This window comes from Salmonella sp. 2020_1395 (genome assembly GCF_043848115.1).
In the GTDB taxonomy this organism is placed as follows: Bacteria; Pseudomonadota; Gammaproteobacteria; order Enterobacterales; family Enterobacteriaceae; genus Salmonella; species Salmonella enterica.
In genome coordinates this window covers 397,487-450,732 of sequence record NZ_JBCMFH010000003.1, presented here as the reverse complement: position 1 = coordinate 450,732, position 53,246 = coordinate 397,487, and the positions used below count along the sequence as shown (strand labels likewise).

Here is a 53,246-nt window from a genome sequence, read left to right as displayed (position 1 = left end):
CTGGTGACGCGCGCTTCCGATCACAATCCGCTACTCGTTGAATTCAGTCCCGGCAAACCTGAGCAATAAAGGTGAGTCAGGTCTGCCGTGGGGCAGGCCTCTGCGGGTGCTGCCCTCTATTTTTCTCATAACAGAAGGGCACTACCATGACAACGCATTCCCACCATGACAATGTTGAAAAGCAGTTTGGTTCACAGGCGAACGCCTATTTACATAGCGCCGTTCACGCAGCGGGTCGTGACTTAGCGCGGCTGGCGCAAAGGCTGTCTGATTTTTCCCACGCGAACGTACTGGATATGGGATGTGGGGCTGGACACGCGAGTTTTGTCGCTGCGCAACATGCCAACTCGGTCGTGGCATACGATTTATCCGCCAGCATGCTTGAGGTTGTCGCTGGAGCAGCGGAAGAAAGACATTTAAGTAATATTACTCTCCGCCAAGGCTATGCCGAAAAACTGCCCTTTGAAGATGCATCGTTTGAGGTGGTGATTAGCCGCTATTCCGCGCATCACTGGCACGACGTTGGTCAGGCATTGCATGAGGTTTATCGTGTATTAAAACCCGGCGGCGTGCTGATTATCATGGATGTCATGTCGCCTGGACATCCTGTACGCGATATCTGGCTGCAAACGGTGGAGGCGTTACGCGACACGTCGCATGTCCGTAACTATTCCAGTGGTGAATGGCTGGCGATGGTCAATAACGCGATGCTGGTAACGAATACCGTGATAACCGATCGTTTATCGCTGGAGTTTCGCTCATGGGTAACGCGGATGCGTACGCCAGCGCCGTTGGTTGAGGCGATTCGATTATATCAGGGGAGCGCACCGGCAGAGGTGAAGCGTTATTTTGAGTTGCAGGATGACGGCTCGTTTAGCAGCGATACTATCATGCTGGAAGCGCATAAAGCGGTATAGCAATTTAAAAGGCGCCGGGGGAAGCGGCGCCTTTTGGCTTTTTCGTCGGACAATATCAGGAGTCTGGCGTGCTATTGTCCTTCACAAACAACGTAAGCTGATCGCCCGGTTGTAGATTATCCGTATCATGGTTCCAGCGCATTACATCTTTGATGTTCACCCCGTGACGTCTGGCGATACTGGAAAGCGAATCGCCTTTACGGACACGATAGGTAATGCTATCGCTATTGTTTGCCAGTCGTTGCGCGCTGCTGCCAGCGCCTACGGTCAGGCTTTGCCCGATTTTCAGGCGCGAACCACGCAGGTTGTTCCACTGCTGCAAGTCCTTCGTGCTTACGCCAAGCCGCGAAGCAATACCGGAAAGTGTATCGCCAGAGCGCACCTTATAGCTACGGCTATTCAACGGCGTATTGTCGGCGATCAGTTGGGACTGAACGGCGTCAATCTCACCGGAAGCCAGCGACTCACGCAACTGCTCGGCATGCTTTTTGGGCACCATAACATATTGCGGACCGCTTACGCCTAAGGTAGACCCTTTTACACCGGCATTAAACGCCTTCAGCTTGCTGATAGACATGCCCGCCATATCCGCAACCTGCGCCATTTCAACTGGACTGTTTAAACGAACTCGTGCCAGCGCTCGGCTTTCATCTGTTGTTGGCAGACGTACGCCGTAGCGTTTGCTGTTTTTGAGAATTTCACTCAATGCCAGCATCTTAGGTACGTAGAGTTTCGTTTCTCTGGGCAAAGAAAGCGACCAGAAATCCGTCGGTTTTCCACGCGCTTTGTTTGCTTTAATTGCCCGCATAACACGGCCTTCGCCGCTGTTATACGCTGCAACGGTTAACAGCCAGTCGCCGTCAAACATTTTGTTCAGACGCTGCATCATGTCTAACGCGGCGGTCGTAGAGGCTACAACATCGCGACGCGCGTCATAATTACGGGTCTGCTTTAAACCATAATTGCGCCCTGTGCTCGGTATGATCTGCCAGATGCCTGCGGCATTGGCGCCAGACGTTGCGTGAGGATCAAAAGCGCTCTCCACTATGGGTAGTAGTACCAGCTCCATAGGCATGTTACGTTTCTTAACCTGCCCCGCTATCCAGTACATATACGGCTCTGCCCGTAAAGTTACATCGTGGAGATAGCTCTTATTGCGTAAATACTTCTGTTTCTGTTCGCGAATCCGGCTGTTTTCCGGAATTCCCATCTTTAGCTCGTCGCCAATGAAAGCCCACAAGTCCTGATCTGGCGCGATAGACGTTCCGTCGTCCATCCATCGTGCCTGACTCGTAAACTTTCCTGCTTCCCCTTGACCAGCTGCAGAAAGGCTCTGTGCGTGCTGTTGGACGTTGCCAGTGTTCTGAGACGTCTGGCACCCCACAAGCAGGACAGAGGCGAGTAATATCGCTTTTGCCTTCATGTGTGTGTCAATAGTTGCTTAAAAGACGACCGATCATAACGGCGAAGTTAGCGAATGACAAGTAAGAATTATCAGAACGTGTCTTTCTTTGACCTTAACCATGCAAAACGCGCTTCTGGTTGTTGCAATATTGTTTCTTTGTTTATTTCGTTAATTAAATCAATATCTTCAGTTCTTAAAAAAAGATTAATCTTACGCTCATTTTTAAGAATAACGGGTAATGTCATTTGTTTTTTTACACGTAACTCTTTAACTTTACGATAATATTCATTTATGAACGAATCGTGCGGAAGTATGCTCAATGCGAACTTAATGTTAGCTAAAGTGTATTCGTGAGCGCAGCAAATGAGTGTGTCGTCAGGCAGAGAATTAATTTTCATAAGTGACTGATACATCTGTGATGGCGTGCCTTCAAACAGTCGACCACAGCCGCCAGAGAACAGCGTGTCGCCGCAGAATAAGTAAGGATGGCTAAAGTAACAGACGTGTCCTAACGTGTGGCCCGGCGTGGCAAAAAGAGTAAATTTCTCGCCTAAAACGCGAATAGTATCGCCATCGCCAACAAGATGGGTTGCTCCCTTGTCTTGTGTTTCCGCCGGTCCATAAACCGTCATTTGCGGGAAGTGTTGCAACAGCTCTTTGACTCCGCCAACATGGTCGTGATGGTGATGCGTCAGAAAAATCGCCTCCGGCATCCACTTATGTTCAGCAATGGCCTTTAAGACGGGGGCCGCTTCGCCGGGATCAACAATCACACAGCGGCCTTCATCATTGGTCAGCACCCAGATGTAATTGTCCTGAAACGCGGGAATACTGTTAAGATTCATATATTACCTCTCAAATAATTAGCGGAAGGTTGCGATGAAACCGGCAAGGCTCTCTCAAACTGTCGTTGCGCCCGGATGTTGGGGTGAGTTGCCCTGGGGCAATTACTACCGTGAGGCGCTGGAACAGCAGCTAAATCCGTGGTTTGCAAAAATGTATGGTTTCCATTTGCTTAAAATCGGTAATTTAAGCGCAGAAATCAATTCCGAAGCGTGCGCGGTCTCCCATCAAGTGAATGTTTCATCGCAGGGCTCACCGATGCAGGTTCTGGCCGATCCGCTACACCTTCCTTTTGCAGATAAATCCGTCGATGTTTGTCTGCTGGCGCATACTTTGCCGTGGTGTACCGACCCGCACCGTTTATTGCGGGAAGCCGACCGCGTATTGATTGATGACGGTTGGCTGGTCATCAGTGGATTTAACCCGCTGAGTTTGATGGGGTTACGTAAACTGGTACCTGTTTTACGTAAAACACCGCCCTATAATAGTCGGATGTTTACCCTTATGCGGCAACTGGACTGGCTGTCTTTACTCAATTTTGAAGTGCTACATTATAGCCGTTTTCATGTCTTACCCTGGAAAAAGCAGGGGGGGCGGCTTTTAAATACGCATATCCCGGCGCTGGGCTGTTTACAGCTTATTGTGGCCCGTAAGCGGACCATTCCGCTTACGCTTAATCCGCTGCGACATAATAAAAGTAAAACCCCTATCCGCCAGACCGTTGGCGCCACCCGGCAATATCGCAAACCGGATGGCTAAGCTTCCGCCTGGTAGCCACTATCTTCCTGCGTGGGATTCATTGCCGCGGCGCGCGCCAGTTCATCACAACGCTCGTTTTCGGGATGGCCTGCATGGCCTTTGACCCATACCCATTTGATCTGATGCTGACCTAACGCAGCATCGAGACGTTTCCACAGATCGACATTTTTTACGGGTTTCTTTTCCGCAGTTTTCCAGCCGCGTTTCTTCCAGTTATGAATCCATTGGGTAATTCCTTGCCGCACATATTGGCTGTCGGTGCTCAATGTCACTTCGCAATGTTCTTTTAACGCTTCAAGCGCGACGATCGCCGCCATCAGTTCCATACGGTTATTGGTGGTCAGCGTGTAACCTTCACTAAACGTTTTTTCATGACCGCGATAGCGTAAGATAGCGCCATAACCACCAGGCCCTGGATTCCCCAGGCAAGAGCCATCGGTGAAAATTTCTACCTGTTTAAGCATCTCTGGTAGACTTCCTGTAATTGAAATCGATAACAAAACGCAAGTCTGACATAAATGACCGATATGAGCACTGCAATTACACGACAGATTGTCCTCGATACCGAAACCACCGGTATGAACCAGATAGGCGCGCACTATGAAGGTCACAAGATTATTGAGATCGGTGCGGTTGAGGTGATAAACCGTCGTCTGACCGGCAACAATTTTCATGTTTACCTGAAGCCGGATCGGCTGGTGGATCCGGAAGCGTTTGGCGTACACGGTATTGCCGATGAGTTTCTGCTGGATAAGCCGGTTTTTGCTGATGTGGTCGATGAGTTTCTCGATTATATCCGCGGCGCGGAGCTGGTCATCCATAACGCATCGTTCGATATCGGCTTTATGGATTATGAGTTTGGTCTGCTTAAACGCGATATTCCTAAAACCAATACTTTCTGCAAAGTTACCGACAGCCTGGCGTTGGCGCGGAAAATGTTCCCCGGCAAGCGTAACAGCCTTGATGCGCTGTGTTCGCGTTATGAGATAGATAATAGCAAACGTACTTTGCACGGCGCATTGCTCGATGCCCAGATCCTTGCCGAAGTGTATCTGGCGATGACGGGCGGGCAAACGTCCATGACGTTTGCGATGGAAGGAGAGACGCAACGGCAGCAAGGTGAAGCGACCATTCAGCGAATCGTTCGCCAGGCCAGCCGGTTACGGGTCGTTTTTGCCTCTGAGGAAGAGCTGGCTGCGCATGAATCGCGGCTTGATCTGGTGCAGAAAAAGGGCGGAAGTTGCCTTTGGCGGGCGTAATTTATTCCTTTTTAGGCTATAAAAATCATCCTTCGGGCGATTTTTGCAGCAACTGATTCAAAAGGTGAGAAAAAGCGTTGACGGGCGACACCGCAAACCGTAATATTCGCCTCGTTCCCAGCGGGAACATCACGGAGCGGTAGTTCAGTTGGTTAGAATACCTGCCTGTCACGCAGGGGGTCGCGGGTTCGAGTCCCGTCCGTTCCGCCACTTACTTGTTTTTCGGTGTTCCAGGACGTCGCTGATTTGTCAGCGATATCATGGGGTTAGACCGAAAAACCATCCCAGTGCGTTTTTAGTTTTCCCTGCGCATTCGGTGTAAAAGCGGGTCAAATAGGGGGTCTGTCCGGTTCGATAAAGGAGTGACCCCTAATGGCATTAACCGATCCGAAAATCCGCGCATTAAAATCCCTCGATAAACCCTACAAAGTCATCGATTCCGGTGGGCTGTATATCCTTGTCAAACCCGGCGGCGCAAAACACTGGTATCTTCGTTATCGTTTCGGCGGTAAAGAAACCCGTATTGCCTTTGGCGTATATCCTGCTGTGACGCTTGCTGCTGCCCGCGAGAAGCGCGAAGAAGTCCGCCGGATGCTGGCTGAAAACGTGCACCCCGCCTTACAGCGCGTGGCGGAGAAAGTCGCCGCCGATCCTTCCCGGACACTGCAACATATCGCCAGTGAACTGCACCAGAATATATTACCCGGTCATATCCATTGTCGGGTAATAATATAAAAGCACTGCGCCAGATCTCCAGAAAATAAGCACTGAACTGCACCAGTTTTACCCTTTAAGCCCTTTGGCCTTTCCGGGCTGGCACAATTACCCTTAATGATCCTTTGCCCTGCGGCCCTTTTCCCTTTCGTGGCGCAGTCGTTTTATTCCCGTTACTGCGTAACGCAGTAACAACGGTCAGGAGGTACGCCATAAAGCCGTTGTCTGCGCCAGCCTGTAAGGGAATAAAATCACAAAATATTAACACGGTGATAGTTTATACCTTTTGATATTGCATTCACTGATAGAAAATAGTACAAAAATTTTGCCCTCAAAAATTTTTGTACGAAAACCGATTGATCACCGAATATATACAAGGTACAGGCTATCAGCCGTCAGCCCTCCCCACGTAACCTGTACACCTGCGCCACATACCGCCCGCGTCCGTCACCGTGCCCCAGCTCCATCGCCACCATGGCCAGCGCCTCTTTTTGACCGAATCCCTGCGCCAGTCGGTGGCGGATGTAATCCTCGATATGCCGCGCGTTCAGGTGCCTGACATTGCGGATCTGCACGTTCAGTTCTGTCACCAGCCGTTTGCAAAAACGCTCCGCCAGCGCCATGCGATCGCTGACCGTTTTGTGCGCGCCGCCCGCCTGCTTCATCGCTGATAAATCAGGCGCTTCTTCCAGGTCTGAGCGCAGGAGCTGTCCACGACAGCGTGTTACGGGAGGGAGTGTATACCGTTATGGATAATGCAGAAGAGGGAAAACTGAATGTGCAGCAGATAAGTTTTTAGGGCGTTTTCCACCGGCACACTGCTGTGCTTCCGCAAGCATCTGCGTCAGGGCGAGGTAGTTGTTACAAAGTCCGGTGAATTCAGGTACGGAACAGAACGCGATCGCTGAGAGGACATTCACGGTCAGGCTTTCAACAAAACAACGGGATGAACGCACGGCACAAAAAAGATGCAGATGCGCCATTGTGGTCACGAAGGTAGTTCAGGAGGCAATTCTGGTGCCTGAGCTTGCAGGTACAGATAAAAGGTATACCGGACAGGAAGTAATTTGCAGAAATCCGTCAGGTTTTATATCAAGATACGAGCATGTATTTATATACATAACTTAAGGAAATCTTAAGTTACTTTTTGATAAATATAAATAACTATCTTTCATAAGTTGATTTCAGTCACAGGATTAGATGAACATAAGTTTTTAAATGGATTTCAATTCATCAGTGAAATTAATGATTTATCCGGTTTTTCGTAGATAATATATCAGCCATATTGCGATATTCCCGGAAATATTTATTCAGGGAGCTTTTTATGTCAACAGGATTACGTTTCACGCTGGAGGTGGATGGCTTACCGCCCGATGTGTTTGCTGTGGTTTCCTTCCATCTGAGTCAGTCTTATTCCTCACTGTTTACTCTCGATATCTCACTGGTTAGCCAGCAACTGCACAGCATTGAGTTCTCTCAGATCCTCGAAAAAATGGCGTACCTGAAAATCTGGCAGGGTAATGAGACAGAGGGATCCGACTGGTTTGTTCCTGATGGATTATGGGGGGTTAATTTCATGGATGCCTGTCGAAATCATGATAAATGCTATGCGACTAAAGGCAGTGATAAAATAACTTGTGATGTTAATTTAGGCAATGACATTGCGTTAGCATGTGGTGTACTGAAAAGTGAAGATCCACGATATAATGATATTTATACTCAATGTTTAATTACTTCTGCTGCTTATCGGGTCGCAGTGGGGACCTTCGGTAAAGGTGCTTATAATGATGCACAAGCTGGTGCCGAATAATAAAAAGGTGTAACCATGTCCTTGAGATTAGTGGTTTTATTTATATTGGCATATATTATGACTGTATGTGATTTATATGGAGATGATAACCAACATGACTTTCGATTAGGCTTAATAGCGGGTTCTATTGCATCTGTAGATGAGTTAAAGGAACGATGGTTTTTCTGTGAGAAATGCTTGAATGATTTCCAATGTAAATTTGATTATGTAGAACAATGTAAGTCAGTAACAATTCCGGAAAGAAACAACGCGTTAAGTTTGGCGGTAACACATGCTAATACTGAAGCAGTTTATTTTCTTGTAAATCAAGCAAAAACAGATGTAAATGGAATTACTGGCAGATATCACGAGACACCGTTAATGATAGCAGCATATTACGGTACTAAAAAGCATCAGGAGATAGCCAGTTTCCTCATTTCTCGTGGAGCAAATGTGAATGCAATAGATTTGACAAAAATGACTATACTTCAAACAGCTATATGGAAAAATAATATGGATTTTGTCAAGATGCTTCTTGAAAATGGAGCAGACCCATCCTTAACATATAATGGTAAAAAGGAAGGGGCAGCATGTATGACTGCAATCAGGAGAAAACGTTTTGAATTTATCTCAATTATCCCAGGATGTTGCTCTTTAGTTAAAGATAATTCAGAACTAATACCTAATAACGTGTATGTATGTCAGTAAATGAAGTTAAATATAAATAGGTCGTACCGTTACGATAAAGACACGCTGCAACTGACAGAGGTGATAAATCCACAGGACGAATCTTACCGCGATCTCCAGGATAACAACCAGGTGGAAAACGTCATCAGGTCGGTGGCGGTGAACCGGAAAAACTGGTTGTTTGCCGGTTCCTCAGAGGTCAGCCAGCGCGCGGCGGCCATCATGAGCTTGTTGGTGACGGCGCGGATGACCGGTATTAACCCGCACCAGTTGCTGCACAATGTGCTGATGCGCCTGCCACAGTAGCCCAACGTCCGGTTATGTGAACTACTACCTTACCCGGAGAGTCACTTCGGCCGAGGGAAGAATAGCGTACTGAAGGGGATGGCAGTATGTTGTTGCTGGAAGTTTTCAATGATTTTTGAATAGAGTAACGATTCTACAGGTGGGGTTAGGTCATATAAGTAAGTCAGAAATATCATGCAGCGCAGTAGCAGACTGCGTAATGTTGATGTTACTCAGATAATCACAGAGAACCGCCAGACATGCGCATCATCACTCCAGGGCATCCCACTTCTCCAGCAACTCCACCGGGATCTCATTGATCACCTCCGAGAACCTGGACGAGAGCTTGCAGGAGACGCAGGGCTGGCTGGCGAGGCTGGCGGCGCAGCATATCACGCCGGACACGATGCGGCGCGGGCGGCTGACGGAGCAGGTGGACCAGCTATGGGCGATGTGGCAGCCGGGGCCGTGGTGGGCGCAGTGGCTGCGCGGGTTACGACGTACATCGCAACGCAGCCGGGAACTGACCGGGCTGTCGGATGAAGCACCGGTAGTGGAACTGCCGGGCGTGCGTTATCTGCCGTGGCCGGGCTGGCCGGGTAAGACGCTGGGGCAGGGGTGGTTCTGGCAGCAGAACAGTGAAGGGCGGTATGTGGATGCGCTGCTGCTGGTGGATAGAACAAATAGAGGTCACATGCTGTGAAAAAGTACGCTGTAGAGGTTCTGTTTATGTCTGCCTGTGCAGGAATGTTCCTGCCCGTATTTGTCTGGGGCGGAACAGATGTAAACATTGATAATCCGCTGGCGGAGTGTGTGGATATCCATCCCGTTCATCGTCAGGAAATGGATAACCTTACCATTCTGAAAACAACGGTCACACTGAAAAAAAGTACCGGTGAATGTGGCTGTTTCTCAGCATTAATCAGCTATACCAGCTTACTGGCGCAGGATGTTGAGGGTTACGGACGCGGAAGCGCATATTCCCTTCAGGAGGGGAATATCTCACTGGCGAAGATGCAGGGACGTTATCCTTTCAGCTTTGTATTATCGGTGGATAACCAGTCTGTACGGGACCAGAAGCTGGCGCTAATGATACGTTGTACACCACCGCTGTAATTGTAGTGGCACAGTAAATTTGGCCACCTGATTAAAGGTGATATCCTCACCTCAATATAAGGGATTTTAAAATGAAACTAACTGAATTTATGCGATCAGATTTTTATTTGAGTTATCTTGATGATTTAGATAAGAAAATGCCAGTTAAAATTGATCGAGTCTCAATAGTGCAAGATATTATTATAAAAATAGAACTAGATTCTTTAAATTATGCATCATTGACCTTATGTGATATAAAATGGCTAATTGAAAATTACAGATTTAAAACAATGCATTATATATTAAAAAAACAAGTAAAATATACTGAACCAGATGGCGGCAAGGATAATATTGTCAATCTAGCACCTAAGATAAATTTTCCTATTGGTCATCTGATTGAATATTATTTATTATCGAAAAGACCGAGTGATTTGCTTGAGTATGTAAAAAAAATTCGGATTCCCGGCCCTAATAAATATGTAAAGGAAATTGAAAAGATATTTTCTGAAATACAAGAATCATAAGTTAAAAAGCCGGAAAGAAAATTAAATCTTCCCGGCTTTTTGTTTATTTAACCCCCGTTCAGTCCACTAAACCAGTACATCCTTCAACCCCTTAACCACCCGTTCAGCCTGATAAAGCTGTTCGCACAGCTTCTGCACCTCGTTACCGTCCGCCATTAGCACAATACACCCCTGTGAAATCTTCACCGTCACGCTGCGCCCGGTCTCAAATCCCGCTTCTTCCTGCCAGTCACCCTTAAGGTGCTGGCTGGGGATTTGTGAGTAACAGGTGGTTATACAGGTTTCGCTGTTGATGTGGCGGACGCTGACGCCGGAGGCATTCATATTTGCTGACTAAATAAATTCTTAATTCTCCGCCGGATGCTGGCTGATTGTGGAGCTCAGGGTGAGCGAGTATGGGCGCGACATCCTGGCACCGCGCCCCCCTCTCCCCGGCCAGCACCGGGCGGTGATGAGCAACCGGCTACCGGGGCCGTATTTTGACGATGAAACGGGCCTGCATTAAAATCTGTTCAGATATTATGCACCGGAGTGTGGCAGGTTCGTCAGTCAGGCCCGACAGGGCTGAAAGGGGGATTAAATCCTTACCACTATCCGTTGAATCCCGTCACAGATACAGATCCGCTGGGATTGTTTACATGTGAATTATGTAGTCGCATGATAGGTGAGACTAATAATAGTCTGGATAATCTTCCATTTAATCCGGCAAAAATGTTAACGGCTAGTTTAAATACGGCTAATTCTGCAAGATTGCACGCAAGTGGGGTAGCCAAACTCGGGATAGGTATTGCTGCTGATGGATTGGTTATATTGTCTCCAGTGGGCAATGTTTCTCTGGCATGGGGGCGTGGAATATCAAATTGGCAACTGCTTCATATAACAGGGCAAATTTATGATTATCAGAATCACTTAATGAAACCGACAAGGATAGGTGCTGCAAAAATTTATTAGGTGTATTGCCTTATAGTGAACAGTTTGACGATCCAGATGAGCTATCAATTAGCGATGTGTGTAAAGAGAAATTCCATAACATGATGGATTCTCCAATGAATTTCATCAAAGAGATAGGGACATTGATGTTTGATGTATATGATTAATAAAATATCCATGTTGATCTTTATTATTGGAAGTATAATCGCGATAATATGGATATTATATGCCACTTTATCGAAAAGAGGGATGTTTAGAGATAATCTTAAAAAAATAATCAAGATAATATGTGATTTATTTTGGGGGATAGGCTGATAACTCTGAGTAAAGAATATCAGAGACTGTACATGAAATTATTAATCCTTCGTTGAATAAAAGCCGGGAAATCATTATAGGCGGATAACCGCATCACGGAAGATATGCAATACGTGTACCGGTATGGCTGTTACGGGAGGCTGACGCCGGAGCAGATGGCGGGACAACTGGAGCCGGAGTACACACCCCAAAGGAAAGAGAGGTTTGTGCGTATTATTCATTGTGTGATCATAGCGGTACAGGTACTTCTGCTGGTTTGTTATTCACAATATCAGCCCCTGATGCTGATTTATTACCAGGAATATCAGAGTCTGGAGGGGATTCTTATGGGGCACTTCTTGCGGGAATGGCTTATACAGATGCTTGTGATCAAACTGATAGTTATAAATATACAAAAGGTGTGAGTATGGGACCCGGATTTGGAGACTAGGGGGAACTCACATGCTTCCGGCATTCGAGGTGTCTATCGGAGATTTTCGATCTGATGGATAAGGAATATGATTGGTTACCAGGTGAATTCAAGTGAAAAGAAATAGATTTTTTCTATCGTTACTATTTATGGTGTTGATTGTGTTGTTCGTTATTCTATTTTTTACATGGTTAGGTAGAGAGAATATTAAAAATGATAGCGCTATTCGAGAAGTTGCGAAAGAAGAAGTTGATAAGCTTTTTTCTCTTTATAATGAAGGGGAGTATGCTGAGATATATGATTTGTCATGTGACTCTTTCAAAAATGCCACTGCGAGAAAAGATTTTTTAACAGTTATGGGAACTAAAATGAAAATACTCGGTGAATTTAAAGGGCGAAAACTTCAATATAGTAATGTCATTAATTCAAAATCCGTGGAGTTATATTATAGAGTGGACTATATTGACTATTCTTTAATTGAAGAATTTAATTATATTAAAAATGATGGACAAAAAATATGCTTGCAAGCAATGTATACGGATGATGCGGGGAAACATGGGGAGGTAATTAAATTACATTAATGTGTGATAACTCCAGTTAGAACCTATCCCAATGCGATGAAGAATCGGGGCTGTATTATAACTAGCGCCGTTTCTATAATCCGGGACTGGGAAGGTATATTACGTAGATCCAATAGGGCTGAAAGGGGGATGGAGCCGATATCATTATCCGCTGAATCCTATTACAGATAGTGATCTTCTTGGTCTTATTACTTGTGGTACTGATAGAGGTGATTCTGGCAAGTTATTAAGATGAAAAATGGTTGAAAATAATTGCATTAGTGAATGCTTATTTATGTCTTTACCTACAAAAAGTAACGGATTTGCTTGCTGGAATTGTGTTAACGAATGTAAAGGAAATCAAGGCTATTGATGTTTTTACTACAGGAATAGATATGGTTAACGATAAGGATACAGCTATATTAATTAGTGATTTAATGTTGAGATTCGGTAAGGAGCTTGATGAATCTGTTGCTGTTGTTCAGTCCCGTTGTGATGAGGATGAATTTAATGTATATCGAGAAACGGTTGGTTTTATCATGGGTGAAATGCTTATTAAAATAATGAATCCATTATATGAAAAACATCCAGAAATAAAACCAAAAGGATTGGAATAAAACATCTGGAACCGGATGAATAATGTGTAAAAGCCGGAGGGGTTATCTTTTCCCGGCTTTTTATTATCAATTACTCATTAACTCCTGTTCCGTTCTTTTGCGTTTAATCACCGGAATATCTCCGGTATTGTTCAGCGCCCCGGAAATGTTTTTAACCACTGTTCTGCACTCCGTTTATTAATGCGGGTTACGCCCATCCCTTCAATACAGCCAAAGAGTCCGTGGGTATGCTGCGGCGTGATCACGATGCAATCCCTCATTACCCGCACCTTGACGGGCATCCCGTTAATAAACCCCGCCTACGGCATCCATTCACATTTAGAGATCATCCGGCATAATCAATCTGCCAACGCAGGAGATCGCTGTGCGTAAAGCCCGTATTACTGCGCACCAGATCATCGCTGTGATTAAATCGGCTGAATCCGGACGGACTGTTAAAGATGTCTACCGGGAGGCCGGTATTTCTGAAGCCACCAGGGACAACTGGAAGTCTGGATACGGCGGCAGGGATACGCGTGGAATCACAAAAGGCTCCACCGTATTTACTGTCTGCTCAAGCTGAATTTTCGCCGTAAGGGTAAACAACGGCTGCCGGTACGCAATCCCTCGCCACTGGTCACGCCGGAAGCGCTGAACCAGAGCTGGTTTATGGGCTTCGTTTTCGCACGTTCAATGTTGTTGATGACTGTAATCGTGAAGCGTTGTCGATTGAAATCGATCTGAATCTGCCAGCTCTGCGAGTGGTCCGTGTACTCGACAGGATTACAGCAACCGCGGTTATCCGGCCATGCTGCGTATGGATAAGGGACCGGAAGTTATCTCGCTGGCACTGGCTGAATGGGCAAAGAAACATGTAGTAAAGCTGGCGTTTATCCAGCCGGGTAAGCCGAAGAAAAACGTTTTCATCGAGCGTTTTAACCGGACATACCGTACAGAAATACTCAATTCTTATCTGTTCAGAACGCTGAATGAGGTGCGGTAAATTACGGATAAAGGGTTATCAGAATATAACTGCGAACGTCCACATGAATCGCGGAACAATATGATACCCAAGGAATACCGCCAATAACGTTATCTGGCCGGAATCTTAAAAATGCATGGAACTAAAACGGGTCTATTTACGGGGGCACCTGCGATGAATTTCGCTGCACTGAAAAGCGATACCGGATGAGAGCTGCTTCAAATTAATGTGCCATGTTCACGGGGAGGTGGTGCGACGTTTGCATAATCCAGCAAGAACTGAAAGGAAGGGGAGAGCTTTTTCATGCCTGTATAATCAGTCTGACCTGTGTCAGTCAGCTCTTAGTGTTGAGACTCTCGTTGGAGCGTTATAATTGCTTTTCCGTTTCGGAAAACAAGATTTTCCATTAAAGATCTTCCCTGCGAGGAAAAGTTAACTAATAATCTTACCGTCGAGTTAGGAGATGTATGTTTAAATATAAACAATGTTGCAACGATGCCTGATAATTATCCTCTCTTCGAAGATAAGTTTCCCACACCCAGTGTGGTGGGTGTCATTGTAATGTTATCACTTGAATGTAAATGGAAGGTATAATTGCTTTTTGACTAGTATTCTATTCCACCCTGACAACACGATGTTAACATCAACACTGTTTATATTGGCAATAACGCAATTTTTTTCAGATTAAGAGGTGCTCTGATATATAGATTTTTATAACATTACTTATTTGAATTGGTAACAAATACCAATAAGTACAAGCTTTTATTACCAGCCACGGCTTTTTCCATACGGTAAGATTTGGTATGGCGTTATGTATTCTGGATGTGCTGGATTATTTTAATTTGGTTTAAAAAAGGTGGTTATTCAAATGAAAAGCATAAAAAAATTGATTATCGCAAGTGCGTTGAGCATGATGGCTGCTAGTTGTTATGCTGGCTCATTTTTGCCGAACACAGTGCAAGAGAAATCAGTGGATATTAACTTTGCCGCTCCCGAACATTTAACCGTATCGTTGGATCAAGTGCCGGGTTTAATTGCTGGGGATGAGCCTACAGGTACGGCTATTGCGAAGCTTACAGTTGATTCTACTTCTGTTAAAGAATTCGGGGCCAGGGGGGGGGCTGGCGTGATAATGGACAATGCTGGCATTGTATGGAGAATAGCTGGTAAAAATAGTGGCAACTCAATCACTGTGGGCTTATCACCTAAGGATGTGGCCAAGAGTCAGGGCAGGCAAACGTGGAATGGGAGAGAGTGGATCACCTTTGATACCAATGTCCCACTTTATATTACTACGATAGGGGAGCAGAATATCTCACCTGATACGTACCCACTGACTTTAGATGTAGTGGGATATCAGGCGTAATAGTAAACAACTATTAGTGTATTGCGCCTTGTTTAAGGCGTAATACACATCAAATTTTTCGTTTTTCTTTTACAATTTTTGATATGAAAACAATTAATTTTGTTTTAATGGCGGTAGCTTTGTTCGCCTCTAATTCTATGGTTTCAGTATATGCCGCCAGGCAGCAATTAAATTCAGCCACTAAATCATTCAGCGTGAAGCTGGGAGCTACACGGGTGATTTATCACGCTGGTACACCCGGCGCGACGCTCTCGGTGAGCAACCCGCAGGATTACCCTATTTTGGTTCAGTCTTCAGTCAAAGCAGAAGACAAAAATTCGCCAGCCCCCTTTATGGTGATGCCGCCTCTATTTCGTTTAGAAGCGAACCAGCAGAGTCAACTGCGTATTATCCGTACTGGTGGTGACATGCCAACGGATCGTGAAACTTTACAGTGGGTCTGTATAAAGGCGCTACCACCCGAAAATGAACCGTCGGATACACAGGCTAAGGGCGCGACCCTTGACCTCAATTTGTCCATCAGCACCTGTGACAAGCTGATTTTCCGCCCGGATGCCGTGAAGGGGACGCCGGAAGATGTTGCAGGAAATTTAAGATGGGTGGAGACGGGCAACAAACTTAAGGTAGAGAACCCCACCCCGTTTTACATGAATTTAGCCTCTGTCACAGTAGGGGGAAAGCCCATTACAGGGCTTGAGTATATCCCCCCCTTTGCTGACAAAACACTAAATATGCCAGGTGGCACTCGTGGTGATGTCGAGTGGAAAATTATTACAGACTTAGGTGGTGAAAGTCATCCGTTCCACTACGTTTTTAAATAAGTTCAAGGAATTAGCGGCAGAAAATGAAGTTCAAACAACCTGCCTTGCTACTGTTCATCGCGGGAGTGGTTCATTGCGCAAATGCGCACGCTTACACATTCGATGCATCAATGTTGGGCGATGCAGCGAAAGGGGTTGATATGTCGCTCTTTAACCAGGGGGTACAACAGCCAGGGACTTATCGCGTGGACGTGATGGTGAATGGTAAACGTGTCGACACCCGTGATGTGGTGTTCAAATTGGAAAAGGATGGGCAAGGAACGCCTTTTCTGGCTCCTTGTTTGACGGTCAGTCAGCTTTCACGCTACGGCGTAAAAACGGAAGATTACCCTCAGTTGTGGAAAGCAGCAAAGACCCCAGATGAGTGTGCGGATCTGAGCGCCATTCCACAGGCTAAAGCGGTACTGGATATCAATAATCAGCAACTGCAACTGAGTATTCCTCAGGTGGCGTTGCGTACGAAATTTAAGGGGATCGCTCCTGAAGATCTCTGGGATGATGGTATTCCGGCGTTTCTGATGAACTACAGTGCGAGGACAACGCAGACGGATTACAAAATGGATATGGAGAGGCGTGACAACTCTTCCTGGGTACAACTGCAACCGGGAATCAATATAGGTGCGTGGCGTGTCCGCAATGCGACCAGCTGGCAGCGGAGTGGTCAACAGTCGGGGAAGTGGCAGGCAGCATATACCTATGCTGAGCGTGGACTGTACTCACTAAAAAGTCGTCTGACTCTGGGGCAAAAGACTTCGCAGGGGGAGATATTTGATAGTGTGCCATTTACCGGTGTGATGTTGGCATCGGATGACAACATGGTGCCCTACAGTGAGCGGCAGTTTGCTCCGGTAGTGCGTGGGATTGCCCGCACGCAGGCTCGGGTGGAGGTCAAACAGAATGGTTACACCATTTACAACACCACCGTGGCGCCCGGACCGTTTGCACTGCGGGATCTGTCGGTAGCAGACAGTAGTGGTGATCTGCATGTCACCGTGTGGGAGGCCGATGGCAGTACACAAATGTTTGTGGTGCCGTATCAGACCCCGGCGATAGCACTGCACCAGGGATATTTGAAGTACAGCCTGTTGGCGGGCCGATACCGATCGTCAGACTCTGCAACGGATAAGGCGCAGATCGCGCAGGCTACGTTGATGTATGGTCTGCCGTGGAACCTCACTGCATACGGCGGTATACAGAGTGCAACGCACTATCAAGCTGCATCGCTTGGTTTGGGGGGATCTCTCGGGCGGTGGGGGAGTTTATCTGTCGATGGAAGCGACACACACAGTCAGCGTCAGGGGGAGGCGGTACAGCAAGGAGCCTCCTGGCGACTGCGTTACAGCAACCAGCTGACTGCGACGGGGACAAATTTTTTTCTGACGAGATGGCAGTATGCCTCGCAGGGCTATAACACCCTATCCGATGTGCTCGACAGTTATCGACATAATGGCAACCGTCTATGGTCGTGGCGGGAAAATTTGCAGCCGAGCTCGCGTACTACCCTGATGTTGAGTCAGTCATGGGGGAGGCATTTGGGCAATCTGAGTTTAACCGGTTCCCGTACCGACTGGCGTAATCGCCCCGGTCATGATGACAGCTACGGACTGAGTTGGGGAACCTCTATCGGAGGGGGCTCGCTGTCATTGAACTGGAATCAAAACAGGACGCTGTGGCGCAATGGCGCGCACCGTAAAGAGAACATAACCAGCCTGTGGTTCAGTATGCCATTAAGCCGCTGGACGGGGAATAATGTAAGTGCTAGTTGGCAGATGACTTCACCATCACACGGTGGTCAGACGCAACAAGTGGGGGTCAACGGAGAGGCATTCAGTCAGCAACTGGATTGGGAGGTGCGTCAGAGTTACCGTGCCGATGCCCCGCCAGGTGGTGGTAATAACAGCGCATTGCACTTGGCATGGAATGGGGCTTACGGCCTGTTAGGTGGTGACTATAGCTACAGCCGGGCGATGCGCCAGATGGGAGTCAATATCGCGGGAGGTATAGTTATCCACCATCATGGTGTGACGCTGGGGCAACCTTTGCAAGGCTCAGTGGCGCTGGTTGAAGCGCCAGGGGCCTCGGGGGTGCCAGTTGGCGGCTGGCCTGGCGTTAAGACGGATTTTCGTGGCGACACCACAGTGGGCAACCTGAACGTCTATCAGGAGAATACAGTCAGCCTCGATCCGTCGCGACTACCGGATGACGCAGAGGTCACACAAACCGATGTGCGCGTGGTGCCAACCGAAGGGGCGGTGGTGGAAGCGAAGTTTCACACTCACATCGGGGCCAGGGCACTGATGACGCTGAAACGGGAAGATGGTAGCGCCATTCCTTTCGGGGCGCAGGTTACAGTCAATGGGCAGGATGGCAGTGCTGCTCTGGTGGATACTGATAGCCAGGTTTATCTCACTGGTTTGGCGGATAAGGGCGAACTGACGGTGAAATGGGGAGCACAGCAATGTCGGGTTAACTACCAGCTACCTGCCCACAAGGGAATCGCGGGCTTGTATCAAATGAGCGGTCTCTGCAGATAGCCGATTCTGAAGGAGAGAATAATGTGGATGAAAATACAGCGAGTGAAAACGGTTATCTATAGCGTAAGCTTACTGGTCGCTGCCAGTAGCTTGATGCCGATAGCGAACGCCGCAGAAAAACTTCAGACAACGCTACGTGTAGGGACTTACTTTCGGGCTGGGCACGTGCCAGATGGGATGGTGCTTGCGCAAGGCTGGGTGACTTATCACGGCAGTCACAGCGGGTTTCGGGTATGGAGCGATGAGCAAAAGGCGGGTAACACGCCTACCGTATTGCTGCTGAGCGGGCAACAGGATCCTCGCCATCACATTCAGGTTCGCCTGGAGGGCGAGGGGTGGCAACCAGATACGGTGAGTGGTCGTGGCGCCATTTTAAGAACCGCTGCAGATAACGCCAGTTTCAGTGTGGTCGTTGATGGCAATCAGGAAGTGCCTGCGGACACCTGGACGCTGGATTTTAAGGCCTGTGCATTGGCGCAGGAGGATACGTAGCCGTCTGTTCCACTCATACTTCCTGTATCAGTGAATAAGGCGAATACTGTATATCAGGTTCGAGGATGTATTGAAAATTTACTCAAGGCAAATATGGTTAGCAATCTTCATTGCAGAAAAATCAATTGCTGATTGATTTTAAAATCTGAAATTCATCTTTTTTTGTAGGGAGAGGAATATTATGTTTCGTAAAATAATTTAACGGACACTGATGCCTTTATTATTTTCTGTTTTGTGGATTTGTTTGATTCACTCTTTTGTGAGCGGGGCTTTATAAGCCCCTGGTATAAGGTTTGTTTATCTGTCAGGTATTCATATGTGATATTTAAGATTTTATGTTTAGGGGGCTTTTTCTTGTCCCCTCAGGCGTAAAAATAATTTATTTTTTACATAAAGGAATAAAGCATATGTCTTATGCACGACATTTACCGGTATTAATGTATCACCATGTCAGTGATAAACCCGGACAGATAACCTTATCTCCCCGTACGTTCCGGGCGCAGATGAAATGGCTGGCTGAATCTGGCTGGAAAACCGTTACTGCTGCAGAGGTGGAAGCTTTTTATCATGGTGCAAGATTGCCTCGTAAAAGCGTCATGCTGACCTTTGATGGCGGCTGGCTGGATAACTGGTTGCAGGTTTTTCCGGTGCTGCAGGAGTTTAATCTGCATGCGCATCTCTTTCTTGTGACCAGTTTGATCAGTGACGGACCGGTCCGTATTCCTGCAGGCGAACTGGTGTACTCTCATGATGAGTGTCAGATGCTGGTTAAACAAGGCCGGGCTGATGAGGTCATGCTGCGCTGGTCAGAGGTCCGGGAGATGCACCTCAGTGGCCTTGTTGAGTTTCACTCGCACACGCACACCCACCGACGCTGGGACCAGAAACCTGTGTCCCGTAATCCGTCGGATTTGCTTCGTGTCGATATTCTTCTTAGTCGTAAGCGGATGAGGGAGATGCTGGGTTACTGCAGTCAGCATCTGTGCTGGCCTGAGGGCTGGTATTGTTCTGACTATATTCATGTGGCTGAAGAGCTGGGGTTCACATACCTGTATACCACAGAAAGGCGTATGAACAATCCAGTCATCGGTTCACAGCGTATTGGTCGTATCAACACAAAGGAGCGAAAGAATGTGGGCTGGCTGAAACGTCGTCTGTTTTATCACACCACGCCCGGATTTTCTTCGCTGCTGGCCCGGCATAAGGGGGCACGTCGGATAGCTGACTGAGCCGGAGACCAGGATGAAAGTGCTGCATACCGAATCCTCCCCCATCATCGGCGGGCAGGGGTTGTAGGCTATATCCCAAATGATGGTGCTGATTTTGAGCAGAAATAAGATAACACCGGAGGCCGTGATAGACCCGGTTGCGCAGAATCTGGAGGCAGCAGGTCACTGGCGCAGGGCTTCTACCCGCTGGCTTTTGGTCATGGGAGATTTTGAATGTACAGAGGCCCAGCGGGAGTGGTTGTTGTTGCGCCGGAATTATTGCCTTGCGCAGATATCTTCCCCTGGCGCCAGTAAAGCTGGATATCAGCGACGTGACGAAATGAGAGGAGCCTGCACATAGGTTTATGTTTTGAGTAAGCGTCTTATTTAAACCGTCTGTTCTGTTTCCTCCACTTTCACAAATAATATCGAGCCGGGTGGGGGGTATGCAAGTAAGAATAATCTGGCGATGTTTTGCTTGTTTCCACGGGATACTTTGTTAGGTGAACGATGCAATTAATGCGCTCCAGACTGCGTCACAGAAAAGGAGAATGCCTTTGCAGAACGGGCGCATGACAATGAACCACTTTATTATTGGTATCTGGTTCGGCGACAACCTTGACGATCACTTCTGAGATAGGGTATTTACACTGAGTGGTAAACAGGTTCAATTAGTAACCGGAGATGGATGCAAAATCATGATCGATTCAGATGCTATTTTGCAGCCAATAGATTTTTTATTAAGATGATATCAAGGACATTGAGGCACACAATGACGCATCAGTAAGTCGTTGATAGCTCCTTTAATATAAGAATTTCTTTTATCAACGGAAGATAATGATGGAACTGATCAATAATCGTGGTATGCGAGACTGGATGATATTTATTAAAGTGGCGGAAGTAGGGAATCTTTCCCGGGCTGCGCGGGAATTAGATATTAGCATTTCTGCTGTCAGTAAATCGCTTAGCCGCCTTGAGAATTCTATTGAGGTTACTTTACTTCGGCGCGATTCACATCACTTAGAACTGACTGGAGCTGGTCAGACAGCCTATGCAAGCATGAAAAGGATAACATCTTCCTTTCAGTCTTTGCTGGATGAATTGCGAAATCCGGATAAAATTATCAGAGGGAGTATAAAATTTTCGGCTCCGGCTATTGTCTGTGAGTTTCTTGCCAATAAGTGGATATGGGAATTTACAGCTAGCTATCCGGATACAAAAATCTACCTGGATTCACGAGAGCGTAGCGATTTTTTTAGTAAATCCCTGGAGTTTGATGAGCTGGTTTTTAAAAGTGGCATAATCGAAAGTGAGGATCTCGTGTATCGAAAGATAAGCCCTTTAAAGTTGGTTCTTTGTGCGAGTCCGAAATATATCAGAAAATATGGCAGGATCTCACATCCTGGCGATTTGGAAAATCACATTATTGTGGGTCTTCACAACCATGGTCTTTCCGGACCTCTTACTCTTTTCCGTCAAGATGAATCATACACTATTAGTGGCGCTGTTAATGTTCATTTATCTTCCAATAATCTTTTGAGTGTTCTTAATTTGGTTTTAGAAGGAAAGGGTATCAACCTCATGACTCCGGCTTGGCTTGCCACCAAATACTTAAAAAATAATGAACTTGAAATTATACTTCCTGAATGGAGGGTTCCAGATCTCCCCATTTATCTTGTATGGCGTCATCGTCAGTATTATTCTCCTTTATTTCAACGCTTTCTGTCTTTTATTGAAGATAAATGGAATAATCGCCCACAAATTGATTTTCTGAATGATGATTAACCCGTTTGGAATGGTTTTGACACGTTCCTGACTTAAACCCACATGATGATGACTGAATTGAGGCATCGAGATATGCGACTGGTCAGCCAGTCGTCTTTTGACGATGCCCAATACAAAACATGATGCCGACTGACGGAAATGATAATACCCGGAAACAGGATGGGGCTGTTTTTGGGCAGCCGGAAGTTAAGCCCATACCAGAAACGTTGCAGTGTACTGAAAAATGGCGCCAGGTTGCACCTGTTCAACGATTTTCTGAAGGCGCAGGAGTATTCATTACTGATATCCTCCATTGCGCCTTCGGGAACCCACAGGACCAGCTATTTTACCGATAGTGTTTAAAAGGCGTAAGTAATGCCGAGCATGAAGTCATTGGAGGCAGCCTTTGTGTCTGCATCATAAGCGGTATGTTCATCACCAGCATAGTGATTTTTTGAAATGCTTACTTTGCCTGCATTAATGTATTTATAACTGGCGTCAATCATAATATTATCTGTTACAGCATATTTTGCACCGATACCTGCGCCCCAGGCAAAGTTATTTTTTGAAGCAGACAGAGTTTCATTAATACCAAAACCAACAGGAATGGTGTTATTACTTAGCTTCACATGAGCGAGGCCAACGCCTGCGCTGATATAGGGTGTAAATGCCGTACTATTGTGAAAATCATAATAGCCATTAACCATGTAAGTGGTCATTCGGACCTGATTTTTTACATTTATGTGTACTGGCTGACCAAATGCAATAATATCCTGCCCGCCTTTAGCATCCGTCTCACCTCTGAAAGTGGTATCCAGTTCTAAACGTACTGGAAGCTGGAATGGATCATAAAAGTCATAACCGATAGCAACCCCGCCGCCAAAAACGCCTTTGGTACGGTCAGGTAACGTTGCATGACCATTGACTATCTTATCCTGGCTGAAGGTTGAGTTGATTCCATAGACATTGACTACGGATGTCCCCGCTTTCCCGGTGATATAGATCCCTTCTTTTGCTGATGCAGTAGCGGACCAGGTTACCACAAGGGGAATGATGCAGACTGCGAAAAAGTTTTTCATTTCAGAACCTGCCTTAACATTGGGCTAAAAGACAAGTTTCACGGTATAGGGGGTGATATAACGATTACATAAACGAAGCCCAAAAAACGGTCTATTGTAACGCTGGGTTTTCTGTAAGCGGGTAAAAAATGAGATGAAGATTTTAAATAACAATACGATAATCGTCGGTATGGAAATCCATCTCCTCGCCAAATTGCCCAACGTATGCCAGCCCCACGTACGGTTTCACTTCTACGTTATGTAACGGGTAGTGTGAGATAGAGCGATGCTGTAAGAAAAAGATGAAGATGAATTTGTACCCGACCTGGATAAAGCCCGTTATCCAGGAATAACGGGCAAAAATATTTACTCAAGTGCCTGGGCGAGATCTTGTTGTACCTGTTGACGTTGTTCTGGTGTCAAGACTTTGCTTAAATCAAAATAATATTTAACCCGATAATAGCGAGCCTGTTGTTCTATGTTACTGAAGGCTGCAAGCTGCTGTTTTACGGCGGCGTCATCCCATTTACCGGATTTAATTACCTCTATCAGCGCACCGTCTTTAATTCCCTTCATAGAAATCTGACTGACGTCGGTTTCCAGTTGTTGGTGAAGTTTTTTGATCCGGGTAATCTGATCGTTTGTCAGCTTCAGATGCTGGACAATAGGATCTTGGGCGGGCAGGGGAGGATTGGGGACAGCGGTGGCGAAAGCGCCAAAAGAAACGCCCGCCAGAGTCGCTGCCAGTAAAGTTGTGCGTACAAAGTTTTTCATGAAGATATCCTGATAAGGGAGTGATTAACCGTTTTTATTACCCACGAATGGCGAGCAATTATCTTAGAGCCTATCCCATTAGGGCTATTTTACTTGCCATTTTGGACCTGGGCAGTGCTCAAAATCCTCACGTACTACGTGTACGCTCCGGTTTTTGCGCGCTGTCCGTGTCCAAACTGGCTGCGCCAATAACGCCTGGTGGGATAGGCTCTTAGTCAGAATACGTTGCCTGCCACATTACGCCACGCGAATTTGTTTTACGGAGAGTTACGGAGTGAAACAATCCCGCCGCGGTGAGCGGCAGGTTGCTTACAAGGTGAATGGATCGGCATCGCGCCAGGCTGGAAATTTTTCGCGATAGTCCTGCAAGGCGACGAGAGAAAGATCGGCATCGATACGTGTCGCCTGGTGTGGTTCGGCGGTGGCGATAATATCACCCTGGGGATTAATGATCCGGCTATCGCCGCGATAATGTAACCCGTTGCCATCGGTGCCAACCCGGTTGCAGCCTGCGACATAAGCCTGATTTTCAATAGCGCGCGCCGTCAGTAATGTTTGCCAGTGTAGCGAGCGCGGCGCGGGCCAGTTCGCTACATACAGCGCCAGATCGTAATCATTGCGGTTGCGCGACCATATCGGAAAGCGCAGATCGTAACAGATCAGCGGCAGAATGCGCCAACCGCGCCACTGCACGATGATGCGTTTATCGCCTGCGGCATAATGTTGATGTTCATCCGCCATACGAAACAGATGGCGCTTATCATAGAGATGAACCTTGCCTTCCGGTTCAACCAGTAAGAAGCGATTTACGGCGCCGCGCTCAGTTTGTAGCGCCGCGCTGCCGGCAATCAGAGCGTCAGTTTGTCGGGCTTTGGCCTGCATCCACGTAATCACGCTATCTTGCGAAAGTGAGTTATTAGCGGCCTCCATCGCAAAGCCGGTGGTAAACATTTCAGGCAGAACAATCACATCCCGGCCAGATACGAGCTCTAGCTGTCTGTCAAAATGACGCAGGTTTGCCGGGCCGTCCATCCAGACTAAAGGTTGTTGCAACAGAGTAATTTTCAAACCAGACACGATCGGAGCTCCTCATTGAACAGCGTCTTTACACTGTAGCATGAGCAATAATAAAAAAGCGGCAAGAAAAAGCCCCGCGAAAGCGGGGCAGGAAAGAGGCGAGACTGATTATGCGGCTTCGACTTTACGCACTTTCTCCGGCTGCTTTACCGGTTTGGTCGCCAGCGCTTCAGGTTCAAAATCATCAACGTTGATACTGCGCAGGCGGCTCTCTTCCGCTTTCGCCAGAATGGCGGCTTCATCTTTATCTATAAGCCCTTTCGCCAGCGCATTGCGCGCCAGTTCATCCAGACGAGTAAACGGCAGATTTTTACCCAGTTCTTTGCAGATGCGCTGGTGGATAGGGTCGGCAGCGATGACATCACGCAGCGCTTCTTCCAGTAAACCGACCGGATTATGTTCGGCGGGCGTCAGATACTGACCGCGCCCAATGCGTGAACGTGTGGCGTTCGGCACCTGCAGGATCTTCGCCACGGCGTGATCCAGCTTATCAGACGGCGCCAGATAATGACGGCCAGTCGGGAAGATCATCGCGGTGAGCAATCCGGCCACGACGCGGTTCGGGAAGTTCTGCAGCAGATCGTCCATCGCTTGTTCAGCACGATACAGCGCATCCTGTACGCCCCAGTGCACCAGCGGCAGGTCGGCTTCGTGGCGACCTTCGTCGTCGTAACGCTTCAGTACGGCTGAGGCCAGATAAAGCTGACTCAACACATCGCCCAGACGCGCGGAGATACGCTCGCGGCGTTTCAGGCTGCCGCCCAGTACCGCCATTGACACGTCAGACAGCAGCGCCAGGTTTGCGCTCAGTCGGTTCAGATGCTGGTAATAACGCTTCGTGGCGTCGCCGGTTGGCGTATGGCTCGTTAATCCACGGGTCAGGCCAAGCCAGAAACTGCGAACGGTATTGCTGCCGACATGGCCAATATGTTTAAACAACAGCTTATCAAAGGCATTCACATCATTATTCTGCGCTGCGGCCATCTCTTCCAGTACATAAGGATGGCAGCGAATGGCGCCCTGACCAAAGATCATCATGCTACGGGTCAGGATATTCGCGCCTTCCACGGTAATCGCGATAGGCGCGCCCTGGTAAGCACGCGCCAGGAAGTTGCTCTCGCCCAGCATAATGCCTTTACCACCAGTGATATCCATCGCGTCGATAATGGACTGCTGGCCGCGGTGGGTGCAGTGGTACTTCACGATAGCCGACAGTACCGCCGGTTTTTCACCCAGCATAATGCCGTAGGTGATTAACGATGCGGCGGCATCCATCACATAAGCGTTACCTGCAATACGCGCCAGCGGTTCTTCAATACCTTCCATCTTGCCGATAGAAATTTTGAACTGACGACGAATGTGAGCATAGGCGCCGGTTGCCAGCGCGACGGATTTCACCCCGCCAGTGGAGTTGGACGGCAGGGTAATACCGCGTCCTACCGACAAACATTCCACCAGCATACGCCAGCCCTGTCCGGCCATTTTGGGGCCGCCGATAATATAATCAATAGGCACGAAAATATCGTTACCGCGGGTTGGGCCATTCTGGAACGGAACGTTAAGCGGGAAGTGACGACGACCAATTTCCACACCCGGCGTTGAGGTAGGGATCAGGGCGCAGGTAATACCCAGCTCTTCTTCTCCGCCTAACAATCTATCCGGATCGGAAAGCTTAAACGCCAGGCCCAACACGGTAGCTATCGGCGCCAGCGTAATGTAACGCTTGTTCCAGGTCAGGCGCATACCCAACACCTGCTGGCCCTGCCATTCGCCCATGCAAACCACGCCGGTATCCGGAATGGCGCCTGCATCAGAACCTGCTTCCGGGCTGGTCAGCGCAAAGCAGGGGATCTCCTGGCCGCGCGCCAGTCGCGGCAGATAGTGATTCTTCTGCTCTTCCGTACCATAGTGCTGCAACAACTCGCCAGGGCCGAGTGAGTTTGGAACGCCGACGGTGATAGCCAGAATTCCGGAGACGCCGGACAGTTTTTGCAGTACACGGGACTGCGCATAAGCGGAGAACTCCAGCCCGCCGTACTCTTTTTTAATGATCATCGCAAAAAAACGATGCTCTTTCAGATAAGCCCACAGTTCCGGCGGCAGATCCGCCAGTTCATGGGTAATCTGGAAATCGTTCGCCATCCGGCACGCTTCTTCTACCGGACCGTCGAGAAACGCTTGCTCTTCGGCAGTGAGTTGCGGTTGCGGATAGTTGTGCAGTTTTTTCCAGTCTGGCTTGCCCTGGAACAGATCGCCTTCCCACCAGGTTGTACCGGCATCAATCGCTTCTTTCTCAGTGCGCGACATCGGCGGCATGACCTTACGGAAGCCGCGGAACACCGGTGCGGAAATCATTGATTTTCGCATCGGTGTGAGGTTAAACGGCACGAGGATAATGGCCAGAGGAACCAACAGCCAGATGGACCACAGGCCAGCGACGCCAAGTGCGGCGGTCCAGGCGAGCAGAATCAGGCTGCTGAGAAATAAACTCACGCGGTGATAGAACAATGCGCCGAGCAGAACAACCGTAGCGATAATACTCAAAATCATCATAACGAAAAGCTCCCTTGCTTGTAGGAGGTCTGACCACTTGTGATGATTAGGTTGTAGTGGATGTAAAATTTTTTAGCAATGTGTTTACAAAATAATTACAACAAAGCTCACATTGTTGCCGTTTTTGGGGGCACGAAAAATCAAAAGCGTGAGGCGTTAATTCGGCTTATGCTTCTCGCCTGTACTGCTATCCGGTACACTGCATACTGTCATTTACATTCATGCTGAAGGATATCCTCATGTACCAGGATCTTATTCGTAACGAACTGAACGAAGCGGCGGAAACGCTGGCTAATTTTTTAAAAGATGACGCCAATATTCACGCTATTCAGCGCGCGGCGGTCCTGTTGGCTGACAGTTTTAAAGCGGGTGGTAAGGTACTTTCCTGCGGTAACGGCGGCTCCCATTGCGATGCGATGCACTTTGCTGAAGAGCTGACAGGTCGTTATCGTGAAAATCGTCCGGGCTACCCGGCAATTGCGATTTCTGATGTTAGCCATATATCCTGCGTCAGTAATGATTTTGGCTATGACTATATTTTCTCTCGTTACGTTGAGGCGGTAGGGCGCGAAGGCGATGTCCTGTTAGGGATCTCGACGTCGGGTAACTCAGGTAACGTGATTAAAGCGATTGCCGCGGCCCGTGAAAAAGGCATGAAAGTGATTACGTTGACCGGCAAAGACGGCGGCAAAATGGCGGGAACGGCGGATATTGAAATTCGCGTACCGCACTTCGGTTATGCCGATCGTATTCAGGAAATTCATATCAAAGTGATTCATATCCTGATTCAACTGATCGAAAAAGAGATGGTTAAATAACTATACCCGTCATACTTCAAGCTGCAGGTGCGTTGGTTGCGCTCAGAAACCCCAGTCACATAGTTATCTATGTTCCTGGGGATTTCCTCCCTTACCGCCTTCCTGCAACTCGAATTATTTAGGGTATAGCATATTGTTTTCTTTGATATTTTGAGATTTGATTGGCTGTAAAAATTACGCCTTCCCGCTTAAGGCGTTTGTGGAGGTGATGTATGTGCGAACTGCTTGGGATGAGCGCCAATGTGCCGACGGATATCTGCTTTAGCTTCACCGGACTGGTGCAGCGTGGCGGCGGAACCGGGCCGCATAAAGACGGCTGGGGAATTACCTTTTACGAAGGAAAGGGCTGTCGCACGTTTAAAGATCCGCAACCGAGCTACCATTCGCCGATTGCGAAACTGGTACAGAATTACCCGATCAAGTCCTGCTCGGTTATCGCCCATATCCGTCAGGCTAATCGCGGTGAAGTGGCGCTGGAAAATACGCACCCTTTTACCCGGGAATTATGGGGACGCAACTGGACTTATGCTCATAACGGTCAGCTCAATGGTTATAAGTCGCTGGAAACCGGTAATTTTCGTCCGGTGGGGGAAACCGACAGCGAAAAAGCGTTTTGCTGGCTATTGCATAAATTAACGCAGCGTTATCCCCGCACGCCGGGCAACATGACAGCGGTATTTAAATATATTGCGACACTGGCGACGGTATTACGTGAAAAAGGCGTTTTTAACATGCTGCTGTCAGATGGGCGATATGTGATGGCGTTTTGCTCAACCCATTTGCACTGGATCACTCGCCGGGCGCCGTTTGGCGTAGCCACGCTGGTGGATCAGGATATGGAAATTGATTTCAGTTCACAGACCACGCCAAATGACGTGGTTACCGTGATTGCTACCCAGCCGCTAACGGGGAATGAAACCTGGCAAAAGATTATGCCAGGCGAATGGGCGTTATTTTGCCTCGGAGAGCGTATAATTTGAGGCCAGCTGTGGCTGAACGACTTCGTGACTCAACGGTTTGCTCACGACGTAACGTCCATCAACGATAGAAACAGTTGGCGGCTTATGCGTCTGTTCAAAATAATCGTAGCCGGGTTTTAGCTGCGCCCAGAAATCTTTGTAATATGAATACTTATGACGCTGCATATTGGCGTCGGTCATCCGGAACGGATAAATACTCACCTGCACGCTCGGCTGACCAAAGACCAGCGCGGCGGTGACAAACTGGAAAATCTCATCAATGCCGCTGTCGGTCATGGCATAGCAGCCGACGGAAACACAGGCGCCGTGAATCATCAGATATTTACCATCATAGCCATGCGCGCGATCGTAGGCATTGGGAAAACCAATGTTGATGGCCTTATAAAAACGGCTGTCTGGCTTGAGTTGATTACGCTGAACGCTGTAAAACCCTTCCGGACTTTTAAAATCGCCCTGACGGCGTTTCGGGCCTAACCCGCCGGAATAGTTGCAAATTTTGTAGCTATCAAGCAACTGGTATTGCTCACCCATTTTGACGTAGAGATCAAGAGTGCGCTCTTCTTTAAAAATCTGAATATAGACCGGTGAGCCCATTAACTGCTGCTTATACTCTTTACTGACCGGCGTGACGGGGCTGCTGCTGCTCAGCAAACCGGCAAATGAGACGCACGGCATCAGAAGCATCGCAAGAAAAAATGCGATTTTACGCATACTGCTTGTTCCTTGATAAAACGGTTACACACGCCAGAACGGCAAAAGAGTCCCCAAATCGGAGTAATCTGGATTTGGAGCGCTCACATTAGCACCACGGCAGTTTTTCGCAAGTCCCCGTGTGTACGTTTACAATTTTCCCGCCGCTTTCGTCGTCATACCTTCGAATATGTCGCATTTTTAACGCGAATGTCTCTTTGCGCGCAATAAAATATACTGTACACTTAAACAGTATTGTGGGGGCGAGCGATGCGCAAAATCATACATGTTGATATGGACTGTTTTTTTGCCGCGGTAGAGATGCGTGATAATCCGGCGTTACGCGATATTCCCATTGCCATTGGCGGGAGTCGTGAGCGAAGAGGCGTTATCAGTACCGCCAACTATCCTGCGCGCCAGTTTGGCGTACGCAGCGCGATGCCGACCGCCATGGCGCTAAAGCTGTGCCCCCATCTCACCCTATTGCCTGGCCGCTTTGACGCCTATAAAGAGGCTTCGCGGCATGTACGTGACATCTTTTCCCGCTACACTTCACTGATTGAACCGCTCTCGCTGGATGAAGCCTGGCTGGATGTGACTGACAGCCCGCACTGTTATGGTTCGGCGACGCTGATCGCCAGGGAGATTCGTCAGACTATTTTCAATGAACTGCAACTCACCGCCTCCGCCGGCGTTGCGCCAGTGAAATTTCTGGCGAAGATCGCCTCCGATCTCAATAAACCGAACGGACAATATGTTATTACGCCAGCCGATGTACCCGACTTTCTTAAAACGTTGCCGTTAGCCAAAATTCCAGGCGTGGGGAAAGTTTCCGCCGCCAAACTGGAAAATATGGGGTTAAGAACCTGCGAGGATATTCAACAGTGCGATCTGGCGATGCTTCTCAAACGCTTCGGTAAATTTGGCCGGGTATTATGGGAGCGTAGTCAGGGTATTGACGAGCGTGATGTTAACAGCGAAAGGCTGCGTAAATCGGTAGGCGTTGAGCGTACTCTGGCGGAGGATATTCATGAGTGGTCGGACTGCGAGGCCATTATTGAACATTTATATCCGGAACTGGAGCGTCGTCTGGCTATAGTAAAGCCCGATTTACTGATTGCCCGACAGGGCGTTAAATTAAAATTTAATGATTTTCAGCAAACCACTCAGGAACATGTCTGGCCGCAATTAAATAAAGAAGACTTAATTACCACCGCCCGTAAAACCTGGAACGAGCGTCGCGGCGAGCGCGGCGTACGGCTGGTGGGGTTACACGTAACGCTGCTCGACCCTCAGTTGGAACGACAGTTGGTGTTAGGGTTATAAGTCAGGCCATTAATATTTTATCACTATTACGATTGCGCCATCTAAATTTCAGTATTACTATACCCACGTTTTCTCATTCTCAATAACTGCAAAGGAGGTTCATCATGACACTTTATTCTCTGAACGCACTTTGCAGACCTTTCCAGGATTAATTTTCTTTTATTGCTCTGGATTCGTCTGCCATTTCCTGATTTTTTAATTCATACATGGAATGGTATATGGGCAATTATATTCGTCCTTTATCAGATGTGGTATTTTCTATCGCATCGGATAACCTGTGGATCGAAGATTCCGCGATCCAACAATTATATACGACGGCTAAGTTAACCGGTATGAAACGCGTTATCGGGATGCCAGATCTGCATCCGGGGCGCGGCTACCCTATTGGCGCAGCCTTTTTCTCACGTGGACGTTTTTATCCGGCGTTGGTCGGCAACGATATCGGCTGCGGCATGGCGTTATGGCAAACGGATATTTTAGGGCGTAAATATAACGCCGATAAACTGGAGAAGCGGCTGGCGTCGCTGCCTGACGTGGCGGACGCGCAGTGGCTGGAGGAGAATGTCCCCGCCGCAATGCAGCATCATTCGTGGCGCTCTGCGCTGGGTTCCATTGGCGGCGGCAATCATTTTGCCGAGCTACAACAGGTCGATCGCATCGTCGATGCTGATTCGTTCGCTTTGTCGGGGTTACAAAAAACGCAGTTATTACTGCTGGTACACAGTGGTTCACGCGGTCTGGGGCAAGCTATCCTGCGTCGTCATGTGGAGGCGTTTTCGCATAACGGTTTGCCGGAAGATAGCGACGATGCGCGCCGCTACCTTGCAGAACATGACGATGCGCTGGCATTTGCCCGCAGTAATCGCGCGCTGATTGCCTGCCGGATACTGCAACAGCTCAGGGCTGAGGGCGAACCGCGGCTGGATGTGGCGCATAACTTCGTTGAACCCTGTACTGTCGCGGGTGAGGCGGGGTGGCTGCACCGTAAAGGCGCTACGCCAGATGGGCAGGGACTGGTGATTATCCCCGGCTCGCGCGGCGATTATAGCTGGCTGGTGAAACCCGTCGTCAGCGAGGAGAGCCTCTTCTCCCTGGCGCACGGCGCGGGGCGCAAATGGATGCGTACCGAGTGTAAAGACCGGTTATCGGCAAAATTTACCCCGCGACAGCTCTGCCGTACCGGGATGGGTAGCCGGGTGATTTGCCGCGATCGCCAGCTCATTTATGAAGAAGCGCCGCAGGCGTATAAATCCATCGATAGCGTTGTGGATTGTCTGGCAGACGCCGGACTGATTACGCCAGTTGCCTGCCTGCGTCCGGTGCTGACGCTGAAAACCTCAGGGGAGAAAAGCGCATGATCTTACTGCAACTTTCTTCTGCGCAGGGGCCGGACGAGTGTTGTCTGGCGGTAAAAAAAGCGCTGGATTGTCTGACGAAAGAAGCCGCCAGAGAAAAGGTATCGTTGACGCGACTTGAAACAGAGCCGGGACGATTACCAGACACGCTGCGTTCCGCGCTGGTCTCGCTGGACGGCGAAAAAGCTATGGCTTTCAGTGAACGTTGGTGTGGCACGTTACTGTGGATTTGTACCAGCCCGTATCGTCCGCACCATGGGCGAAAAAACTGGTACGTCGGCATTGGGCGCTTTTCCGCCGACGAACAGATGCAGTCTGATGAGATTCGTTTCGAGACTCTGCGCTCTTCCGGCCCGGGTGGGCAGCACGTTAATAAAACCGACTCGGCAGTGCGGGCCACGCACCTGGCGAGCGGGATTAGCGTGAAGGTTCAGTCAGAGCGCAGTCAACATGCGAATAAGCGTCTGGCCCGGCTGCTGATTGCCTGGCGGCTGGAACAGCAACGGCAAAATGAGTGTGCGGCGTTGAAGTCTGAAAGGCGTCTGTTCCATCATCAGATTGAGCGCGGCAATCCGCTACGGATATTTAAAGGAATGGCGTTTACGCCACAATAATTCGGTGCTACCAGCGCTGTTATAGGGCTGTCTGGCTATTCGCGTGTAGCCGCAGCGCTATTCAGCGCATCCAGGAGAGCTTATCTGGCAATGGATACCCGATATTCCATATTGATAGCCCGTCCAGAAATGGGACGGGCATTTTAGCGCTTTCTTACTTCGCAGGAATCGCTTTCAGCAATTCGGTCAGCAGAGTCCAGTAGTGGCCGACGCTTTCGATATGTACCTGCTCATCCGGAGAGTGAGGTCCGGTAATGGTAGGCCCAATAGAAACCATGTCCATATCCGGATAGGGTTTCTTAAACAGACCGCATTCCAGGCCGGCGTGGATAATCTGGATGTTCGGTGTTTTGTTGAACAGACGCTGATAGGTTTCCCGCACCAGGTGCATGACCGGCGAGTTCGCATCGGGCTGCCAGCCAGGATAGCTGCCTTTTGCTTCGGTTTTCGCGCCAGCCAGCTTGCCCAGCGAATCCAGCATACTCACCACATAATCTTTACCGCTGTCGATTAGAGAGCGAATCAGGCAGTGAATTTCGACATTCGCATCGGACATTGTGACCACGCCAACGTTCAGCGATGTTTCCACTACGCCTTTCGCCACGTCTGAATTGCGGATCACGCCGTTCGGCGTTGCGTTCAGCAGGCGCACAAAGGTATCGCGTGACGGCGCGGTCAATGCGGCTTTATCACTGGCAACCTCATTGAGTTGCAGCGTCAGGTTTTTCTCTTTTTCCGCCAGTTCGTTTTTCAGAATATCCTGGTAAGCATTCACTAATGTTTTCAGCGCGCCTACGTTGTCTGCGGCAACGGCGAGGGTAGCGAACGCTTCGCGCGGAATCGCGTTACGCAGCGTGCCGCCGTTGAAATCGATCAGACGCAGATCCAGCTCTTCTGCGTGCCCGGCCAGGAAACGCGCCAGCAATTTGTTGGCATTGCCAAGGCCTAGGTGAATTTCACCACCGGAGTGGCCGCCTTTCAGGCCTTTCAGGGTTAGCTTAAAGCATGCAAATCCTGCGGGTACAGCTTCACGGGTCAACGGCAGATTAGAGGTAAAATCGATGCCGCCTGCGCAGCCCATATAGATCTCACCTTCTTCTTCAGAGTCGGTGTTGATCAGGATGTCGGCCTGCAACCAGCCGGACTGAAGGCCGAACGCGCCATCCATGCCGGCTTCTTCGGTCATGGTCAGCAGCACTTCCAGCGGGCCGTGGACGACATTATCATCAGCCAGTACCGCTAACGCAGAAGCCATTCCAATACCATTGTCGGCGCCGAGCGTAGTACCGCGCGCTTTAACCCATTCGCCATCAATATAAGGCTGGATAGGATCTGTAGTGAAGTCGTGAACGGTGTCGCTATTTTTTTGCGGCACCATATCCAGATGCGCCTGTAAAACGACCGGCTTGCGATTTTCCATACCTGCAGTGGCGGGCTTACGGATCAGAATATTACCGACCTGGTCGCGATCCACGTAAAGGCCTTTCTCTTTGGCCCAACTCACAATATGTTCCGCGAGTTGCTCTTCGTGATAGGACGGGTGAGGAATAGAACAGATTTTGGCAAAAATATCCCACAAAGGTTGTGGTGATAACTGAGACAGTTCAGACACGATAAGTCTCCTTGGCGGTGGTCTGAAAAACGTTCTTACAGGCCACAGGGTTAGCGGAATTGATAACTCTTACGAGATGCGACTGAGAATACCACTTTCTCCGCCTGCGGGTAGTATAAAGCATACAAAAAGAGGCGTGGATTCCGCTAAACACTGGTTTTTAGCGCGTCAGGTCTCTATAATCTCGCGCAACTATTTCCCCCTCGAACACTTTTTAAGCCGTAGATAAACAGGCTGGGACACTTCACATGAGCGAAAAATACGTCGTCACCTGGGACATGTTGCAGATTCACGCACGCAAACTGGCGAGCCGCCTCATGCCTTCAGAACAATGGAAAGGCATTATTGCCGTAAGTCGTGGCGGCCTTGTACCGGGCGCACTACTGGCGCGTGAATTGGGCATTCGTCATGTCGATACCGTATGCATCTCCAGCTACGATCACGATAACCAGCGCGAACTGAAAGTGCTGAAACGTGCAGAAGGCGACGGCGAAGGCTTTATCGTCATCGACGATCTGGTCGATACCGGCGGCACCGCCGTCGCGATTCGCGAAATGTACCCTAAAGCGCATTTCGTCACGATTTTCGCTAAACCGGCGGGCCGTCCGCTGGTTGATGATTATGTTATTGATATTCCTCAGAACACCTGGATTGAACAGCCCTGGGATATGGGTGTGGTATTTGTACCGCCGATTTCAGGTCGTTAATCAGCAGCTTTTCAGAGCGCCCGGCAATGCCGGGCGCTGTTTTATTGGTTACAATAAGCCTCTATGAGTATCCAAGGAGGCTGCACGAATGACACAGGCTAACCTCAGCGAAACCCTGTTCAAACCCCGCTTTAAACATACTGAAACGTCTACCCTTGTCCGTCGGTTCAATCGTGGGTCGCAGCCGCCCATGCAATCCGCGCTGGACGGTAAGAACGTCCCGCACTGGTACCGCATGATAAACCGCCTGATGTGGATTTGGCGCGGCGTTGATCCACGAGAAATCCTTGATGTGCAGGCGCGCATTGTGATGAGCGACGCAGAGCGAACGGATGATGATTTATACGATACGGTCATCGGTTACCGCGGCGGCAACTGGATTTATGAGTGGGCAAAGCAGGCGATGGACTGGCAGCAGAAAGCCTGTCAGGAACAGGACGCCATGCGCAGCGGACGCTACTGGCTTCATGCCTCAACGCTCTATAACATTGCCGCCTACCCGCATTTGAAGGGCGATGAGCTGGCGGAGCAGGCGCAGGCGCTGGCGAATCGCGCCTATGAAGAGGCCGCGCAGCGGTTGCCCGGCTCGTTACGTGAAATGGAATTTGCCGTTCCTGGCGGTTCGCCTGTCACCGCGTTTTTACATATGCCGAAAGGGGATGGTCCGTTTCCGACGGTGCTCATGTGCGGCGGCCTGGACGCCATGCAAACCGACTATTACACCCTGTATGAACGCTATTTCGCGCCGCGCGGTATCGCGATGTTAACGCTTGATATGCCTTCGGTTGGATTTTCATCAAAGTGGAAATTAACCCAGGATTCCAGCTTGCTCCATCAGCATGTGTTAAAAGCGCTTCCTAATGTCCCCTGGGTGGATCATACCCGTGTTGCGGCGTTTGGTTTCCGTTTTGGCGCCAATGTTGCGGTGCGTCTGGCCTATCTGGAAGCGCCGCGTTTGAAAGCGGTGGCTTGCCTGGGGCCGGTGGTCCATGCGCTACTTAGCGATCCGCAACGACAGAGTACGGTGCCGGAGATGTATCTGGATGTGCTGGCCAGCCGTCTGGGTATGCATGATGCTTCGGATGAGGCGCTGCGTGTGGAGCTCAATCGCTATTCGTTGAAAGTACAGGGGCTGCTGGGCAGACGTTGTCCTACGCCAATGCTTTCCGGCTTCTGGAAAAACGATCCTTTCAGCCCGGAAGAAGAGTCTCGCTTAATTACAACATCATCTTCAGACGGTAAGCTGATAGAGATCCCTTTTAACCCGGTGTACCGCAATTTTGACCACGCGCTGCAAGAAATTACCGACTGGATTAATCATAGATTGTGTTAATAGATTGATAAATTCTATTGATTTGGTAAAACAGTTGCTTCATTAAAGGAGATCGCAATGACGTTACCGAGTGGACACCCGAAAAGTAGATTGATCAAGAAATTTACCGCGCTTGGCCCCTATATCCGGGAAGGGCAGTGCGAAGACAATCGTTTTTTTTTCGATTGCCTGGCAGTTTGCGTCAACGTGAAGCCCGCGCCAGAGAAGCGTGAATTTTGGGGCTGGTGGATGGAGTTGGAAGCACAAGAGAAACGCTTCACTTATCGTTATCAGTTTGGTTTGTTTGATAAAGAGGGCAACTGGACCGCAGTGCCGATTAACGAAACCGAAGTGGTGGAGCGACTGGAATACACGCTACGCGAGTTTCATGAAAAGCTACGCGACCTGCTGATTTCTATGGAGCTGGCGCTGGAGCCGTCTGACGATTTCAACGACGAGCCGGTAAAACTGTCGGCATAACCCTGCTGTCATGCCTGATGGCGTAGCGCCATCAGGCACAATGCGACTTATCAGAACTGGTAGGTCAACCCTATTGCCACAATATCATCGTCATTAATGCCTAACGTGTTATCGCTATCAAGCTGATTGATTTTGTAATCTACAAACGCGGACATATTTTTGTTGAAGTAATAGGTTGCGCCCACGTCAATGTAATTCACCAAATCCTCACTGCCGACGCCCTCAATATCTTTGCCTTTTGACAGCACATAGCCTAATGACGGACGCAGACCAAAATCAAACTGATACTGGATAACCGCTTCGAAATTTTGGGTTTTATTGGCAAATCCGCCGGAAACTGGCGTCATGTTGCGGGTTTCTGAATAGAAAGTCGCAATATAAATATCATTCGCGTCATACTTTACACCCGTAGCCCAGGCTTCGGCTTTATCGCCCGTACCGCGGCGCTGCAGATTTTGCTCCCTGGTGCGATCGGAGAGAGTATAAGCGCCGCTGACGGCAAAATCACTGCCGCCGAAATCATAGCTCACGGAAGTGCCGAAGCCGTCGCCGTTTTGCTTTTTCACATCGCGATCTTCGTTTTTCCCCTGATACTGTAAGGTAAGATCCAGTCCATCAACGATGCCGAAGAAATCGGTATTGCGATAAGTCGCCAGCCCGCTGGCGCGTTTAGTCATAAAATTATCGGTCTGGGCGGAAGAGTCGCCGCCGAATTCGGGAAACATATCCGTCCAGGCCTCAACATCGTACAGCGCGCCCAGGTTACGTCCATAGTCAAAAGAACCGATATCTTTTAATTTCAGGCCAGCAAAGGCCAGGCGGGTTTTTTGCTGGGACGAATCACTTTCGGCTTTATTACCGGCAAACTCAGCTTCCCAGCGCCCGTAGCCGGTCAATTGATCGTTAATTTGCGTTTCGCCTTTAAAACCAAAACGAACGTAGCTTTGATCGCCATCTTTGCTGTCATAATCGCTCATATAGTGCATGGCTTTAACTTTTCCATACACATCAAGCTTATTACCGTTTTTATTGTAAACCTCGGCGGCGTGAACAGATGCTGATGCGATGATACTCACCACTATTGCCAGAGTGCTCTTATTCATTTCCATTCCTGTTTTAATTACGCGCTATGATTTGTCGGGAGACCCGGTAAAAAACAGGAAGGTTTTTAACGTTCGGTAATGAAAGATTTATGACAAAGTGAGAATTTTTTTAAAAAAATATGTTTAATTGTTGCGGTAATAAAATGGTCAAATTCCGCCGCTACGCTTGCTGATCCTGCGCAACAAAATTTCACGCTACGCGTACAGGTTGTTGGCAACCGGAGCCAGTCCTGCTAAAACGTTCATTTGGTCTTTATTTCTTATTTTGAACGGCAGAGAATCATGAGTGACAGCCAGACGCTGGTCGTAAAACTCGGCACCAGCGTGCTAACAGGCGGATCGCGCCGCCTGAACCGTGCCCATATCGTAGAACTTGTCCGCCAGTGCGCGCAGCTACACGCCGCGGGACATCGTATTGTTATTGTTACCTCTGGCGCGATTGCCGCCGGACGTGAACATCTCGGCTACCCGGAACTGCCGGCAACGATCGCCTCTAAACAGCTTCTGGCGGCGGTAGGGCAAAGCCGTCTGATTCAACTGTGGGAGCAGTTGTTTTCAATTTACGGTATCCATATCGGGCAGATGCTGTTGACGCGTGCGGATATGGAAGACAGAGAGCGCTTTCTGAACGCCCGCGATACGCTGCGTGCATTACTGGATAACCATATTGTGCCGGTTATCAATGAAAATGATGCCGTTGCGACAGCGGAAATTAAAGTGGGCGATAACGATAACCTCTCCGCGCTGGCGGCGATCCTGGCAGGCGCGGATAAACTGCTGCTGCTGACCGATCAGCAAGGATTATTTACCGCCGATCCGCGTAGCAATCCGCAGGCGGAGCTTATCAAAGATGTGTATGGCGTTGACGATGCGCTGCGCTCTATCGCGGGAGACAGCGTTTCCGGGCTGGGAACCGGTGGTATGAGCACTAAGCTTCAGGCGGCAGACGTGGCCTGTCGCGCGGGTATTGATACAATTATTGCCTCAGGCAGTAAACCGGGCGTGATCGGCGATGTGATGGAGGGGATTTCCGTCGGCACCCGTTTTCATGCGCAAGCCTCGCCGCTGGAGAACCGCAAACGTTGGATCTTCGGCGCGCCGCCGGCAGGCGAAATTACGGTTGATGAAGGCGCGACCGCGGCAATGCTGGAACGTGGCAGTTCACTTCTGCCAAAAGGCATCAAAAGCGTGACGGGCAATTTCTCGCGGGGGGAGGTCATCAGAATTTGTAACCTGCAAGGGCGTGATATCGCTCATGGCGTCAGCCGTTATAACAGTGATGCTCTGCGGCGGATAGCCGGTCACCACTCTCAACAAATCGATGCGATTCTTGGCTATGAATATGGCCCGGTCGCTGTTCATCGTGATGACATGATTACTCGATAAGGAACAGGCATATGCTGGAACAAATGGGCATTGCTGCTAAAGCGGCGTCGTATAAGCTGGCGCTGCTCTCCAGCGGCGAAAAAAATCGCGTGCTGGAAAAAATAGCCGATGAACTGGAAGCGCAAATGGAAAGTATCCTCAGCGCGAACGTACAAGATGTTGAGCAGGCGCGAGACAACGGCCTGAGCGAAGCGATGCTGGACCGCCTGACGCTGACCCCTGCGCGTCTGAAAGCGATTGCTGACGATGTGCGCCAGGTCTGTAATCTCGCCGACCCGGTCGGGCAGGTGATCGACGGCGGTCTGCTGGACAGCGGGCTACGTCTGGAGCGCCGCCGCGTGCCGTTGGGCGTGGTTGGCGTTATCTATGAGGCGCGTCCGAATGTTACCGTTGATGTGGCTTCTTTGTGTCTGAAAACCGGTAATGCGGTGATTCTACGCGGTGGGAAAGAGACGCATCGCACGAATGCCGCAACCGTTCGTGTCATTCAGAAGGCGCTGAAAGCTTGCGGTTTACCGGAGGCGGCGGTTCAGGCGATTGATAATCCGGATCGTTCGCTGGTCAATGAAATGCTGCGTATGGATAAGTACATCGATATGCTGATCCCGCGCGGCGGCGCAGGCTTGCATAAACTGTGCCGCGAGCAATCCACCATTCCGGTGATTACCGGCGGGATTGGCGTGTGCCATATTTTTGTCGATAGCAGCGCAGACATCGCCCCGGCGCTGAAGATTATTGTCAACGCCAAAACCCAGCGCCCGAGCACCTGTAACACGGTGGAAACCTTGCTGGTGCATCAGGACATCGCAGAACGCTTTTTGCCTGCGCTGAGCAAGCAGATGGCGGAGAGCGGCGTGACGTTGCATGGGGATGAAACCGTCATGCAGGTACTGCATGGCCCTGCCAAACTGGTGCCGCTGAAACCGGAAGAGCTGGATAACGAGTTTCTGTCTCTGGATCTGAACGTTGTGGTGGTCGAAAATATGGATGGCGCTATCGGCCATATTCGCGAACATGGCACTCAGCACTCCGATGCGATTTTGACGTGTGATATGCATAATGCTGCGCGTTTTGTGAACGAAGTGGATTCCGCTGCGGTTTATGTCAACGCCTCTACCCGTTTTACCGACGGCGGGCAGTTTGGGCTTGGCGCAGAAGTGGCGGTCAGCACGCAGAAATTACATGCCCGCGGTCCGATGGGGCTTGAAGCGCTTACCACCTATAAGTGGATAGGCTTTGGCGATGGTACGATTCGTGCGTAATTAATGACGAGCGGTGCAAAAATAGCCGGTTGAGTAGCAAGGCTATTGACGCACCGCCCGGTTAGTTTTAACCTTCTACCCCGTGATTCACCCGCGTGAACACACCCTTCTCAGGGCCGATATAGCTCAGTTGGTAGAGCAGCGCATTCGTAATGCGAAGGTCGTAGGTTCGACTCCTATTATCGGCACCAGTTAAATCAAATGCTTACGTATTATTCGTACCTTCCTTATTTTTACTGTGGGACATATTTGGGACAGAAGTACCAAAAATCGAGTCAATTTGTCGAGCATGTTCAGTCAGGTGATTTGGTGCCAGATGAGCATATCTGCGAACCATTTCGATAGACTCCCAGCCACCCATTTCCTGCAATACCGAAATCGGAACGCCAGCCTGAACTAACCAACTTGCCCACGTGTGCCTCAGGTCATGAAAACGGAAGTCTTCAATGCCCGCTCGTTTTAATGCTGCCCTCCATGCAGTATTAGCGTCATAGCGCATCTTCCTCACTACAGGTGATTTAGTTCCGTCTGGTTTGGTGCTGCTTTCCTTGTAGACGAACACCCATTTGTGATGATTGCCGATTTGCTTTTTCAGCACCCGGCAAGCGGTATCATTCAGCGCCACTCCAATGGCATGATTAGACTTGCTTTGTTCCGGGTGTATCCATGCCACCTTTCGTTGCATGTCTATCTGCTGCCACTCCAGATTGATAATGTTAGACCGCCTTAAGCCAGTAGAAAGCGCAAACTCTACGACTGACTTTAGCGGTTCCGGGCATTCATCAATCAACCTTTTTGCCTCGTGAGGCTCAAGCCAGCGGATACGCTTATTTTTCGGCTGAGGAACTTTGATGATCGGAGCCTTATCCAACATCTTCCATTCGCGTTCAGCAGCCCGGAGGAGTGCCTTAATGAATGAAAGGTGAGTTGCTTTTGTGGCTACTGCTGCCGGCTTAGGCTTGAATACCGGAGGCTGCTTCCCATTCTTCCTGCAAGCTTCATCCATTAACTTCCAGTTTTCCTCATGCCGCCGATTAGTCATCTTCTGGATGGCGGAGTAAATCTTCGTCTCGGTAATATCCTTCAACTGCATCCCTGCAAAATGCTGGAGCCAGAATCCTATCCGACTCTTGTCATCATCCAGCGACTTCTTATGCGCCTTCTCCTCTAACCACCTGACACAGGCCTCCTCAAAAGTCATGTCAGGCGTCTCTCCTAATTTATTTACCCTCCATGCTTCTGCCTTCATCTTGTCATGAAGCTCTGTGGCCTGCCTTTTTTCCTTTGTCCCAAGAGATTGCTTAAATCTTTTGCCGTTCGGCAATGTGAAACTGGCGTACCATGTTTCACCTCTGCGGAATAGTGACATTTCAGTTCCTCTGTTATGTCATCACCCGCGCTCACCTGGACAGTATGCAGCGGAGACTGAAGCGCCGCAATGCAGGCTTGTCGTGTGGTGAGGTAAGGGGATTTCGGTTTGGTGGGGTCTTTACGTGTTGCCTGTAGTCGGCCTGTGCGAATCCAGTTGGTGGCGGTAGGTCTGGATATTTTGAGAAATGCACAGGCCTCATCGAGTGTGAGGCTGTGTGATTCCATGGTTACTCCGCTGTTTCTTCTTCGTCTTCTTTTGCGTTAGCGATGTCGTAGAATTGCCCGTAAGTTATTTTCTTGAATGCATCAGGGATAACAACTTCGCCATGCTGCTCTTCTTTGTTATTTGGTATTGCAAAAATAAGACAATCATCGCGTTGCGGGTGCTTGCCGCCGTACGTTGATAACATAGCGAAACCAAAGCCACGCCCAGATTGACAGCCAATTCCTGTGCGCATAATACCGTAATGATTAGCGATGTAGTCATTCCACTCAGGTAATGCTTTTAGCTTGACGTTAGCTTCGTGGATAACTGCATCAAGCTCCTTGTTATATGCACGGCCTTCTTTTGTATTTCCCTTTCCTCGTGCTATCACAACTCGCTTCCCATTCCAAAAATCTTCACGCTTGATTGTTATCTGGCATGGGAATTCATATCCTTTTTCCCAAACGAAACTTTGCAGCAAGCCACCTCTACCACCCCAATTACGAGTTGTTGTCCATGCTATAGCACCAACCTGTTCTGCTGCGGCTGGGAGGATAGAATTACGTTGTTCGTTAATGGTATCGTATGAACTGATAAGTTCCTTAACATCATCACCTTCAACCATGTAGTAATCGTAATACTTGCTCTGGTCTGACATTATCTATCTCCAATAAAAAACCGCCATCAGGCGGCTTGGTGTTCTTTCAGTTCTTCAATTCGAATATTGGTTACATTGTTTTCATATATGAATAAATAAATTAGCTTTTTTCGTTGCCTTTGCGTTCCTTATTAATTCTGACAAACTCGTTTTTACCACGCTCTCCAAATGCGTCTTTAGAGTCGTTGTATCCGCAATCGCAGCACACATAATCATCAGACCATCCACGCATTGTTTTTTCTTTTGCAATATTTCCAGAACCGCATTTTGGACAAGACATGTCACTACCTCCAAAGCATGAGTGAGATGACAACGTAACATTGATTGGAGATTAACAATAGATTGCTGATGTAAAAGATATGTATAAGCTTCGCTATCAAAGGGGAGGATCTGGTAGCTGCATCCAGTGGCTTACACCGATAATTTCCATACCCTCCCAATAGTCAAAGAACCCATCATCGTCGTATGTAGCAACGAACATCCCCTGACCCAGACATTTTCCGGTAAAAATTGCGATGGGTTTAGATTCATCATTATCCGGCATTCGCTCACTACAGCTTATCCAACCATCCTGAGTTACCGGAGAGTTGCCAGCCTGAATTATCGCTGCGCGAACTGTGCGTGCAATTCGTTCACGTAACTGCTGTGTGCCGTGATACTCAATAGCAATATCACGCAGCTCGTTAACCAGTTCTCGGATTTGATTCTCTTTCACGATTTACCTCCGTTGAGCATGGCAGCGCGACAGGCGTTCCATGCTCTCATTGCAAGAGTTGCCCGGTCCTCCTTCGCCATTCCGTTGATTTGCACAAAGTTGCAGGCGGTGGAAAAGTTCATTTCTTCAGGCACTACCGGCACTGGCTGCTCTTTGAATTCGTCGGCATAACGAATAACCCGGTCAATGAGACGCTGTATCCAGCGATCTATCTGGAAATTAAACTCTTCCTTTGATTCAGGTAACGCAACACCAACAACACCCAACGCCTTGTCCAGATTTTTAGGGATAAATTCTTTGTCTACCGACACTGGCTGGGCGTGACGATAGAGCGGGACATCTCCCACTATGTATTTCGGTCCTATCACTCCTGTTTCACCACAATAAACCTCCGCAAGATCACCCTCGCTCGTCCACGCTACCGGCTCCGCGTCCAACGATGCCAGTGCGATACGCGCCAGTTCACGCACAACTTCCGGCGGCGCGTAACGGTCATTCAGGTCATCCCACAGGCGTAGCATGTTATCGCTACCAGGGTGAACATCCTCGTTAGTTCCGGCAAGCGCACTAATAACCTCATCGGCTGCCTCAATAATTTTCAGAGCTTGTTCTCTGGTAATAGTGGTCATTTTTTAATCCTCAAAACTTTATGCCCGGGCGCAAAAGCACGCGTTTTGTCTTTGCTTATTCGCCAGCCATCCTTGCGCGCCTCTTTTGCACAGCCAGCCCATGACGTACCTATATACTCACCGAAGTCTGGCACTGGATATACACCTTCCGTACACTGGCGGCAGTCACAATAGAGATGCATTGTGTAACTTGCGGCAATAGCCATATCACCCTCCTTTACCCTGAAGCATGGCGTCGCTCCGCTCTATACCATCCAGCGCGATTCGCAGTGCCTGAATTGTGGTAGTGCTATCGTTTGGGGCTATTCCATATCGCTCGAATACAGCGATATGACCGCGCATAATCTCAGGCGTAAGCTCTTTATAAGCATAAGCAAGAGACTCTGATGCATTATCCGGCACAACCGACGCATGCGCGGCAGCATAAACAGGAATAACGTCCGCTTGCTCTTTATTGCTTTCATCCGTTAAAGCCCAGAATAATTTCCCGGCCGGATGCTTGAAAATATAAGCAATTGGTTCTGCACTATCAGCTTCGCGCCGCTTCTGTAGCTCTGCTGCCATCGCTCTCACGACTTCAACTGGTGCCCTTGCAGCAAACTCTATGTTGGTGATCAGCTCATTAAGATATTGCTCGCCTGGATACTGTTTCTTATCGGTTATAGTGGTCATATCACTCTCCTTTGATGCGAATGCCAGCGTCAGACATCATATGCAGATACTCAACTGCATCCTGAACCCATTGACCGCCAATCCCGTAATAGCGATGCGTAATGATGTCGATAGTTACTAACGGGTCTTGTTCGATTAACTTCCGCAGAAACTCTTCTGGGTCACCAGTGCAGTGCTTGATGACAGGAGTTTTCCCAGGATGGCGAACAACAAGAAACTGATTTCCGACTTCACGGACTTCGTTGCTTTCCAGTTCTGCAATGCGCTTTTTTGCTGTTTCCAGCTCGCCCAGCAGCGCTAAGACGGTAGCCGGATTGGCTGCGGCGATGAATCGCTTATTGGAGCGATTATCTGGTCCTGAGCATGAAGCTATGTAGTAATTGGCATTCAGCCCGGCATCAGCGATTACCCCATAGTGGTCATCAGTACACCATTCGCCTGGTGTTGCATTTTCTGCTGTCTCACGCAGTGCCTGGTAATTAATTTCGCTCACTGGTTGCCTCCTGCTTTTCTGCCTTCAACACCATGCGAGAACCATCATCCAGCTTCCACGCGATCTCACCACCTTCAGCCATGACCAGTCGCCACACCAATTGAGCAGCCTCATTGGTAACATCACGACCTGGATCATTGCCAACGCGCATACGTCCACCTTCAACATCGCGCATTTTTGCCAGCATGATAGTTTTTGATAGCGGTGAAAAACCAAGCTGTAGTCGTGCTGAATTACTCACTGGCTGCCTCCTTTGCTGGGCTTTCTAACTTCTGAGTGGTTGTATCAAACTCAAACAACTTAACCACGTCATCAAACAGGACATAATCGCCATCAGAATCTTCAGTCATGTCAGCGCCACAATCCTGACCGCACGAGTCACAACCATCCATATCAAGCTCGTATCGCTTCAGGTTTGCGATATTTGATAAATTCAGCGCCAGTACAGCAAGGTCATAAACCTCATCAGCGGTATACCCGGCACCATGCCCATACATTTCAATACGGGATATTATTTCTTCTACACGTTGTTTTGTGATCGTCATTTTTGCTCACCTCCCTGTTCTTCCAGAAAAATACGCATAGACTCAAGCATCTCTTCGGTGTCATACGGTGACAACTTGTCACGCAGGATGTGTTCAATGCTGTTAATGAACTTGCGGATTGCTTTGCGTTCAATTTCAGCCAGGAAAGCGTCGGTGGCTGGGGTTTCCGTGAAGTTGTCCTCCCAACCGTAGTACTCCTGACGACAGAAGTTATTAAATTCCTTCTCCGACTGTTTAAGCTCCGCATTCTCTGCTGCCAGCGCCGAAAACTTCTCGTGTGCCAACTTAACAGCTGCATCAGCCTGCTTAAGTGACTCCATTGCTTTATCGTTATCCGCCGCCAACGCCGCGTATTTATCCTCAAGCTCCGCATAATCACTATGACGCACCATATCAGTACAGAATGATTCTCCTGTTATTGGTGGTGATAACTGGTCACTGACAATTGTGTATATTTTCACTTCTTTCACTGATGGAAAACTCTTTCTCGCCAGCATTTCTTCGCGTGGAATATCGTTAATGGGCTTGAAGCGGTGTCGAATAATCATTTCCGATGGAAGGATTCCGGGGTCGTAGGACAAACCTCTCATGATGAATTCCTCAGTTATTGCTGGTAGCGCCGTAACGCGAACGGTAATTTTTAAGGCGCGGGTCTATTTCAATGAATTGGGTGTAAGTGGCTTTGCGGAATGGCCGGATGGATGTCTGGTAAATTCGTTCGCGCTCTTCTTTCTCTGCAAGCCATATACAGTGGCGAAATTCCTTTTCCTCTTTCGTTTCCTGCGGTAGCGACATTATCAAGTCGTAGTTTTTTCTGAATTTATCCAGCACCTCCGAGACGGAATTGCCGGAACAGCGGCGCGGGTCATCCGCACCATACAAAGGCGCTGGCATAATTTACTCCAGGGTAGGTTATCCGAATAATGTGGTACGTATAGGGTTATTTCTTTCGTAAACGTGATAGCCTGCTTTTTACCGACTCTTCACTTCGCCCGAGAATTTTTGCTACATTTCTTTGTGTATAGCCTGATGAGATAAGCGTCTGCATTCTTTTGTCTTCGTCGTCGCTCCATCTTGGCTTAACGAATGCCGTTTTTAATGACAGTTTTTTTGCTATGTAATAAAACTGATTTATGTTTAGGCCCAGATGTTCTGCTGCACGGCAAGCTACCATGCGACCGCAAACTGACTCCATCTCAGCTGGAGTTATGTTTAATCTTCTCATTAAGCCACCTGTTTAAGCTCATTTATTCTGATATTCATTACCTGAACGCATTTATCCTGCGCCTCCTCGTTGCCAGCCAATAATTGCCAGTCATGCTGATAACGCTCGATGAGTTTTTTCTTATCAGTTTCTTTCGAAGCATAATCGCTGAAGTCTTTCAGGATTTGTTCGCAGTCAACCGATGGAGATTTCTGGTTGGTATTTTCTGGTGATGGTTGATTGCATAATGCTGGCATGGCCCAGTCCGGCAGCGATGGAGGGAGCCAGTAAAATCCTGTTCCATCCTTCAGTTTGGCCCTGTGCCATCCTTGTTTCTTATCACTGGATATCTGCGCAAAACCTTCCTCAAGGTTATACAGATACCGACCAATTCCCCACTGAACGGCAGCACGCTTCATTGCGCCGGAGCGACCACCTTTGACGGCTTCTACCTGTGTGTTTTCAGCAGCATCCCATTTAGTTACCCATTCGGAATCAATCTTGATTGATATGCCGCATTCAACGCCACCGTTGTTGGGAATATCGCGGTATTCATTGCGCCATCCTGCTTTGCCGCAAACATCGTCCAGGCGTTTCATGATTGCCCTGTTTGTGACATAAGCCAGCACCAAAGCCCACACTTTGCCATCGCGTGTTTTACCGCTTTGCTGTATTCGCCACTCAATATCTTCAGCTGCGAACGGTTCATCTAACTGATCCAGATTCATGAGTAATACCCCGCAAATTCATCCCAGCTAATAACCGGATTCTGCCGTTCTGCGGCTAAGTTAATTTGCTGCTCCACTTCCTCATCAATTTCAGGAGAAATGAGAGCAATAAATTCTTCATCATCAAAATCATGCAACATGACGCGCCTCCCATTCTTCGTCCTGCCACTTATCCCAACCAAGAGCTATTCCGGCAGCCCATGTATACGCATCAGACATTCCCTGTTTTGTATCCGGAAATACTTTCTCATATAGCTTGTTGAACTCCCTGTTTCCTTGCTGAACAAGAATTGTTCCATTAACAGGCGTAATGGTCATGGCGCGGCACTCCTGGCTGATTAAGAATTTCACCGAGACGTTTCCATCCGGCCCGTAATTTTCTGGTTATACGCTCTAAAAGTGATTCATTAAGTTGGGCGATACCCATGACGGCACCGCCCGCGATAGCAAATGTCATCGTGGGATTCTCCATTTTTATTTATTGGTATAGCGAAAACGCCTCGATATGAAGCGCTGTGGATATGCGATAAAAAAGCCGCCCTGACTACGAGCGGCAAATAACATCAAGGGATGATTTTTCGATTAACCAGAACGAGTCGTCGTCCTCGTTTGGTTACGAGCGATATTGCTCACAATGACCACTATTAAAATGGTCATTAGGTGCTTATTCGCTATCTTCCTCGCCAACTACGTAATATCCATATCCGCAATAATTCAGGAACTCTTCGTGTGCTGCGTCTGCAATTTCCTCATCCGTTGCATCATCATCGACTTCAATGTCTACAACCTCATTAGCGCCAACCCATGACGTTTCAATTGTCACTCTTACTGTTTTCATCACTCCTCCCCAAGAGCCTTGCTGATGGCTGAGCGAGCTTTTCTCTCAGCGTTTGAAATATCTTTAGAACTACCATTTGACCAGGAGTTGAGAAGCAATTGTAGCGCTTCCAATAACTCCGGAGCTGCTGCTATCAAGTGTGCATTGGCCTCACATTCAGCTACGCGATTTTCGTCATGGGTCATGATAAAACCAAGCTGCAACCCAGCTCTATCTTGCCTGCAAATGCGTACATCCTTTCCGCTCCAAGGACCTGGCGTACCTTTAAACTTTTTCATATTCACCTCTGTGTCTCGCTGCCAAAAATACGCTTACTCAGTTACTTCATCTGCATATTCTTTACTTGTTAACCAATCCGGGCGTTCACCTTTACCAATATAGAAGTCGATAATGTCCAGAAGACGTGGATAAAATTTAAGAGCTTTACGACCATCCATCTCAGCAATTTCCTGCTTACTATATTTTCTCCATTCCTCAACTGTGTGGTTCTGGCATCCTGCTCGTACATATTCACCGTTCGTTATACTTATGAAGTATTTCTCACCCAGGATTACGAAAGTTAGATCAGGCAGGTCGGCACCGCGCAGGTCGGCATCGCGCAGGTTGGCACCGCACAGGTTGGCATCGCGCAGGTTGGCATCGCGCAGGTTGGCATCGCGCAGGTTGGCACCGCGCAGGTTGGCATCGCGCAGGTTGGCACCGCGCAGGTTGGCACCGCACAGGTTGGCACCGCACAGGTCGGCATCGCGCAGGTTGGCACCGCGCAGGTTGGCTCTCGATCCGCTCTCACGCATTGAGGTAATCCACACCTTGTGCTCTTCAAGAATCTTCGATAAATCTGCTGAATTCATGTTGTTATTCCTTAAATTTTGGCAATAAAAAAGGCCGCATTGCGACCTGATTAGATGATTGCTGCCTGAATAATTATCTAGCGGTAATTTGCCCACACTTACGATGACCAGCCGCGTAAAGTGCTACGTCTGGAAGACATACACCGGTTTCTGGTGGTTTATGTCCAAACTCATTTGCGTACACAATGGCTGCCCGCTCCAGATTGCGTCTGTATTCTTCCAGTTGCCAGAATGCATCTTTCGCCATGAACTGAAGTGATTTTGCGTCTTCAATGCGTTTTGGCGTTTCGTGTTTTCCTTTGGCCTGAATCTGCGCACGGCTAAGAGTAGGGCGGTGCATTACTTCTGAGCTTGCCGTTACCGCATTCTGAAGCGCTGCACGGCGTTCACGACGCCGACCTGCTGCTGAGCCATTGAAAGCTGTTCTGCGTGTCATATAGACCTCCTGATGAACTTTGGTGATGTGGTGGATGGAGTCGAACCATCTTCCATCGGTGCGATGCCGATTGGGTTACGCGCGCCTTGTGGTTAGTTATCTAGAATCTTCACCGCAAAACTATTCCCTAGCTCGCCGTTAAGCTTCACCACATCCCAAAGCTCACTTTGGTTATCAGGCTTTTCAGCCTCGTAGATTCATCACTGAATCGTTGTATGTTCACCGTCCTGGTGAGTAGTGCGTCCTGCTGATGTGCTTAGTATACGTATAGTAAACATCATTTCAAATACATTTTGTATCCTCGTGGTTGTTTTGTTTACATTGTGTTGATTTTTAAAGTGATTTATTTTTATAAGTCGCCTATGCCATACTGTTCTGAACAAAAAACGAGCGAGGAATCAGTGTGAAAAGTGAGGATGAGTTCTTTGCGGAGCTTCACCCGCAAGTGGTTGAGGTTCTCGGTACTGCGCTGATGCAGGTACTGGTAGAGCAGCGCGAACCTTCGCGTGAAGCTTTGATAGAAATGATTCAGGTACTGTGGCAGGAAGAGGATGTGGACTTGGCCGTAGAACTGGCTATTGATGTTCTGACACTGCCGAAAGAGTAGGGGAAAGAAAACCCGGCGCTGTGGCCGGGTTGGGTTAGTTAAGCCTGATACGCCATCTTGTACGCTTCAAAAGCATCCTTATGACGAACAGTTCCTGCTTGGCTTTCTGGCAGATCGGCCAGAATAGAATCGTCGTTGCACATTGGAATTCCCTTAGCCTTTAGCTCCATTGCGAGCTCGAATGCGCATCCTGGGCATTTGTGGCGTCCGGTATTTCCTTGGTTTTCTGGGAGAGAAGTAAAGCGAGGGTCATAGCGATGGTCTTTCTTACAGATATGCTTCATTCTGATACCTTCTAAAAAAGATGGCATCGAATGCTTTACAGGGGAAAACGCTTGAGGTAATCTCCCCAATCGAGATCTCAAGAAAACATTCTAGCCAGTGTTTTTGTGGGCCCAGAAGGTTGCCGCCTTCTGGGCCTTTCCATTGTTGGCGAACAGAAAAAGATCGCACAACAGCGGGATCCTACCCAGGATAAATAAAAACTTCAACAAATTGATCGGCTTATAGCTGAGTTTTTTTACACCTGTAATTCCATCCAATAAAAAAGGCCGCATTTCTGCGACCTGTTCCACACAACCACCATCCCCCAAACATCCCTTATCCATCATCACCCGAATATCTCATCAGGCCATTGGCTGGCTACAACCTTACCTACAACCCTGCATTGTTCGTTACATGGCATTATTGGGAACTGAGGGTTTAGCGGTTGTAAGAATACTTGTCCGCTGTCTTTGATGAGCTTCTTAAAAGTGAACTCATCACCACATAACCTTGCAATACAAAAATCGCCTGGGTCTACAGGATCTTCTGGGTCTACAAGAATCAGCATTCCTTCAGGAAAGCTTGGTCGTGATCCCGCTGGAGCCGTCATTGAGTGGCCTTCAACTTCAAGCCAAAAAGATGAATCACTGGCTTTTTTGGTCGTACTAATCCAGCATTCTGCATCTCTCTCGGTGAATGTGCGAAATTCTGGGGTAAACATTCCAGCCTGAACATGAGAGAAGAATGGGTATTCAAATTGAGGTTTAACAGGCTTTTGTTCTGTTGATTCGCCAACGCTAAAGGTTCCGTCAGCGTTGAACCTCACGTCTGTAACGCCAAGATATTGAAAAATTGCTCCAATTTCTTGTATTGATGGGTTCCTTCTTCCGTTAAGCCAATGACTAACAGCACCTTTGGTTACACCAAGGTGTTCAGCAACTTTATCCTGATTCAATCCAAGCTGATCAATCCTTTGCTTCGCTATGTCATACCAGTTCATTTTCATCCTTAAATTATACAATTTGTATCAAACAAGAACAGTCACAACTCGTAAACTCTGTATTGCGATATTGAATACGATGTGTATACTATTTGGTAGGGAGGAGCCTATGAATAATATTCGCAATTTTCGCGAGCGCTTCGGTTTAACGCAGGAAGATCTTGCGAAAGTACTCGGTTGTACGCGTGGTGCAGTTTGTCATTACGAGACAGGCAGAAGGGGAATGGACATCAATCTTTGTCGTGCTTTTATCAATGCGTTCAAAGAATACGGTTACGAACTAACCATAGACGATCTTTTTCCACCAAAGGCTGCGTAAGCAACACCACTTCCAACAACGGACATTCGTCCTACGTCGCTGAAAAGCGAACTCCAGATAACAAATCAACCACAGGTTTATGCGCCAGTGTGCATAGCCACAACTAACTATTAACTACAGGAAATACTAAGTAATGGAACTCACAAATCACAGCAAAAAGATACGCGAAGTGGAAACAGAGCTTCGCGCCCGACTCGTATCAATGGGCCAGACAAATTTTGCAAAGATGGCGGGATGGTCTGATTCAAAAGTAAGCCGCCTGAACATTCAGGATATGGCGGTGACGTTCGTTCTTCTGGAGAAGGTATGGGAGACGAGCTTAATCAGGGAAGTGGCAAGGCAAGCGGTGG

At 48.5% G+C, this 53,246-nt stretch carries 69 protein-coding genes, 2 tRNA genes and 9 pseudogenes (2 of these 80 running past the window's edge); 40 read left to right on the top strand and 40 right to left on the bottom strand.

Annotated elements, in window-relative coordinates; translation table 11 throughout:
• Positions 1-69 carry the end of an endonuclease/exonuclease/phosphatase family protein gene (locus tag ACH0WD_RS07255; protein WP_001230970.1) on the top strand. The gene continues 732 nt to the left of window position 1, outside the view, so only the last 69 of its 801 coding nucleotides appear in the window; its start codon lies off the left edge, out of view; it ends in the stop codon at positions 67-69.
• A gap of 77 nt (positions 70-146) precedes the next feature.
• The gene (locus ACH0WD_RS07250) at positions 147-917 is read left to right on the top strand and encodes a class I SAM-dependent methyltransferase (RefSeq protein ID WP_000207217.1); all 771 of its coding nucleotides are present in this window, start codon (positions 147-149) and stop codon (positions 915-917) included.
• Positions 918-972: 55 nt separating this feature from the next.
• Here ACH0WD_RS07250 and mltD read toward each other — a convergent pair whose 3' ends face one another.
• Positions 973-2,340 (bottom strand): murein transglycosylase D, encoded by a 1,368-nt coding sequence (gene mltD, locus ACH0WD_RS07245; protein WP_000644702.1) that lies wholly within the window; start codon positions 2,338-2,340, stop codon positions 973-975.
• Between the two features lie 71 nt (positions 2,341-2,411).
• Positions 2,412-3,167, bottom strand: coding sequence for a hydroxyacylglutathione hydrolase (gene gloB / locus ACH0WD_RS07240; protein WP_001052773.1), 756 nt, complete (start codon positions 3,165-3,167; stop codon positions 2,412-2,414).
• 34 nt (positions 3,168-3,201) lie between these two features.
• On the opposite strand from gloB, the gene ACH0WD_RS07235 reads away from it, so the two are divergent.
• Positions 3,202-3,924, top strand: coding sequence for a class I SAM-dependent methyltransferase (locus ACH0WD_RS07235; RefSeq protein WP_000801238.1), 723 nt, complete (start codon positions 3,202-3,204; stop codon positions 3,922-3,924).
• Here the strand turns inward: ACH0WD_RS07235 and rnhA are convergent.
• On the bottom strand, positions 3,921-4,388 hold the full coding sequence (rnhA, locus tag ACH0WD_RS07230; protein ID WP_000917872.1) for a ribonuclease HI: 468 nt from the start codon (positions 4,386-4,388) through the stop codon (positions 3,921-3,923). The genes ACH0WD_RS07235 and rnhA overlap by 4 nt on opposite strands.
• Before the next feature lie 63 nt (positions 4,389-4,451).
• Between rnhA and dnaQ the strand changes: the two genes are divergently transcribed.
• From dnaQ to ACH0WD_RS07215, 3 genes are all read left to right on the top strand, one after another.
• Entirely contained in the window at positions 4,452-5,183 is a 732-nt protein-coding gene (gene dnaQ, locus ACH0WD_RS07225) for a DNA polymerase III subunit epsilon (RefSeq protein ID WP_001670675.1), read from the top strand.
• Positions 5,184-5,316: 133 nt separating this feature from the next.
• A tRNA-Asp gene (locus ACH0WD_RS07220) sits at positions 5,317-5,393 on the top strand.
• 162 nt (positions 5,394-5,555) lie between these two features.
• Positions 5,556-5,918, top strand: a complete 363-nt coding sequence (locus ACH0WD_RS07215; protein ID WP_001748026.1) for an Arm DNA-binding domain-containing protein — start codon at positions 5,556-5,558, stop codon at positions 5,916-5,918.
• 527 nt (positions 5,919-6,445) lie between these two features.
• Here the strand turns inward: ACH0WD_RS07215 and ACH0WD_RS07210 are convergent.
• Positions 6,446-6,520: pseudogene (locus ACH0WD_RS07210) on the bottom strand (hypothetical protein); the annotation flags it as partial.
• Between the two features lie 123 nt (positions 6,521-6,643).
• The gene (locus tag ACH0WD_RS07205) at positions 6,644-6,880 is read right to left on the bottom strand and encodes a hypothetical protein (protein WP_130549554.1); all 237 of its coding nucleotides are present in this window, start codon (positions 6,878-6,880) and stop codon (positions 6,644-6,646) included.
• 341 nt (positions 6,881-7,221) lie between these two features.
• On the opposite strand from ACH0WD_RS07205, the gene ACH0WD_RS07200 reads away from it, so the two are divergent.
• The 3 genes and pseudogenes from ACH0WD_RS07200 to ACH0WD_RS07190 form a co-directional block, all read left to right on the top strand.
• Entirely contained in the window at positions 7,222-7,707 is a 486-nt protein-coding gene (locus ACH0WD_RS07200) for a hypothetical protein (protein WP_000103455.1), read from the top strand.
• A 15-nt stretch (positions 7,708-7,722) separates the two neighbouring features.
• Positions 7,723-8,394 (top strand): ankyrin repeat domain-containing protein, encoded by a 672-nt coding sequence (locus ACH0WD_RS07195; RefSeq protein ID WP_000058649.1) that lies wholly within the window; start codon positions 7,723-7,725, stop codon positions 8,392-8,394.
• A gap of 99 nt (positions 8,395-8,493) precedes the next feature.
• Positions 8,494-8,679, top strand: a pseudogene (locus ACH0WD_RS07190) (transposase); the annotation flags it as partial.
• 249 nt (positions 8,680-8,928) lie between these two features.
• Here the strand turns inward: ACH0WD_RS07190 and ACH0WD_RS07185 are convergent.
• A pseudogene (locus ACH0WD_RS07185) lies at positions 8,929-9,003 on the bottom strand (hypothetical protein); the annotation flags it as partial.
• On the opposite strand from ACH0WD_RS07185, the pseudogene ACH0WD_RS07180 reads away from it, so the two are divergent.
• The 3 genes and pseudogenes from ACH0WD_RS07180 to ACH0WD_RS07170 form a co-directional block, all read left to right on the top strand.
• Positions 8,987-9,361: pseudogene (locus ACH0WD_RS07180) on the top strand (hypothetical protein); the annotation flags it as partial. The pseudogenes ACH0WD_RS07185 and ACH0WD_RS07180 sit on opposite strands and share 17 nt — an antisense overlap.
• Positions 9,358-9,774 carry a DUF2195 family protein gene (locus tag ACH0WD_RS07175; RefSeq protein WP_001748027.1) on the top strand — a complete coding sequence of 139 codons (417 nt, stop codon included), beginning with the start codon at positions 9,358-9,360 and terminating at the stop codon, positions 9,772-9,774. The pseudogene ACH0WD_RS07180 and the gene ACH0WD_RS07175, both read left to right, overlap by 4 nt.
• 71 nt (positions 9,775-9,845) lie before the next feature.
• Positions 9,846-10,277, top strand: coding sequence for a hypothetical protein (locus ACH0WD_RS07170; protein WP_000778606.1), 432 nt, complete (start codon positions 9,846-9,848; stop codon positions 10,275-10,277).
• A 66-nt stretch (positions 10,278-10,343) separates the two neighbouring features.
• Here the strand turns inward: ACH0WD_RS07170 and ACH0WD_RS07165 are convergent, their stop codons facing one another.
• Complete coding sequence (locus tag ACH0WD_RS07165) at positions 10,344-10,601, bottom strand: SymE family type I addiction module toxin (RefSeq protein WP_000994221.1); 258 nt, start codon at positions 10,599-10,601, stop codon at positions 10,344-10,346.
• Between the two features lie 136 nt (positions 10,602-10,737).
• Here ACH0WD_RS07165 and ACH0WD_RS07160 point away from each other — a divergent pair.
• The 4 genes and pseudogenes from ACH0WD_RS07160 to ACH0WD_RS07145 all read left to right on the top strand — a co-directional run.
• Positions 10,738-10,910: pseudogene (locus ACH0WD_RS07160) on the top strand (RHS repeat-associated core domain-containing protein); the annotation flags it as partial.
• A 1,134-nt stretch (positions 10,911-12,044) separates the two neighbouring features.
• Positions 12,045-12,512: a sugar tyrosine-protein kinase gene (locus ACH0WD_RS07155; protein ID WP_000828177.1), complete on the top strand. Its 468-nt coding sequence runs from the start codon at positions 12,045-12,047 to the stop codon at positions 12,510-12,512.
• A gap of 29 nt (positions 12,513-12,541) precedes the next feature.
• Positions 12,542-12,699: pseudogene (locus tag ACH0WD_RS07150) on the top strand (RHS repeat-associated core domain-containing protein); the annotation flags it as partial.
• 130 nt (positions 12,700-12,829) lie between these two features.
• A complete protein-coding gene (locus ACH0WD_RS07145; protein WP_077905764.1) occupies positions 12,830-13,108 on the top strand; it encodes a hypothetical protein in 279 nt (92 codons plus the stop codon).
• Positions 13,109-13,239: 131 nt separating this feature from the next.
• Here the strand turns inward: ACH0WD_RS07145 and ACH0WD_RS07140 are convergent, their stop codons facing one another.
• A complete protein-coding gene (locus ACH0WD_RS07140; RefSeq protein ID WP_151273333.1) occupies positions 13,240-13,389 on the bottom strand; it encodes a type I toxin-antitoxin system SymE family toxin in 150 nt (49 codons plus the stop codon).
• An 83-nt stretch (positions 13,390-13,472) separates the two neighbouring features.
• On the opposite strand from ACH0WD_RS07140, the gene ACH0WD_RS07135 reads away from it, so the two are divergent.
• From ACH0WD_RS07135 to ACH0WD_RS07090, 10 genes and pseudogenes are all read left to right on the top strand, one after another.
• Entirely contained in the window at positions 13,473-13,670 is a 198-nt protein-coding gene (locus ACH0WD_RS07135) for a transposase (protein ID WP_001224064.1), read from the top strand.
• Positions 13,604-14,215, top strand: a pseudogene (locus ACH0WD_RS07130) (integrase core domain-containing protein); the annotation flags it as partial. The gene ACH0WD_RS07135 and the pseudogene ACH0WD_RS07130, both read left to right, overlap by 67 nt.
• Positions 14,216-14,937: 722 nt before the next feature.
• On the top strand, positions 14,938-15,435 hold the full coding sequence (locus tag ACH0WD_RS07125; RefSeq protein ID WP_000835844.1) for a Saf-pilin pilus formation protein SafA: 498 nt from the start codon (positions 14,938-14,940) through the stop codon (positions 15,433-15,435).
• A gap of 83 nt (positions 15,436-15,518) precedes the next feature.
• Positions 15,519-16,256, top strand: a complete 738-nt coding sequence (safB, locus tag ACH0WD_RS07120) for a pili assembly chaperone SafB (RefSeq protein ID WP_001558160.1) — start codon at positions 15,519-15,521, stop codon at positions 16,254-16,256.
• 23 nt (positions 16,257-16,279) lie between these two features.
• The gene (locus ACH0WD_RS07115; protein ID WP_000669612.1) at positions 16,280-18,790 is read left to right on the top strand and encodes a fimbrial biogenesis outer membrane usher protein; all 2,511 of its coding nucleotides are present in this window, start codon (positions 16,280-16,282) and stop codon (positions 18,788-18,790) included.
• 21 nt (positions 18,791-18,811) lie between these two features.
• On the top strand, positions 18,812-19,282 hold the full coding sequence (afaD, locus tag ACH0WD_RS07110) for an AfaD family invasin (protein WP_000266937.1): 471 nt from the start codon (positions 18,812-18,814) through the stop codon (positions 19,280-19,282).
• Between the two features lie 407 nt (positions 19,283-19,689).
• Entirely contained in the window at positions 19,690-20,511 is an 822-nt protein-coding gene (locus ACH0WD_RS07105) for a polysaccharide deacetylase family protein (RefSeq protein WP_000119388.1), read from the top strand.
• Between the two features lie 82 nt (positions 20,512-20,593).
• A pseudogene (locus tag ACH0WD_RS07100) lies at positions 20,594-20,831 on the top strand (PerC family transcriptional regulator); the annotation flags it as partial.
• A 496-nt stretch (positions 20,832-21,327) separates the two neighbouring features.
• Positions 21,328-22,275 (top strand): LysR family transcriptional regulator, encoded by a 948-nt coding sequence (locus ACH0WD_RS07095; RefSeq protein WP_000970302.1) that lies wholly within the window; start codon positions 21,328-21,330, stop codon positions 22,273-22,275.
• Between the two features lie 119 nt (positions 22,276-22,394).
• Positions 22,395-22,610, top strand: coding sequence for a hypothetical protein (locus ACH0WD_RS07090; RefSeq protein WP_001575654.1), 216 nt, complete (start codon positions 22,395-22,397; stop codon positions 22,608-22,610).
• Between the two features lie 3 nt (positions 22,611-22,613).
• Here ACH0WD_RS07090 and pagN read toward each other — a convergent pair whose 3' ends face one another.
• From pagN to fadE, 4 genes are all read right to left on the bottom strand, one after another.
• Positions 22,614-23,333 (bottom strand): adhesin/invasin protein PagN, encoded by a 720-nt coding sequence (gene pagN, locus ACH0WD_RS07085; RefSeq protein ID WP_001748030.1) that lies wholly within the window; start codon positions 23,331-23,333, stop codon positions 22,614-22,616.
• Between the two features lie 345 nt (positions 23,334-23,678).
• Complete coding sequence (locus tag ACH0WD_RS07080; protein WP_000788200.1) at positions 23,679-24,086, bottom strand: Spy/CpxP family protein refolding chaperone; 408 nt, start codon at positions 24,084-24,086, stop codon at positions 23,679-23,681.
• A 309-nt stretch (positions 24,087-24,395) separates the two neighbouring features.
• Complete coding sequence (locus ACH0WD_RS07075; RefSeq protein ID WP_000015789.1) at positions 24,396-25,163, bottom strand: amidohydrolase; 768 nt, start codon at positions 25,161-25,163, stop codon at positions 24,396-24,398.
• 108 nt (positions 25,164-25,271) lie between these two features.
• Entirely contained in the window at positions 25,272-27,716 is a 2,445-nt protein-coding gene (fadE, locus tag ACH0WD_RS07070) for an acyl-CoA dehydrogenase FadE (protein ID WP_000973042.1), read from the bottom strand.
• A gap of 239 nt (positions 27,717-27,955) precedes the next feature.
• Here fadE and lpcA point away from each other — a divergent pair, with 239 nt between their 5' ends.
• Together lpcA and ACH0WD_RS07060 are read left to right on the top strand one after the other, a co-directional pair.
• On the top strand, positions 27,956-28,534 hold the full coding sequence (lpcA, locus tag ACH0WD_RS07065) for a D-sedoheptulose 7-phosphate isomerase (RefSeq protein ID WP_000284051.1): 579 nt from the start codon (positions 27,956-27,958) through the stop codon (positions 28,532-28,534).
• Between the two features lie 212 nt (positions 28,535-28,746).
• Positions 28,747-29,514 carry a class II glutamine amidotransferase gene (locus ACH0WD_RS07060; protein ID WP_000333387.1) on the top strand — a complete coding sequence of 256 codons (768 nt, stop codon included), beginning with the start codon at positions 28,747-28,749 and terminating at the stop codon, positions 29,512-29,514.
• Here the strand turns inward: ACH0WD_RS07060 and dpaA are convergent.
• The gene (dpaA, locus tag ACH0WD_RS07055; RefSeq protein ID WP_001225658.1) at positions 29,485-30,225 is read right to left on the bottom strand and encodes a peptidoglycan meso-diaminopimelic acid protein amidase; all 741 of its coding nucleotides are present in this window, start codon (positions 30,223-30,225) and stop codon (positions 29,485-29,487) included. The genes ACH0WD_RS07060 and dpaA overlap by 30 nt on opposite strands.
• A gap of 249 nt (positions 30,226-30,474) precedes the next feature.
• On the opposite strand from dpaA, the gene dinB reads away from it, so the two are divergent.
• The 3 genes from dinB (at position 30,475) to prfH (ending at position 33,499) form a co-directional block, all read left to right on the top strand.
• On the top strand, positions 30,475-31,530 hold the full coding sequence (gene dinB, locus ACH0WD_RS07050; protein ID WP_395201885.1) for a DNA polymerase IV: 1,056 nt from the start codon (positions 30,475-30,477) through the stop codon (positions 31,528-31,530).
• Between the two features lie 218 nt (positions 31,531-31,748).
• Positions 31,749-32,888, top strand: a complete 1,140-nt coding sequence (locus tag ACH0WD_RS07045) for an RNA ligase RtcB family protein (RefSeq protein WP_000528889.1) — start codon at positions 31,749-31,751, stop codon at positions 32,886-32,888.
• Entirely contained in the window at positions 32,885-33,499 is a 615-nt protein-coding gene (gene prfH / locus ACH0WD_RS07040; protein WP_000602091.1) for a peptide chain release factor H, read from the top strand. Before ACH0WD_RS07045 ends, prfH begins: the two co-directional genes overlap by 4 nt.
• A gap of 154 nt (positions 33,500-33,653) precedes the next feature.
• On the opposite strand, the gene pepD is transcribed toward prfH, so the two are convergent.
• The gene (pepD, locus tag ACH0WD_RS07035; protein ID WP_001292977.1) at positions 33,654-35,111 is read right to left on the bottom strand and encodes a cytosol nonspecific dipeptidase; all 1,458 of its coding nucleotides are present in this window, start codon (positions 35,109-35,111) and stop codon (positions 33,654-33,656) included.
• Positions 35,112-35,359: 248 nt separating this feature from the next.
• Here pepD and gpt point away from each other — a divergent pair, with 248 nt between their 5' ends.
• The 3 genes from gpt (at position 35,360) to crl (ending at position 37,610) form a co-directional block, all read left to right on the top strand.
• Positions 35,360-35,818 carry a xanthine phosphoribosyltransferase gene (gene gpt, locus ACH0WD_RS07030; protein ID WP_001292018.1) on the top strand — a complete coding sequence of 153 codons (459 nt, stop codon included), beginning with the start codon at positions 35,360-35,362 and terminating at the stop codon, positions 35,816-35,818.
• Between the two features lie 88 nt (positions 35,819-35,906).
• Positions 35,907-37,151, top strand: a complete 1,245-nt coding sequence (frsA, locus tag ACH0WD_RS07025; RefSeq protein WP_000189586.1) for an esterase FrsA — start codon at positions 35,907-35,909, stop codon at positions 37,149-37,151.
• A gap of 57 nt (positions 37,152-37,208) precedes the next feature.
• Entirely contained in the window at positions 37,209-37,610 is a 402-nt protein-coding gene (crl, locus tag ACH0WD_RS07020; RefSeq protein WP_000174693.1) for a sigma factor-binding protein Crl, read from the top strand.
• Positions 37,611-37,660: 50 nt separating this feature from the next.
• On the opposite strand, the gene phoE is transcribed toward crl, so the two are convergent.
• Positions 37,661-38,713 carry a phosphoporin PhoE gene (phoE, locus tag ACH0WD_RS07015; protein WP_001043667.1) on the bottom strand — a complete coding sequence of 351 codons (1,053 nt, stop codon included), beginning with the start codon at positions 38,711-38,713 and terminating at the stop codon, positions 37,661-37,663.
• A gap of 282 nt (positions 38,714-38,995) precedes the next feature.
• Between phoE and proB the strand changes: the two genes are divergently transcribed.
• The 3 genes from proB (at position 38,996) to ACH0WD_RS07000 (ending at position 41,552) form a co-directional block, all read left to right on the top strand.
• A complete protein-coding gene (proB, locus tag ACH0WD_RS07010; protein WP_001285275.1) occupies positions 38,996-40,099 on the top strand; it encodes a glutamate 5-kinase in 1,104 nt (367 codons plus the stop codon).
• Positions 40,100-40,110: 11 nt separating this feature from the next.
• The gene (gene proA / locus ACH0WD_RS07005; protein ID WP_000893240.1) at positions 40,111-41,361 is read left to right on the top strand and encodes a glutamate-5-semialdehyde dehydrogenase; all 1,251 of its coding nucleotides are present in this window, start codon (positions 40,111-40,113) and stop codon (positions 41,359-41,361) included.
• 115 nt (positions 41,362-41,476) lie between these two features.
• Positions 41,477-41,552: transfer RNA gene (locus ACH0WD_RS07000), tRNA-Thr, on the top strand.
• Between the two features lie 14 nt (positions 41,553-41,566).
• Here the strand turns inward: ACH0WD_RS07000 and ACH0WD_RS06995 are convergent.
• The 22 genes and pseudogenes from ACH0WD_RS06995 to ACH0WD_RS06890 form a co-directional block, all read right to left on the bottom strand.
• On the bottom strand, positions 41,567-42,685 hold the full coding sequence (locus ACH0WD_RS06995) for a site-specific integrase (protein WP_223155093.1): 1,119 nt from the start codon (positions 42,683-42,685) through the stop codon (positions 41,567-41,569).
• Positions 42,607-42,957, bottom strand: a complete 351-nt coding sequence (locus ACH0WD_RS06990; RefSeq protein ID WP_023241398.1) for a helix-turn-helix domain-containing protein — start codon at positions 42,955-42,957, stop codon at positions 42,607-42,609. The genes ACH0WD_RS06995 and ACH0WD_RS06990 overlap by 79 nt, the downstream gene beginning before the upstream one ends.
• A 2-nt stretch (positions 42,958-42,959) precedes the next feature.
• Entirely contained in the window at positions 42,960-43,595 is a 636-nt protein-coding gene (locus tag ACH0WD_RS06985; RefSeq protein WP_023241397.1) for a hypothetical protein, read from the bottom strand.
• A 100-nt stretch (positions 43,596-43,695) separates the two neighbouring features.
• Positions 43,696-43,875 (bottom strand): Eag protein, encoded by a 180-nt coding sequence (locus tag ACH0WD_RS06980; protein ID WP_001277764.1) that lies wholly within the window; start codon positions 43,873-43,875, stop codon positions 43,696-43,698.
• A 96-nt stretch (positions 43,876-43,971) separates the two neighbouring features.
• Complete coding sequence (locus ACH0WD_RS06975) at positions 43,972-44,310, bottom strand: DUF551 domain-containing protein (RefSeq protein ID WP_023241396.1); 339 nt, start codon at positions 44,308-44,310, stop codon at positions 43,972-43,974.
• A complete protein-coding gene (locus ACH0WD_RS06970; RefSeq protein ID WP_223601994.1) occupies positions 44,307-44,939 on the bottom strand; it encodes a hypothetical protein in 633 nt (210 codons plus the stop codon). The genes ACH0WD_RS06975 and ACH0WD_RS06970 overlap by 4 nt, the downstream gene beginning before the upstream one ends.
• A complete protein-coding gene (locus tag ACH0WD_RS06965; RefSeq protein WP_080177709.1) occupies positions 44,936-45,145 on the bottom strand; it encodes a hypothetical protein in 210 nt (69 codons plus the stop codon). The genes ACH0WD_RS06970 and ACH0WD_RS06965 overlap by 4 nt, the downstream gene beginning before the upstream one ends.
• Before the next feature lie 13 nt (positions 45,146-45,158).
• Positions 45,159-45,611, bottom strand: a pseudogene (locus tag ACH0WD_RS06960) (hypothetical protein); the annotation flags it as partial.
• 1 nt (position 45,612) lies between these two features.
• Complete coding sequence (locus ACH0WD_RS06955; RefSeq protein WP_080177707.1) at positions 45,613-46,104, bottom strand: ead/Ea22-like family protein; 492 nt, start codon at positions 46,102-46,104, stop codon at positions 45,613-45,615.
• A complete protein-coding gene (locus ACH0WD_RS06950) occupies positions 46,091-46,345 on the bottom strand; it encodes a hypothetical protein (RefSeq protein ID WP_080177706.1) in 255 nt (84 codons plus the stop codon). The genes ACH0WD_RS06955 and ACH0WD_RS06950 overlap by 14 nt, the downstream gene beginning before the upstream one ends.
• Positions 46,338-46,649, bottom strand: coding sequence for a hypothetical protein (locus tag ACH0WD_RS06945; RefSeq protein WP_080177705.1), 312 nt, complete (start codon positions 46,647-46,649; stop codon positions 46,338-46,340). The genes ACH0WD_RS06950 and ACH0WD_RS06945 overlap by 8 nt, the downstream gene beginning before the upstream one ends.
• The gene (locus ACH0WD_RS06940; RefSeq protein ID WP_023241393.1) at positions 46,646-47,239 is read right to left on the bottom strand and encodes a DUF2737 family protein; all 594 of its coding nucleotides are present in this window, start codon (positions 47,237-47,239) and stop codon (positions 46,646-46,648) included. Before ACH0WD_RS06940 ends, ACH0WD_RS06945 begins: the two co-directional genes overlap by 4 nt.
• A 10-nt stretch (positions 47,240-47,249) precedes the next feature.
• The gene (locus ACH0WD_RS06935) at positions 47,250-47,543 is read right to left on the bottom strand and encodes a phage anti-RecBCD protein (RefSeq protein ID WP_016049833.1); all 294 of its coding nucleotides are present in this window, start codon (positions 47,541-47,543) and stop codon (positions 47,250-47,252) included.
• Positions 47,544-47,589: 46 nt separating this feature from the next.
• Positions 47,590-47,874 (bottom strand): sigma-70 family RNA polymerase sigma factor, encoded by a 285-nt coding sequence (locus ACH0WD_RS06930; protein WP_001253476.1) that lies wholly within the window; start codon positions 47,872-47,874, stop codon positions 47,590-47,592.
• The gene (locus ACH0WD_RS06925; RefSeq protein WP_023241392.1) at positions 47,874-48,581 is read right to left on the bottom strand and encodes a Rad52/Rad22 family DNA repair protein; all 708 of its coding nucleotides are present in this window, start codon (positions 48,579-48,581) and stop codon (positions 47,874-47,876) included. The genes ACH0WD_RS06930 and ACH0WD_RS06925 overlap by 1 nt, the downstream gene beginning before the upstream one ends.
• Positions 48,578-48,721 (bottom strand): hypothetical protein, encoded by a 144-nt coding sequence (locus ACH0WD_RS06920; RefSeq protein WP_000902089.1) that lies wholly within the window; start codon positions 48,719-48,721, stop codon positions 48,578-48,580. Before ACH0WD_RS06920 ends, ACH0WD_RS06925 begins: the two co-directional genes overlap by 4 nt.
• Complete coding sequence (locus ACH0WD_RS06915; protein ID WP_000156731.1) at positions 48,711-48,899, bottom strand: DUF5444 family protein; 189 nt, start codon at positions 48,897-48,899, stop codon at positions 48,711-48,713. The genes ACH0WD_RS06920 and ACH0WD_RS06915 overlap by 11 nt, the downstream gene beginning before the upstream one ends.
• Positions 48,880-49,038 (bottom strand): protease FtsH-inhibitory lysogeny factor CIII, encoded by a 159-nt coding sequence (locus ACH0WD_RS06910; RefSeq protein WP_000141641.1) that lies wholly within the window; start codon positions 49,036-49,038, stop codon positions 48,880-48,882. Before ACH0WD_RS06910 ends, ACH0WD_RS06915 begins: the two co-directional genes overlap by 20 nt.
• 207 nt (positions 49,039-49,245) lie before the next feature.
• Entirely contained in the window at positions 49,246-49,419 is a 174-nt protein-coding gene (locus tag ACH0WD_RS06905) for a hypothetical protein (RefSeq protein WP_023241391.1), read from the bottom strand.
• Positions 49,419-49,697, bottom strand: a complete 279-nt coding sequence (locus ACH0WD_RS06900; RefSeq protein WP_001748038.1) for a hypothetical protein — start codon at positions 49,695-49,697, stop codon at positions 49,419-49,421. Before ACH0WD_RS06900 ends, ACH0WD_RS06905 begins: the two co-directional genes overlap by 1 nt.
• Positions 49,698-49,730: 33 nt before the next feature.
• Positions 49,731-50,270, bottom strand: coding sequence for a pentapeptide repeat-containing protein (locus ACH0WD_RS06895; protein WP_308303720.1), 540 nt, complete (start codon positions 50,268-50,270; stop codon positions 49,731-49,733).
• A 73-nt stretch (positions 50,271-50,343) separates the two neighbouring features.
• The gene (locus ACH0WD_RS06890; protein WP_023241436.1) at positions 50,344-50,706 is read right to left on the bottom strand and encodes a hypothetical protein; all 363 of its coding nucleotides are present in this window, start codon (positions 50,704-50,706) and stop codon (positions 50,344-50,346) included.
• A 403-nt stretch (positions 50,707-51,109) separates the two neighbouring features.
• On the opposite strand from ACH0WD_RS06890, the gene ACH0WD_RS06885 reads away from it, so the two are divergent.
• Positions 51,110-51,313, top strand: coding sequence for a hypothetical protein (locus ACH0WD_RS06885; RefSeq protein WP_000834165.1), 204 nt, complete (start codon positions 51,110-51,112; stop codon positions 51,311-51,313).
• Between the two features lie 38 nt (positions 51,314-51,351).
• On the opposite strand, the gene ACH0WD_RS06880 is transcribed toward ACH0WD_RS06885, so the two are convergent.
• The 3 genes from ACH0WD_RS06880 to ACH0WD_RS06870 all read right to left on the bottom strand — a co-directional run bounded on the left by ACH0WD_RS06880 (position 51,352) and on the right by ACH0WD_RS06870 (position 52,577).
• Entirely contained in the window at positions 51,352-51,597 is a 246-nt protein-coding gene (locus ACH0WD_RS06880; RefSeq protein WP_023213376.1) for a hypothetical protein, read from the bottom strand.
• 90 nt (positions 51,598-51,687) lie between these two features.
• Complete coding sequence (locus ACH0WD_RS06875; RefSeq protein WP_149023095.1) at positions 51,688-51,927, bottom strand: hypothetical protein; 240 nt, start codon at positions 51,925-51,927, stop codon at positions 51,688-51,690.
• Complete coding sequence (locus ACH0WD_RS06870; protein ID WP_023241112.1) at positions 51,924-52,577, bottom strand: LexA family transcriptional regulator; 654 nt, start codon at positions 52,575-52,577, stop codon at positions 51,924-51,926. Before ACH0WD_RS06870 ends, ACH0WD_RS06875 begins: the two co-directional genes overlap by 4 nt.
• Before the next feature lie 109 nt (positions 52,578-52,686).
• On the opposite strand from ACH0WD_RS06870, the gene ACH0WD_RS06865 reads away from it, so the two are divergent.
• Together ACH0WD_RS06865 and ACH0WD_RS06860 are read left to right on the top strand one after the other, a co-directional pair.
• Positions 52,687-52,896, top strand: coding sequence for a helix-turn-helix transcriptional regulator (locus ACH0WD_RS06865; RefSeq protein ID WP_001059982.1), 210 nt, complete (start codon positions 52,687-52,689; stop codon positions 52,894-52,896).
• Positions 52,897-53,029: 133 nt separating this feature from the next.
• Positions 53,030-53,246, top strand: partial view of a CII family transcriptional regulator gene (locus ACH0WD_RS06860; RefSeq protein ID WP_000424138.1) — the 5' portion only. The gene runs 74 nt beyond the window's last position; the window shows 217 of its 291 coding nt (coding positions 1-217); the start codon lies at positions 53,030-53,032; its stop codon lies off the right edge, out of view.

Coding starts and splice junctions, on each gene's coding strand:
- ACH0WD_RS06985 (WP_023241397.1), bottom strand. CDS start 43,595: ATGTCAGACCAGAGCAAGTATTACGATTACTACATGGTTGAAGGTGAT.
- fadE (WP_000973042.1), bottom strand. CDS start 27,716: ATGATGATTTTGAGTATTATCGCTACGGTTGTTCTGCTCGGCGCATTG.
- ACH0WD_RS06870 (WP_023241112.1), bottom strand. CDS start 52,577: ATGAACTGGTATGACATAGCGAAGCAAAGGATTGATCAGCTTGGATTG.
- ACH0WD_RS07215 (WP_001748026.1), top strand. CDS start 5,556: ATGGCATTAACCGATCCGAAAATCCGCGCATTAAAATCCCTCGATAAA.
- ACH0WD_RS06970 (WP_223601994.1), bottom strand. CDS start 44,939: ATGACCACTATTACCAGAGAACAAGCTCTGAAAATTATTGAGGCAGCC.
- ACH0WD_RS06900 (WP_001748038.1), bottom strand. CDS start 49,697: ATGAAAAAGTTTAAAGGTACGCCAGGTCCTTGGAGCGGAAAGGATGTA.
- mltD (WP_000644702.1), bottom strand. CDS start 2,340: ATGAAGGCAAAAGCGATATTACTCGCCTCTGTCCTGCTTGTGGGGTGC.
- gloB (WP_001052773.1), bottom strand. CDS start 3,167: ATGAATCTTAACAGTATTCCCGCGTTTCAGGACAATTACATCTGGGTG.
- ACH0WD_RS07095 (WP_000970302.1), top strand. CDS start 21,328: ATGATGGAACTGATCAATAATCGTGGTATGCGAGACTGGATGATATTT.
- ACH0WD_RS06920 (WP_000902089.1), bottom strand. CDS start 48,721: ATGTTGCATGATTTTGATGATGAAGAATTTATTGCTCTCATTTCTCCT.
- ACH0WD_RS07250 (WP_000207217.1), top strand. CDS start 147: ATGACAACGCATTCCCACCATGACAATGTTGAAAAGCAGTTTGGTTCA.
- frsA (WP_000189586.1), top strand. CDS start 35,907: ATGACACAGGCTAACCTCAGCGAAACCCTGTTCAAACCCCGCTTTAAA.
- ACH0WD_RS07200 (WP_000103455.1), top strand. CDS start 7,222: ATGTCAACAGGATTACGTTTCACGCTGGAGGTGGATGGCTTACCGCCC.
- prfH (WP_000602091.1), top strand. CDS start 32,885: ATGATCTTACTGCAACTTTCTTCTGCGCAGGGGCCGGACGAGTGTTGT.
- ACH0WD_RS06940 (WP_023241393.1), bottom strand. CDS start 47,239: ATGAGAGGTTTGTCCTACGACCCCGGAATCCTTCCATCGGAAATGATT.
- ACH0WD_RS07060 (WP_000333387.1), top strand. CDS start 28,747: ATGTGCGAACTGCTTGGGATGAGCGCCAATGTGCCGACGGATATCTGC.
- crl (WP_000174693.1), top strand. CDS start 37,209: ATGACGTTACCGAGTGGACACCCGAAAAGTAGATTGATCAAGAAATTT.
- ACH0WD_RS07165 (WP_000994221.1), bottom strand. CDS start 10,601: ATGAATGCCTCCGGCGTCAGCGTCCGCCACATCAACAGCGAAACCTGT.
- ACH0WD_RS06945 (WP_080177705.1), bottom strand. CDS start 46,649: ATGACGATCACAAAACAACGTGTAGAAGAAATAATATCCCGTATTGAA.
- ACH0WD_RS06915 (WP_000156731.1), bottom strand. CDS start 48,899: ATGACCATTACGCCTGTTAATGGAACAATTCTTGTTCAGCAAGGAAAC.
- pagN (WP_001748030.1), bottom strand. CDS start 23,333: ATGAAAAACTTTTTCGCAGTCTGCATCATTCCCCTTGTGGTAACCTGG.
- ACH0WD_RS07080 (WP_000788200.1), bottom strand. CDS start 24,086: ATGAAAAACTTTGTACGCACAACTTTACTGGCAGCGACTCTGGCGGGC.
- ACH0WD_RS07045 (WP_000528889.1), top strand. CDS start 31,749: ATGGGCAATTATATTCGTCCTTTATCAGATGTGGTATTTTCTATCGCA.
- ACH0WD_RS07115 (WP_000669612.1), top strand. CDS start 16,280: ATGAAGTTCAAACAACCTGCCTTGCTACTGTTCATCGCGGGAGTGGTT.
- rnhA (WP_000917872.1), bottom strand. CDS start 4,388: ATGCTTAAACAGGTAGAAATTTTCACCGATGGCTCTTGCCTGGGGAAT.
- ACH0WD_RS06930 (WP_001253476.1), bottom strand. CDS start 47,874: ATGAGAAGATTAAACATAACTCCAGCTGAGATGGAGTCAGTTTGCGGT.
- dinB (WP_395201885.1), top strand. CDS start 30,475: ATGCGCAAAATCATACATGTTGATATGGACTGTTTTTTTGCCGCGGTA.
- ACH0WD_RS06880 (WP_023213376.1), bottom strand. CDS start 51,597: ATGAAGCATATCTGTAAGAAAGACCATCGCTATGACCCTCGCTTTACT.
- ACH0WD_RS06890 (WP_023241436.1), bottom strand. CDS start 50,706: ATGACACGCAGAACAGCTTTCAATGGCTCAGCAGCAGGTCGGCGTCGT.
- ACH0WD_RS07090 (WP_001575654.1), top strand. CDS start 22,395: ATGATGCCGACTGACGGAAATGATAATACCCGGAAACAGGATGGGGCT.
- ACH0WD_RS07235 (WP_000801238.1), top strand. CDS start 3,202: ATGAAACCGGCAAGGCTCTCTCAAACTGTCGTTGCGCCCGGATGTTGG.
- gpt (WP_001292018.1), top strand. CDS start 35,360: ATGAGCGAAAAATACGTCGTCACCTGGGACATGTTGCAGATTCACGCA.
- ACH0WD_RS06965 (WP_080177709.1), bottom strand. CDS start 45,145: ATGGCTATTGCCGCAAGTTACACAATGCATCTCTATTGTGACTGCCGC.
- proB (WP_001285275.1), top strand. CDS start 38,996: ATGAGTGACAGCCAGACGCTGGTCGTAAAACTCGGCACCAGCGTGCTA.
- ACH0WD_RS06865 (WP_001059982.1), top strand. CDS start 52,687: ATGAATAATATTCGCAATTTTCGCGAGCGCTTCGGTTTAACGCAGGAA.
- ACH0WD_RS06910 (WP_000141641.1), bottom strand. CDS start 49,038: ATGACATTTGCTATCGCGGGCGGTGCCGTCATGGGTATCGCCCAACTT.
- ACH0WD_RS06895 (WP_308303720.1), bottom strand. CDS start 50,270: ATGAATTCAGCAGATTTATCGAAGATTCTTGAAGAGCACAAGGTGTGG.
- ACH0WD_RS06925 (WP_023241392.1), bottom strand. CDS start 48,581: ATGAATCTGGATCAGTTAGATGAACCGTTCGCAGCTGAAGATATTGAG.
- ACH0WD_RS07170 (WP_000778606.1), top strand. CDS start 9,846: ATGAAACTAACTGAATTTATGCGATCAGATTTTTATTTGAGTTATCTT.
- ACH0WD_RS07205 (WP_130549554.1), bottom strand. CDS start 6,880: ATGGCGCATCTGCATCTTTTTTGTGCCGTGCGTTCATCCCGTTGTTTT.
- dpaA (WP_001225658.1), bottom strand. CDS start 30,225: ATGCGTAAAATCGCATTTTTTCTTGCGATGCTTCTGATGCCGTGCGTC.
- ACH0WD_RS07140 (WP_151273333.1), bottom strand. CDS start 13,389: ATGCCCGTCAAGGTGCGGGTAATGAGGGATTGCATCGTGATCACGCCG.
- ACH0WD_RS07195 (WP_000058649.1), top strand. CDS start 7,723: ATGTCCTTGAGATTAGTGGTTTTATTTATATTGGCATATATTATGACT.
- proA (WP_000893240.1), top strand. CDS start 40,111: ATGCTGGAACAAATGGGCATTGCTGCTAAAGCGGCGTCGTATAAGCTG.
- ACH0WD_RS06935 (WP_016049833.1), bottom strand. CDS start 47,543: ATGCCAGCGCCTTTGTATGGTGCGGATGACCCGCGCCGCTGTTCCGGC.
- afaD (WP_000266937.1), top strand. CDS start 18,812: ATGTGGATGAAAATACAGCGAGTGAAAACGGTTATCTATAGCGTAAGC.
- dnaQ (WP_001670675.1), top strand. CDS start 4,452: ATGAGCACTGCAATTACACGACAGATTGTCCTCGATACCGAAACCACC.
- ACH0WD_RS06980 (WP_001277764.1), bottom strand. CDS start 43,875: ATGTCTTGTCCAAAATGCGGTTCTGGAAATATTGCAAAAGAAAAAACA.
- ACH0WD_RS07125 (WP_000835844.1), top strand. CDS start 14,938: ATGAAAAGCATAAAAAAATTGATTATCGCAAGTGCGTTGAGCATGATG.
- phoE (WP_001043667.1), bottom strand. CDS start 38,713: ATGAATAAGAGCACTCTGGCAATAGTGGTGAGTATCATCGCATCAGCA.
- ACH0WD_RS06905 (WP_023241391.1), bottom strand. CDS start 49,419: ATGAAAACAGTAAGAGTGACAATTGAAACGTCATGGGTTGGCGCTAAT.
- ACH0WD_RS06990 (WP_023241398.1), bottom strand. CDS start 42,957: ATGGAATCACACAGCCTCACACTCGATGAGGCCTGTGCATTTCTCAAA.
- ACH0WD_RS07105 (WP_000119388.1), top strand. CDS start 19,690: ATGTCTTATGCACGACATTTACCGGTATTAATGTATCACCATGTCAGT.
- safB (WP_001558160.1), top strand. CDS start 15,519: ATGAAAACAATTAATTTTGTTTTAATGGCGGTAGCTTTGTTCGCCTCT.
- lpcA (WP_000284051.1), top strand. CDS start 27,956: ATGTACCAGGATCTTATTCGTAACGAACTGAACGAAGCGGCGGAAACG.